General features: G+C 59.0%; 53 protein-coding genes (1 of these 53 running past the window's edge). 33 read left to right on the plus strand and 20 right to left on the minus strand.

Translation table 11 applies throughout. From position 1 onward, the window contains the following. Positions 1–187: hypothetical protein (locus KDL09_RS17350; RefSeq protein WP_294387909.1), on the minus strand; the 187-nt coding region annotated here is incomplete at its 3' end. A gap of 109 nt (positions 188–296) precedes the next feature. After that, positions 297–2,666, minus strand: a complete 2,370-nt coding sequence (locus tag KDL09_RS17355) for a Tex family protein (protein ID WP_294387911.1) — start codon at positions 2,664–2,666, stop codon at positions 297–299. 168 nt (positions 2,667–2,834) lie between these two features. Between KDL09_RS17355 and KDL09_RS17360 the strand changes: the two genes are divergently transcribed. Next, positions 2,835–4,055, plus strand: coding sequence for a PQQ-binding-like beta-propeller repeat protein (locus tag KDL09_RS17360; protein WP_294387915.1), 1,221 nt, complete (start codon positions 2,835–2,837; stop codon positions 4,053–4,055). Between the two features lie 5 nt (positions 4,056–4,060). After that, positions 4,061–5,413, plus strand: a complete 1,353-nt coding sequence (locus tag KDL09_RS17365) for a neutral/alkaline non-lysosomal ceramidase N-terminal domain-containing protein (RefSeq protein WP_294387918.1) — start codon at positions 4,061–4,063, stop codon at positions 5,411–5,413. 79 nt (positions 5,414–5,492) lie between these two features. Here the strand turns inward: KDL09_RS17365 and KDL09_RS17370 are convergent, their stop codons facing one another. Together KDL09_RS17370 and KDL09_RS17375 are read right to left on the minus strand one after the other, a co-directional pair. Then, positions 5,493–6,494: a sugar phosphate isomerase/epimerase family protein gene (locus KDL09_RS17370; RefSeq protein WP_294387921.1), complete on the minus strand. Its 1,002-nt coding sequence runs from the start codon at positions 6,492–6,494 to the stop codon at positions 5,493–5,495. Positions 6,495–6,583: 89 nt separating this feature from the next. Next, positions 6,584–7,453, minus strand: a complete 870-nt coding sequence (locus tag KDL09_RS17375) for a hypothetical protein (RefSeq protein WP_294387924.1) — start codon at positions 7,451–7,453, stop codon at positions 6,584–6,586. 96 nt (positions 7,454–7,549) lie between these two features. Between KDL09_RS17375 and KDL09_RS17380 the strand changes: the two genes are divergently transcribed. The 6 genes from KDL09_RS17380 to KDL09_RS17405 all read left to right on the plus strand — a co-directional run bounded on the left by KDL09_RS17380 (position 7,550) and on the right by KDL09_RS17405 (position 14,270). Continuing rightward, entirely contained in the window at positions 7,550–10,249 is a 2,700-nt protein-coding gene (locus KDL09_RS17380) for a PQQ-dependent sugar dehydrogenase (RefSeq protein ID WP_294387927.1), read from the plus strand. A gap of 27 nt (positions 10,250–10,276) precedes the next feature. Then, a complete protein-coding gene (locus KDL09_RS17385) occupies positions 10,277–10,474 on the plus strand; it encodes a hypothetical protein (RefSeq protein ID WP_294387930.1) in 198 nt (65 codons plus the stop codon). 348 nt (positions 10,475–10,822) lie between these two features. After that, positions 10,823–10,978, plus strand: a complete 156-nt coding sequence (locus KDL09_RS17390; RefSeq protein ID WP_294387933.1) for a hypothetical protein — start codon at positions 10,823–10,825, stop codon at positions 10,976–10,978. 126 nt (positions 10,979–11,104) lie between these two features. Beyond that, the gene (tsaD, locus tag KDL09_RS17395; RefSeq protein ID WP_294387938.1) at positions 11,105–12,115 is read left to right on the plus strand and encodes a tRNA (adenosine(37)-N6)-threonylcarbamoyltransferase complex transferase subunit TsaD; all 1,011 of its coding nucleotides are present in this window, start codon (positions 11,105–11,107) and stop codon (positions 12,113–12,115) included. A gap of 16 nt (positions 12,116–12,131) precedes the next feature. After that, positions 12,132–13,355 (plus strand): PQQ-binding-like beta-propeller repeat protein, encoded by a 1,224-nt coding sequence (locus KDL09_RS17400; RefSeq protein ID WP_294387940.1) that lies wholly within the window; start codon positions 12,132–12,134, stop codon positions 13,353–13,355. A gap of 39 nt (positions 13,356–13,394) precedes the next feature. Next, positions 13,395–14,270: a S1-like domain-containing RNA-binding protein gene (locus KDL09_RS17405; protein WP_294387942.1), complete on the plus strand. Its 876-nt coding sequence runs from the start codon at positions 13,395–13,397 to the stop codon at positions 14,268–14,270. A 63-nt stretch (positions 14,271–14,333) separates the two neighbouring features. Here KDL09_RS17405 and KDL09_RS17410 read toward each other — a convergent pair whose 3' ends face one another. Genes KDL09_RS17410 through KDL09_RS17420 form a run of 3 tightly spaced genes read right to left on the minus strand, consistent with a single transcriptional unit; the run spans position 14,334 to position 16,988 of the window. Then, positions 14,334–14,762 carry a hypothetical protein gene (locus KDL09_RS17410; protein ID WP_294387944.1) on the minus strand — a complete coding sequence of 143 codons (429 nt, stop codon included), beginning with the start codon at positions 14,760–14,762 and terminating at the stop codon, positions 14,334–14,336. Next, positions 14,759–16,462, minus strand: coding sequence for a ribose 5-phosphate isomerase B (gene rpiB / locus KDL09_RS17415; RefSeq protein ID WP_294387946.1), 1,704 nt, complete (start codon positions 16,460–16,462; stop codon positions 14,759–14,761). The genes KDL09_RS17410 and rpiB overlap by 4 nt, the downstream gene beginning before the upstream one ends. A 49-nt stretch (positions 16,463–16,511) precedes the next feature. Next, entirely contained in the window at positions 16,512–16,988 is a 477-nt protein-coding gene (locus KDL09_RS17420) for a low molecular weight protein arginine phosphatase (protein WP_294387948.1), read from the minus strand. 184 nt (positions 16,989–17,172) lie between these two features. On the opposite strand from KDL09_RS17420, the gene KDL09_RS17425 reads away from it, so the two are divergent. Then, positions 17,173–19,773, plus strand: a complete 2,601-nt coding sequence (locus KDL09_RS17425; protein WP_294387950.1) for a protein kinase — start codon at positions 17,173–17,175, stop codon at positions 19,771–19,773. Between the two features lie 35 nt (positions 19,774–19,808). Here the strand turns inward: KDL09_RS17425 and KDL09_RS17430 are convergent, their stop codons facing one another. Then, complete coding sequence (locus KDL09_RS17430; RefSeq protein ID WP_294387952.1) at positions 19,809–20,696, minus strand: hypothetical protein; 888 nt, start codon at positions 20,694–20,696, stop codon at positions 19,809–19,811. Continuing rightward, complete coding sequence (locus KDL09_RS17435) at positions 20,677–21,486, minus strand: ParA family protein (protein ID WP_294387955.1); 810 nt, start codon at positions 21,484–21,486, stop codon at positions 20,677–20,679. Before KDL09_RS17435 ends, KDL09_RS17430 begins: the two co-directional genes overlap by 20 nt. Before the next feature lie 170 nt (positions 21,487–21,656). On the opposite strand from KDL09_RS17435, the gene KDL09_RS17440 reads away from it, so the two are divergent. The 4 genes from KDL09_RS17440 (at position 21,657) to KDL09_RS17455 (ending at position 25,079) form a co-directional block, all read left to right on the plus strand. Next, entirely contained in the window at positions 21,657–21,944 is a 288-nt protein-coding gene (locus KDL09_RS17440) for a hypothetical protein (RefSeq protein WP_294387957.1), read from the plus strand. Positions 21,945–21,958: 14 nt separating this feature from the next. Next, on the plus strand, positions 21,959–22,540 hold the full coding sequence (locus KDL09_RS17445) for a hypothetical protein (protein WP_294387961.1): 582 nt from the start codon (positions 21,959–21,961) through the stop codon (positions 22,538–22,540). A 240-nt stretch (positions 22,541–22,780) separates the two neighbouring features. After that, positions 22,781–23,107, plus strand: coding sequence for a hypothetical protein (locus KDL09_RS17450; RefSeq protein WP_294387963.1), 327 nt, complete (start codon positions 22,781–22,783; stop codon positions 23,105–23,107). A 19-nt stretch (positions 23,108–23,126) separates the two neighbouring features. After that, positions 23,127–25,079, plus strand: a complete 1,953-nt coding sequence (locus KDL09_RS17455; RefSeq protein WP_294387965.1) for a serine protease — start codon at positions 23,127–23,129, stop codon at positions 25,077–25,079. Between the two features lie 26 nt (positions 25,080–25,105). Here the strand turns inward: KDL09_RS17455 and KDL09_RS17460 are convergent, their stop codons facing one another. Then, entirely contained in the window at positions 25,106–27,322 is a 2,217-nt protein-coding gene (locus tag KDL09_RS17460) for a redoxin family protein (protein ID WP_294387968.1), read from the minus strand. Positions 27,323–27,443: 121 nt separating this feature from the next. On the opposite strand from KDL09_RS17460, the gene KDL09_RS17465 reads away from it, so the two are divergent. Continuing rightward, positions 27,444–28,391 (plus strand): 6-bladed beta-propeller, encoded by a 948-nt coding sequence (locus KDL09_RS17465; RefSeq protein WP_294387971.1) that lies wholly within the window; start codon positions 27,444–27,446, stop codon positions 28,389–28,391. Continuing rightward, entirely contained in the window at positions 28,388–29,017 is a 630-nt protein-coding gene (locus KDL09_RS17470) for a hypothetical protein (protein WP_294387973.1), read from the plus strand. The genes KDL09_RS17465 and KDL09_RS17470 overlap by 4 nt, the downstream gene beginning before the upstream one ends. On the opposite strand, the gene KDL09_RS17475 is transcribed toward KDL09_RS17470, so the two are convergent. Beyond that, on the minus strand, positions 28,972–29,676 hold the full coding sequence (locus KDL09_RS17475; protein WP_294387975.1) for a DUF1080 domain-containing protein: 705 nt from the start codon (positions 29,674–29,676) through the stop codon (positions 28,972–28,974). The two genes, KDL09_RS17470 and KDL09_RS17475, sit on opposite strands and share 46 nt — an antisense overlap. Before the next feature lie 180 nt (positions 29,677–29,856). Here KDL09_RS17475 and KDL09_RS17480 point away from each other — a divergent pair, with 180 nt between their 5' ends. The 9 genes from KDL09_RS17480 to KDL09_RS17520 all read left to right on the plus strand — a co-directional run bounded on the left by KDL09_RS17480 (position 29,857) and on the right by KDL09_RS17520 (position 38,549). Then, positions 29,857–30,108 (plus strand): hypothetical protein, encoded by a 252-nt coding sequence (locus KDL09_RS17480; protein WP_294387978.1) that lies wholly within the window; start codon positions 29,857–29,859, stop codon positions 30,106–30,108. Beyond that, positions 30,105–30,311 carry a hypothetical protein gene (locus KDL09_RS17485; protein WP_294387980.1) on the plus strand — a complete coding sequence of 69 codons (207 nt, stop codon included), beginning with the start codon at positions 30,105–30,107 and terminating at the stop codon, positions 30,309–30,311. The genes KDL09_RS17480 and KDL09_RS17485 overlap by 4 nt, the downstream gene beginning before the upstream one ends. Before the next feature lie 96 nt (positions 30,312–30,407). Further along, on the plus strand, positions 30,408–31,136 hold the full coding sequence (locus tag KDL09_RS17490) for a sigma-70 family RNA polymerase sigma factor (protein ID WP_294387982.1): 729 nt from the start codon (positions 30,408–30,410) through the stop codon (positions 31,134–31,136). A 42-nt stretch (positions 31,137–31,178) separates the two neighbouring features. Next, positions 31,179–34,886: a serine/threonine-protein kinase gene (locus KDL09_RS17495; protein WP_294387985.1), complete on the plus strand. Its 3,708-nt coding sequence runs from the start codon at positions 31,179–31,181 to the stop codon at positions 34,884–34,886. A gap of 119 nt (positions 34,887–35,005) precedes the next feature. Further along, a complete protein-coding gene (locus tag KDL09_RS17500) occupies positions 35,006–35,926 on the plus strand; it encodes a prolyl oligopeptidase family serine peptidase (protein WP_294387989.1) in 921 nt (306 codons plus the stop codon). A gap of 29 nt (positions 35,927–35,955) precedes the next feature. After that, on the plus strand, positions 35,956–36,318 hold the full coding sequence (locus tag KDL09_RS17505; RefSeq protein ID WP_294387992.1) for an MmcQ/YjbR family DNA-binding protein: 363 nt from the start codon (positions 35,956–35,958) through the stop codon (positions 36,316–36,318). 3 nt (positions 36,319–36,321) lie between these two features. Beyond that, positions 36,322–37,131 carry a GNAT family N-acetyltransferase gene (locus KDL09_RS17510; protein WP_294387995.1) on the plus strand — a complete coding sequence of 270 codons (810 nt, stop codon included), beginning with the start codon at positions 36,322–36,324 and terminating at the stop codon, positions 37,129–37,131. Positions 37,132–37,203: 72 nt separating this feature from the next. Continuing rightward, on the plus strand, positions 37,204–37,635 hold the full coding sequence (locus KDL09_RS17515; RefSeq protein WP_294387998.1) for a YiiD C-terminal domain-containing protein: 432 nt from the start codon (positions 37,204–37,206) through the stop codon (positions 37,633–37,635). A 446-nt stretch (positions 37,636–38,081) separates the two neighbouring features. Next, positions 38,082–38,549 carry a TIGR03067 domain-containing protein gene (locus KDL09_RS17520; RefSeq protein ID WP_294388001.1) on the plus strand — a complete coding sequence of 156 codons (468 nt, stop codon included), beginning with the start codon at positions 38,082–38,084 and terminating at the stop codon, positions 38,547–38,549. 188 nt (positions 38,550–38,737) lie between these two features. Here KDL09_RS17520 and KDL09_RS17525 read toward each other — a convergent pair whose 3' ends face one another. After that, complete coding sequence (locus KDL09_RS17525) at positions 38,738–39,103, minus strand: hypothetical protein (RefSeq protein ID WP_294388003.1); 366 nt, start codon at positions 39,101–39,103, stop codon at positions 38,738–38,740. Positions 39,104–39,249: 146 nt separating this feature from the next. On the opposite strand from KDL09_RS17525, the gene folD reads away from it, so the two are divergent. The 4 genes from folD to KDL09_RS17545 all read left to right on the plus strand — a co-directional run bounded on the left by folD (position 39,250) and on the right by KDL09_RS17545 (position 45,514). Continuing rightward, a complete protein-coding gene (gene folD / locus KDL09_RS17530; protein WP_294388004.1) occupies positions 39,250–40,122 on the plus strand; it encodes a bifunctional methylenetetrahydrofolate dehydrogenase/methenyltetrahydrofolate cyclohydrolase FolD in 873 nt (290 codons plus the stop codon). Positions 40,123–40,187: 65 nt separating this feature from the next. Continuing rightward, positions 40,188–41,744, plus strand: a complete 1,557-nt coding sequence (locus KDL09_RS17535; protein ID WP_294388006.1) for a peptidase S10 — start codon at positions 40,188–40,190, stop codon at positions 41,742–41,744. A 233-nt stretch (positions 41,745–41,977) separates the two neighbouring features. Continuing rightward, on the plus strand, positions 41,978–44,170 hold the full coding sequence (locus KDL09_RS17540; RefSeq protein WP_294388008.1) for a DUF1549 domain-containing protein: 2,193 nt from the start codon (positions 41,978–41,980) through the stop codon (positions 44,168–44,170). A 48-nt stretch (positions 44,171–44,218) separates the two neighbouring features. Then, entirely contained in the window at positions 44,219–45,514 is a 1,296-nt protein-coding gene (locus KDL09_RS17545; RefSeq protein WP_294388009.1) for a DUF1501 domain-containing protein, read from the plus strand. 112 nt (positions 45,515–45,626) lie between these two features. On the opposite strand, the gene KDL09_RS17550 is transcribed toward KDL09_RS17545, so the two are convergent. Next, entirely contained in the window at positions 45,627–46,724 is a 1,098-nt protein-coding gene (locus tag KDL09_RS17550) for a hypothetical protein (protein WP_294388011.1), read from the minus strand. A 289-nt stretch (positions 46,725–47,013) separates the two neighbouring features. Here KDL09_RS17550 and xseB point away from each other — a divergent pair, with 289 nt between their 5' ends. From xseB to KDL09_RS17570, 4 genes are all read left to right on the plus strand, one after another. Continuing rightward, positions 47,014–47,361, plus strand: a complete 348-nt coding sequence (gene xseB, locus KDL09_RS17555) for an exodeoxyribonuclease VII small subunit (RefSeq protein ID WP_294388014.1) — start codon at positions 47,014–47,016, stop codon at positions 47,359–47,361. A gap of 4 nt (positions 47,362–47,365) precedes the next feature. Further along, positions 47,366–49,258, plus strand: coding sequence for a 1-deoxy-D-xylulose-5-phosphate synthase (gene dxs, locus KDL09_RS17560; RefSeq protein ID WP_294388015.1), 1,893 nt, complete (start codon positions 47,366–47,368; stop codon positions 49,256–49,258). Between the two features lie 67 nt (positions 49,259–49,325). Next, on the plus strand, positions 49,326–50,873 hold the full coding sequence (locus tag KDL09_RS17565; RefSeq protein ID WP_294388017.1) for a mechanosensitive ion channel domain-containing protein: 1,548 nt from the start codon (positions 49,326–49,328) through the stop codon (positions 50,871–50,873). A gap of 85 nt (positions 50,874–50,958) precedes the next feature. Beyond that, a complete protein-coding gene (locus tag KDL09_RS17570; protein WP_294388019.1) occupies positions 50,959–51,321 on the plus strand; it encodes a hypothetical protein in 363 nt (120 codons plus the stop codon). A 7-nt stretch (positions 51,322–51,328) separates the two neighbouring features. Here KDL09_RS17570 and pheA read toward each other — a convergent pair whose 3' ends face one another. Beyond that, entirely contained in the window at positions 51,329–52,408 is a 1,080-nt protein-coding gene (gene pheA, locus KDL09_RS17575) for a chorismate mutase (RefSeq protein WP_294388023.1), read from the minus strand. Positions 52,409–52,426: 18 nt separating this feature from the next. Continuing rightward, a complete protein-coding gene (gene scpB, locus KDL09_RS17580) occupies positions 52,427–53,170 on the minus strand; it encodes an SMC-Scp complex subunit ScpB (protein ID WP_294388025.1) in 744 nt (247 codons plus the stop codon). Positions 53,171–53,286: 116 nt separating this feature from the next. Here scpB and KDL09_RS17585 point away from each other — a divergent pair, with 116 nt between their 5' ends. Then, positions 53,287–54,441 (plus strand): hypothetical protein, encoded by a 1,155-nt coding sequence (locus KDL09_RS17585; protein WP_294388028.1) that lies wholly within the window; start codon positions 53,287–53,289, stop codon positions 54,439–54,441. 1 nt (position 54,442) lies between these two features. Here the strand turns inward: KDL09_RS17585 and KDL09_RS17590 are convergent, their stop codons facing one another. From KDL09_RS17590 to KDL09_RS17610, 5 genes are all read right to left on the minus strand, one after another. Then, entirely contained in the window at positions 54,443–54,859 is a 417-nt protein-coding gene (locus KDL09_RS17590; RefSeq protein ID WP_294388031.1) for a cupin domain-containing protein, read from the minus strand. 79 nt (positions 54,860–54,938) lie between these two features. Beyond that, positions 54,939–55,199, minus strand: coding sequence for a hypothetical protein (locus KDL09_RS17595; protein ID WP_294388034.1), 261 nt, complete (start codon positions 55,197–55,199; stop codon positions 54,939–54,941). A gap of 116 nt (positions 55,200–55,315) precedes the next feature. Beyond that, positions 55,316–56,011: a DNA repair protein RadC gene (radC, locus tag KDL09_RS17600; RefSeq protein ID WP_294388037.1), complete on the minus strand. Its 696-nt coding sequence runs from the start codon at positions 56,009–56,011 to the stop codon at positions 55,316–55,318. A gap of 36 nt (positions 56,012–56,047) precedes the next feature. Then, the gene (locus tag KDL09_RS17605; RefSeq protein WP_294388039.1) at positions 56,048–57,058 is read right to left on the minus strand and encodes a polyprenyl synthetase family protein; all 1,011 of its coding nucleotides are present in this window, start codon (positions 57,056–57,058) and stop codon (positions 56,048–56,050) included. 108 nt (positions 57,059–57,166) lie between these two features. Beyond that, positions 57,167–57,671: the 3' portion of an N-acetylmuramoyl-L-alanine amidase gene (locus KDL09_RS17610; RefSeq protein ID WP_294388040.1), read on the minus strand. 113 nt of this gene lie beyond the right edge of the window; only the last 505 of its 618 coding nucleotides appear in the window; its start codon lies beyond the right edge, outside the window; its stop codon occupies positions 57,167–57,169.

Below are 57,671 nucleotides of genomic sequence, written 5' to 3' on the forward strand. Positions count from 1 at the left end.
CCGAACGCCCGTCCTGAATTCCCCGCTCATAGGCCTGCCGGTTCATCTCCGTTCCCTGATCACGCATGTCCTGGCGATATGGATTGTTCGCATAAGGGTCGCGCCCGTTCGGACCATTGTAGTAGGGATCAACGCATTGGGTGAGCAGCAACGGCAGCGCCAGTGAGGCGAGGAGGTGTGATTTCATGAATGGAATGTTCGAATCGTAAAAGACGCCCCACCCGGTGGCAAGACCGCAATCTCCGACGCAGCCGCGACGGTTCCTGTTCACTCGAAATGTCGTCGCCAACGCAGGCCTACTTCTTTCCCTTCTGCGCCGCTGCGGTGAACCAGTCCACGCCACCACCGCCGCCGCCAAAGGGATTGCCCATGCCGCCGCCGGAACTGCGATTGCCACCACTGGAAAAGCTGCGCTGGCCGCCGCCTTGACCACCACCAGCCGGACGCGGGCCACCACCGCCCTGCTTCTTCTCGAAATCGGGCTTCGATTTCATGCTCAGTGCGATGCGTTTGCGTGGAATGTCGACTTCCGTCACGGTGACGGTCACGCGCTGGGCGACCTTCACGATCTCCGCCGCATCACGCACGAAGCTGTCGCTGAGCTGGCTCACATGCACGAGTCCGTCCTGATGCACGCCGATGTCCACGAAGGCGCCAAAGGCCGTCACGTTGGTCACGATGCCCGGCAGCTTCATGCCGACGGTGAGATCCTTCATCTCATTCACGCCTTCGGCAAAGGTGAAGACCTCGAACTGTTTGCGCGGGTCGCGACCGGGTTTCGCGAGTTCGTTCATGATGTCCTGCAGCGTCGGCAGGCCCACCTCTTCACTCACATACTTCTTCAGATCGATCTTCTGGCGCAAATCGGCGCGCTGCATGAGATCCGGCACCGTGCAGCCGATGTCCGCCGCCATCTTCTCCACCAGTGCATAACGCTCGGGATGCACAGCGCTCGCGTCCAGTGGATGAGCAGCGTCACGGATGCGCAGGAACCCTGCGGCCTGCTCAAAGGCCTTGTCCCCCAGCCGCGGCACTTTCATGAGATCTTTGCGGCTCTTGAACGGTCCGTTCTCATTGCGGAACGCCACGATGTTGGCCGCATGCGCGCTGTTGAGACCGGAGACGTAGCTGAGAAGCTGCTTGCTCGCCGTGTTCAATTCGACTCCAACGCCGTTCACCGCGCTGATGACCACATTGTCGAGGCTCGTCTTGAGCTGGTTCTGATCCACGTCGTGCTGATACTGGCCGACGCCGATCGATTTCGGATCCAGCTTCACCAGTTCGGCCAGCGGATCCATCAGACGACGGGCGATGGAAACGGAACCACGCACGGTGACGTCATGATTCGGGAACTCTTCGCGTGCGACCTCGCTCGCGCTGTAAATCGAAGCACCGCTCTCGTTCACCATGATCACCGGAATCGAAGCCGGCACGCCGATCTTCTTCACAAACATTTCCGTTTCGCGACTCGCCGTGCCGTTGCCGATGGCGATGGCCTGAATCTTGAAACGCTCGATCAGATTCAGCAGCAGGTTCTTCGCATGCATCAGGCTGTTGCCGTCGCCAAGCAGATAGATCACGTCGTTGTAGAGAAGCTGTCCCTGCGCGTCGAGCACGACGACCTTGCAGCCCGTGCGGAAACCGGGGTCGATGCCCAGCACACGCTTCTGGCCGAGTGGCGCTGCCAGCAACAGTTCGCGGAGGTTGTCTGCAAACACCTTCACCGCCTCGGTGTCGGCCTTCTTTTTAGACTCCAAACGCGCTTCGGTTTCCATGCTGGAACTGAGCAAGCGCTTGTAGCTGTCGGCACAGGCCAGCTTCATCTGATCCGAGCAGGCGTTGCCGCCTTTGACGAAGAGATTCTCCAGCATCTTGACCGCCGTCTCCTCGGCAGGCTGGATGCGCATGAGCAAGAAGCCCTCCTTCTCACCGCGGCGAATCGCCAGCATGCGATGGGACGGGATCGACTTCAGCGGCTCGCTCCAGTCGAAGTAGTCGCGGAACTTCTGCGCATCTTCCTCCTTTTCTTTTCCAAACATGACCTTGGAAATGACCGTGGACTGTTCAGCGAAGAATTTACGCAACGCTGCACGCGCCTCGGCATGATCGCTGATGCGCTCCGCGATGATGTCGCGTGCTCCACTCAGCGCATCGGCGCCATCTTTGACGCGCAGTTCCTCGTTCTCGTGATCCGCGTTCACGAACTTGGCGGCTTCGCCGTTCAGATCCACGCCGTGCGTCATCAGATTCGCCTCGATGAAATCTGCCAGCGGCTCCAAACCTTTCTCCTTCGCGATCGTCGCCCGCGTGCGGCGCTTTGGACGGAACGGCGCAAAGATGTCCTCCAGGGAGTTCATTGTTTCCGCCTTCTCAATCTTCGCCCGCAGCACGTCGGTCATGAGCTTGCGTTCTTCGAGTGATTTCACGATCGCCGAGCGGCGGTCGTCCAGCGCCACGAGCTGGTCCATGCGGTCCTTCACGTTCTGAATCTGCACTTCGTCCATCGAGCCCGTGGCTTCTTTTCGATAGCGGGCGATGAAGGGCACGGTGGCGCCGTCGGCAAACAATTTGGCCGTCGCGCCGACCTGAATGGCCCGCAGGCCCATTTCCTTGGCGACACGTTCGACATGAGCGACATTGATGTTGAGTTCGTTGGCAGCAGACATGGTTGGGAAAGTTAAAATTGAGGATGAAACATCCGGTTGGGATGGGTGGAGTTAGCGAGTCAATCCGACGCGGCAACCCCGGAGACCACGATGTGGAAAACTTTTGTCGGAGGCATGGCTTGACATCGATGCTGCGAAGTTTTCGTGCGGCATTCGTATTGAAAAAGAATGAAAAAATGTCTTGTCGCACTTCTGGTTTCGATCAGTGCCTTAGCCGCTGAAGATTGGCCGCGCTGGCGTGGCGCGAATGCGGACGGACGATGGAACCCGGCGGGAATTCCGGCGGATTTTGCAACGAAAGAACCCGTGCAACTTTGGAAGACGGAGATCGGCGTGGGCTTTAGTGGCGTGACAGTAAGCGACGAGCGTGTCTATGTCATGGATCGGCTCAAATCGCCGCAAGAGGTCGAACGCGTGCTGTGCTTCGATGCAAACAGCGGCAAGGCGCTGTGGAAGCACGCGTGGGAAGTCAGCTATAGCGGCATGGACTACCCGACCGGACCGCGAACGTCGGTGAACATTCATGAAGGCAGGGCGTATGCGCTGGGGGCCACCGGTGTCGCCACGTGCCTCGATGCGGTCACTGGAAAGACAATTTGGGAAGTGAACACGATGGAAACCTGCGGCGCCAAGATTCCGACCTGGGGCTTTGCTGCATCGCCTGTGATCGATGGAGACCGCGTCCTGCTGCATGTGGGTGCCAAGAGCGGTTCCGTGATCGCTTTGAACAAAAACACCGGCGAAGAGGTGTGGCGCGGCGGTCCCGATCCTGCGGGCTATTGCACGCCGGAGATCATCACTCACAATGGAAAGCGCCAGCTCATCGCCTGGGGTCCGGAACATGTGCAGAGCCTGAATCCCGACAGTGGCGCCGTGAACTGGCTCTACCCCTACAAGATCACGTATGGCGTCAGCATTGCGCAGCCGCTGTATCACGACGGCGTTCTGCTCGTGTCTGGCTACTGGCACGGTGCGAAGGCGTTTCAGCTCGGCACCGGCGTGGAGTTGTTGTGGGAGAACGAAACTGAGATTTGCGGTCTCATGTCTGCGCCGCTGTTCAAGGACGGCGTTGTTTACATGCTCGACAAAAACCGCAGCCTGCAGGCTTTTGACCTGAAGACCGGCAAGATTCTCTGGAGTGACGACAACACGCTCACGCCGAAGGATCGCAATCCGCAGATGAGCCTCGTGTGGATGGAAGAGTCCAAGAACCTCGCAGCCTTGCTCAACGCCAGCGGCGAACTCGTCTATGTGACGCTCACTCCCGAAAAGCGCGAGGAACTGGCCCGCTGGCAGATCATCGGCAAAACCTGGGCGCATCCCGCCTTCGCGGGAAATCGTGTTTTTGCCCGCAGTGATAAAGAACTGGTCGCCTGGCGGCTTTGGTAGTCGCCATGAAACTCTGGCTGCCCTTCCTCCTCGCCGTATTCGTCATCGCCGCCGCGCCTGTGGCTGAATCACCCGCTTGGAAGGCCGGAGCGGCTTCCGCGAAGATCACCCCGGAACAACCGATGTGGATGGCGGGCTATGCGGCACGCACGAAGCCGTCGGAAGGCGTGGAACTCGATCTGTTTGCGAAGGCCTTGGTGATCGAAGACCAGGCAGGAGCGAAGTTTGCACTCATCACGATGGATTTGATCGGCGTGCCGCGAAACGTGCGGCTCGCGGTCGCGGAACGGGTGAAGAAGGAGCATGGCATCGAACCGGCGAATCTCGCGATTAATGCCTCGCACACGCACAGCGGGCCGGAATTGCGCACGAGCAAGATTCACGGTGCGGACGATGTGGCGTTGCGGGAGAAGGAGGCGACGGAGTACACCACAAAACTGGAAGACACGCTCGTGCGGCTCGTGGGCGAGGCGATTCAGAAGTCCGTGCCTGCGCATCTCGACTACAGCACCGCACGCTGCGGTGTCTCGATGAACCGCCGCACGCCCGATGGCAAAGGCGGCTGGAACAATTTCCCAAATCCGAACGGCCCGGTGGACCAGACCGTGCCCGTTCTGAAAGCGTCGAGCGCCGAGGGCAAGGAAATCGCCATCGTATTCGGCTACGCGTGCCATTGCACGACACTAGGGCATCAGAAGTTCAGCGGTGATTACGCCGGTTATGCGCAGCAGGAGATCGAAAACGCGCATCCCGGTGCCGTGGCGATGTTTGCGAACGGTTGCAGCGGCGATCAGAACCCGTATCCGCGCCGCACGATGGAACTCGCGCAGCAGCACGGCAAATCGCTGGCGACATCCGTGCAGGCCGCGCTCGAAACGCACATGCAGCGGCTCTCGGGTCCGATCCGCGCTGCGTATCGCGAAATCCCGCTCGCCTATGACACGCTGCCGACGAAGGAGCAGCTTCTCGAAGAGCAGAAGTCCAAGAACAAGTGGATGGCCACGCATGCCACGCGCGTGCTGCAGCGCATCGCCGATGAAGGTCCGCTGCCGGCGACTTATCCGTATCCCGTGCAGGTGCTGCGCCTCGGCAACGAACTCACCTGGGTCACGCTTGGCGGCGAGGTGGTCGTGGATTACTCACTGCGGCTGAAGAAGGACATCAAGGACCCGATCGTGTGGGTCAGCGGCTACACGAACGACGTCATGGCCTACATCCCGAGCCTGCGCATCTGGCAGGAAGGCGGCTACGAAGGCGGCGGCGCGATGATCTACGGCACGCATCCCACTCGCTGGAGTGACAAGACCGAGGTGCACATCATGGGCACGGTGATGGAATTGCGGAAGGCGGTGGAGTGAAGAATAAAAACGGCCCGGAAGGTGATTCCGGGCCGCTTTGGTGATTCAAATTGACCGCACACGGAGTGTGCGGACCACTCTACTTGCTCGCCTCGGCGAACTGCGCGTCGAAGATGATCTTCGAGGGCGGGAAGTCGATCTTCTTGCAGAAGGCGGCGGATTCGGTGGCACCGAACTCACGGTCCATCGCACCGTCTTCCCACTCGACGGAGAGCGGGCCGCCGTACTCGATGTCGTTGAGAGCGCGGATGATAAGTTCGAAGTTAATCTTGCCGCGGCCGACGGACTTGAAGTCCCAGTAGCGGGAGGGCTTGTGGAAATCGACGTGGCCGCCGAAGACGCCGACGGTGCCGTCGCCGATGCCCCATGAAACGTCCTTCATGTGCACGTGGAAAATGCGGTCGCTGAACTTGTAGATGAACTTCACGTAATCGACGCCCTGGTAGCCGAAGTGGCTGGGGTCGAAGTTGAAGCCGAAGGCAGGATGATAGTCGAGGGCCTGCAGGGCGCGTTCGGCGCTGGCGATGTCGAAGGCGATCTCGGTCGGATGCACTTCGAGCGCGTAGCGGATGCCGAGTTTCTGGTATTCATCGAGGATCGGCTTGAAGCGCTTGGCGAAGTCAGCGTAACCCGCGTCGATCTGGCCGGGGAGGTTCGGCGGGAAGGAATAGACGAGGTGCCAGATGCTGCTGCCGGTGAAGCCGTTCACGACGCTGACGCCGAAACGCTTCGCGGCGTGCGCGGTTTTGATGAGCTCCTCGGCGGCGCGTTGACGCACGCCTTCAGGATTGCCGTCGCCATAGATGTAGGGCGGGAGAATCTGGGCGTGACGGGCGTCGATGTTGTCGCACACGGCCTGGCCGACGAGATGGGTGGAGATGGCGTGGCACTGCATGCCCGCTTCCTTGAGCTTCGCACGTTTCGCATCGCAGTAGGCCTGGTCGGCCTTGTCCACTTCGAAGTGGTCGCCCCAGCAGGCGAGTTCGACGCCGTCGTAACCGAAGGACTTGGCCTTCTGGATCATGGTGTCGCAGGAAAGATCGGCCCACTGGCCGGTGAAGAGGGTGACGGGACGTGGCATGACGTGTGTGGTGGTTGAGTTGAGACGGGGAAGAAGGAGAAAGAATGGCCGATGTCGAATGTGGAATGACGTTTTTTTCGCTGCGATGGTTATTTGCCCTCGATTTGGAGGGTGCGCGTGAGGGTAAAAGGATAGTCGTAGCTCAACAGGATTTTCTCCCGGTTCGGTCCGGCTCCTTGCGCCGAAGCCACAAACTGGCCGGTCACTTTCGCATCCAGATCCAGCATGTCCGAGAGGCGGCGGCTGACGGTGGCCTTGAACGTCACCTCCATGCGGGCGTTCAGATCCATCGGACGTGCCATGTGGAATTTCCCCTCGATGGCGAACGTGGCATGAGGGCCGTCCGGCTGATCCTCCACGGAGACCAGCGTGGTTTCGAAATCGTCGGGAACGATCCAGCCGTAGGCGTTGCCTCGAGGCGCGGAAAGCACGGTCTTCCACGTTTCCCCCGGCTTTCGGGAACCGGTGCCGATGCAGACAGGCAGGACCTCCAGCAGGTCGGACGCAAAAGCCAACTCGCCAAGCAATTGGGATTCCTCGAGCGTGGCCTTCCCCGGGGTGAGTTCATAGTCCCAGTGCCCGTTCTTTATCCGGGTCCGCAATGTTTTGCCGAGCAGCGCGGTGGTTTCATTGGGCGGCGGACGGGCACCCGAGTAGTGAACGCACTCCTTGCCCAATTCACGCACCTGCACCTCTTCAGCGTCCTTGCCGATGATGCGGCGCACGAAATTCACCCGCTGGCTGAATCGGGTGACCGCGTCGGTGACATTGGCGCCGATTTCCTGACGGGTCTGCCCGGCTTCAACGCGGACCTCGCGCTTCTCACGCAGGAGAGTGCCGCTGCGCATGAAGGATGCATTTCCGACCACCACGGGTTTTGGCGGGCGGTCGGCGGCGGGCATCAGAGCCGGTGAGCAGATCAGCCCCAGGAGGATCAAAAAATGCCACGCGGTTTTCATGCTGGCCAGATTACGCGAGAAGCGCCAGGCGGCACAATCACAACCTTGCGCATTTCAGGCTTGGCGAATGAACCCTGCCCATTTCATCATGCCGCCATGCGACGCCTAATTCTCTTTTTGGCCATCTGTTCTGTTTCCTCCGCCCAGTGGACCACCTCGCGCATTCACGGGTCGCCGGAACCGCCAAAGCCGTATGTGCCGGAACCGGCGTTCGCGTCGATCGAACTGCACGAGGCACTGGAGATGATCGCCGTGCCGGGAGCGCACCGTTTTGTCGCCGTTGAGAAGGGTGGGAAGATTTGGAGTTTCAAAGATGCACCGGATGCTTCGCAGAAAGACCTGCTGATCGACCTGAAGCCGGATCATCCGCAGCTCAATTACGCCTATGGCATCGCCTTCCACCCGAAGTGGAAAGAAAACGGCTTCGTCTTCCTCACTTACGCTTACGGCGCCGACGTCGAGGACGGAACCAAGCTGTCGCGCTTCAAACTGACGCAGCAGGATCCGCCGGTGCTGGATCCGAAATCGGAAACCGTGCTGCTCACCTGGCGCAGCGGCGGCCACAACGGCGCCTCACTGCAATTCGGCCCCGACGGCATGCTTTACATTTCCACCGGCGACTCCGAAGTGCCGTCACCGCCGGACCCGCTGAACACCGGACAGGACATCAGCGATCTGCTTTCCTCGATCCTGCGCATCGACGTGGATCACGAAGAGAATGGCAAGGCGTATGCCATTCCGAAGAACAATCCGTTTTTGAAAACGCCGAAAGCCATGCCGGAAATCTGGGCCTTCGGATTCCGTAACCCATGGAAGATCAGCTTCGATGCCAAAGGCCGTCTGTGGTGCGGCGATGTCGGCTGGGAGTTGTGGGAGATGATTCATCTCGTGCAGCGCGGCGGCAATCATGGCTGGAGCGCCTACGAGGCCTCGCAGCCGATCAAACCTGAGACGCAGCGCCCCGAGCCCATCATCCCGCCTGTCGCCGCGCATCCGCACACTGAGGCCGCGAGCATCACCGGCGGTTACGTGTATCACGGCAGCCGCTTTCCCGAACTGCGCGATGCCTATATCTACGGCGACTACGAGACGGGCAAAATCTGGGCGCTCTGGCATGATGGCAAACAGGTGACACGCCGCGAGGAGATCGCCGACACGCCGCACAAGATCGTCGGCTTTGGCCAAAGCGAGGACGGCGAACTTTACTGGATGAACTGGGAGCAGGACACGCACCTTTACTGGCTCGCGCCGAATCCTGCTGTCGGCAAACCGAGCCAGTTTCCGCGCCAGCTCAGTGAGACCGGTCTTTTCACCGACACCGCACAGCAAACGCCCGCCCAAGGCGTGCATGCCTATGACATTGCCGAACCCATGTGGCAGGATGAAGCGGAGGCGATGCGGTTCATTGCGCTGCCCGAAGGGAAACACATCATCACCCACTGGAGCGGCAATCCCGAGAAGCCCAACTACAAGGTCGAGTGGCCCGCCGACGCCGTGCTGGCGCGCACGATCAGCTTGAAACAAAAACGCATCGAAACGCAGGTGCTGCACTACGACGGCGAGACTTGGAACGGCTATTCCTACCGCTGGAACGATGCCGGCACCGATGCGCTGCTCGTCGGCAACAATGGCGAAGAGATCACCATCAACCAACAGCCCTGGCGCATCCACAGCCGTGGCGAATGTGCCCGCTGTCACACCAACTGGAGCGGCTTCGCCGTGGGCTTCCAGCCCGATCAGTTGACGAGCATCGACGGACAGAAACCGCAGGACGCCAGCGCGCTGTTTGACGGCCCGTTCTTCGGACGCATGAAGAAGCACCTCGTCTCCAGTCACGACGAACAGACGGCGCTGGAGGATCGTGCGCGTTCCTGGCTCCATGCCAACTGCGCCCACTGCCATCGCCGCAACGGCGGCGGCAGCGTGCAGTTGATGGTCAACATCGATCTCACAACGGCGGAAACGATGATGCTCGATGAGAAGCCTGTGCGAGGTGATCTGGGTCTCACGGATGCACGTGTGATCTCCCCGGGCAAACCTGAACAAAGCGTGTTGATCGCCCGCATTTCACGGATTGGCAGCGGACACATGCCGATGATCGGCGCGCGCGAAGTTGATCCACATGGCTTCCGCCTCCTGTGGGACTGGATTCGCGGAGAAGCGACGAGTCGCCGTCCCGACAAGGTTGCATCACCGAGCGACGCCCTGCTTGTTGCCAACGCCATCAGCGACAACGAGTCCAAGTTCGATCCTGGCTTGGCCAAGGTCCCGAATCCCGAAATCGCCTGCTACTTCGAGCGCTTCCTCCCCTACGACCAGCGCATCAAGACACTCGGCACGAAGATCGACACGACAAAACTCCTCGCCGTCCAAGGAAATGCGGCGCATGGAGCCGAACTCATCGGCATCACTGGAAAGATGGCCGTGTGCCTCGCCTGTCACATCATCAACGGCACGGGGCGAGATTTCGGACCCGACTTGAGCAAGGTCGGCGCAAGACTCACACGCGAACAGATTCTCGAAAGCCTGCATCAACCTTCCAAGGTCATCGCCAAGGGCTACGAGACATGGACGCTCACGCTGAAGGACGGCGGCATGGCAACCGGCTTCGTCGTGAATCCCGGCGACGGCAACGTGACCCTCAAAGTCCCCACCGGACAGCCGCAGACCTTTGAACGCACTCAAATCCGCAGCCAGCAGGTGCAGCCTTTGTCGCTCATGCCCGAAGGATTGCTACAAAGCATGACCGAACAAGAGGCCGCAGACGTGATCGCGTTCCTGGCAGGATTGAAGTGAACCGGCCCCATGAAGTGAACCGGCCCCATGCACTCCACCACCGTCATCTGCCCGAGCTGTTTTCAGGAGTTTGAAGTGCCGGCTCCCTCTCTCAGCGAGATCCCATGCGATGTGGACTATGACTGTGAAGTGTGCTGCCGACCACTGCGCATCTTGTTTGAGGAAGATGACGGGGAAATCATCGGCAACGCTTACGGACTGGGGGACAGCGGGCCGTTCGGCTGATTTCGCTCGATTCAGGGTCACCTGACATTCTGGCAATCTCAAGTATTGCCCCCGCTGCGCTTTCCTTGCGAGTTTTCGCAGAGATTGCATTTGGCTGTTTGCAAAAACAGAAGTTGTCGTTAACCTCGAAAAATCCCGCTACCAGGAGTCTGGTGGATGGGAAGCTTAACAAACTGGTTAACACCCAAACACACATGAAAATCGCTATCCTCACCCTTATCGCGGCTTCCGCCGTCCTCAGCTCCTGCCAGCAGACCCCTCCTCCTCCGCCGCCGCCACCGGTGATGAGCGGTAAGTAAGCAACCCAGCCGCTTTGTGCGGCTGGTGTCTGACTCAACCATGTTTAACATGATTCGTCTCTCTGCTATTCTGCTCGCTGCGTCCTCGATGCTCCTCGCATCCTGCGCCAGCAAGAAGGAATGTGCCACGTGCGACGCCAAAGCGAAGGCTGCGTGCTGCTCGAAAGACAGCGCGGCCTGCTGCAAAGACGGCCACAAGCACTGATCTGAAAGGAATCTGAATCCACGCCGCCGTTCCCCATCCAACCGGGGAACGGCGGCTTTTTTTTGAGTGTCGCCGACCGGATTCTGGATGCCGCATTCCCGATTCTGTTCCATTCGTCCCCCTCCCATGCCCCCCTGCCTGCTCGCCCTCGAATCTTCCTGTGATGAGACTGCCGCCGCGATCTGCACGCTGGAGGGAGACCTCATTTCCAGCCGCATCGCATCACAGATCGACATTCACCGACAGTTCGGTGGCGTCGTGCCGGAGGTGGCATCGAGAAATCACATCCTGCATGTCCGCCCACTTGTGGAGCAAGTTCTGGAAGATGCCGGGAAAACGCTCGATGACATGGCTGCGTTCGCCGCCACGAGCGGGCCGGGACTTGTCAGTTCCCTGCTCATCGGCACATCGATGGCCAAAGCGCTCGCCGTCGCGGAAGACAAACCGTTCATCGCCGTGAACCACATGGAGGGACATCTGCTCTCACCTTTCATGGGAGATCACGGCCCCGTGCGCTCATGCGTGGCGCTCATTGTGAGCGGCGGTCACACCATGCTCGTGAGAGTCCGCGGGGTGGGAGATTATGAACTGCTCGGTCGCACGCGGGACGACGCTGCCGGCGAAGCCTTCGACAAGGTCGCCAAGATGATCGGCCTGCCCTACCCTGGCGGCCCCGAAATCGACAAACTTTCCAAGCAGGGCGATCCGAACGCTTTTGCTTTTCCTCGCAGTTTCCTCGACGGCCGCAGTCTGGAGTTCAGCTTCAGCGGGCTCAAGACCGCCGTGCTCTATGAACTGCCGAAACTGGATCTCAAAGACACCCAGGTGCTGGCCGATGTGTGCGCCAGCGTTCAGGCCGCTATCATCGACGTTCTCGTCGAGAAACTCGTGCTGGCCGCAAAGTCCTGTGGTGAAACGCTGGTGGCGGTCAGCGGCGGTGTGAGCTGCAATCGCGGACTGCGCGAGGCGCTCACCACACGTTGTTCCCTCGAAGGTCTGCAACTGCTGCTCGCGCGGCCCGATCTTTGCACGGACAATGCCGGCATGATCGCCTTCGCCGCCGCCCAACGTTTCAATACCGGACACAGCTCGCCGCTGGAGGCGGATGTGGATCCCAATCTCTCCCTCGTCAGTTAACCATCCTCTCGATTTCATGCGCCCGATCCTTCTTCTCCTCTGCGCATTCACCAGTCTTCACGCAGGCGACTGGCCGCAGTTCCTCGGCCCAGCACGCAACTGCACTGCCGCCGACGAAGCCGTGATTACGGGAGCCACAGAACCGGAAATTCTTTGGAGCCGGAAGCTGGGAACCGGCCATGCCGGCCCCGTGGTCGTCAAGGACCGGGTGATCGTGTTCCACCGTCAGGACAGCGAGATGGTCACTGAGGCGTTGAGTGCCGCTGACGGCAAACCGATCTGGAAACAGACCTATCCCGCCAACTACCGCGACAGCTTCGGTTTCGACAACGGCCCGCGTGCCGTCCCATGCGTCGCTGAGAACACCATCATCACCCACGGACCGGAAGGGATTGTTCAGGCGCTCGACTTCGAAACGGGTGCGCTGCGCTGGAGTTACGACACTGCCGCCGAACTCGATTCGCCGCAGGGCTATTTCGGCCGCGCCTGCTCGCCGCTGGTGACCGAAGGCAAGGTGCTGCTCAACGTTGGCGGCAGGAACTCAAAAGGCGGCGCAGGCATTATCGCACTCGATCTCGCGACGGGAAAACTCCTCTGGCAGGCGACCGACGATGAAGCCAGCTATTCATCGCCCATATTGATTCCCGAAGATCGGAGCGTCGCCGCGTTCTTCACCCGACGTGGCGTCATCGTGACCGAGGTCAACGACGGCAAAGTGCCGAGGAATGACTTCTTCCGCGCCGAAATCGACGCCTCGGTCAACGCGGCCGCCCCTGTGCCTTGTGGCGATGGAAAGTTGCTCTTCTCCGCCGCCTACGATGTCGGAACCGGTCTGTGGCAATGGAACAAAGCAGAGCGTCAGTTGACGAATCTGTGGAAGAAGAATGATGTGCTCGACTGCCACTACACCACACCGGTTTATCACGACGGCCATGTGTATGGCCTGCACGGTCGGCAGGAAAGCGGGATGACGCTGCGCTGCCTCAATGTGGCAGACGGCACGGTCGCTTGGGAGGCTCCCGAACGCATTCAGGGCGGCACGCTGGTTCTCGTAGGCGACAAACTTCTAATGCATGCCGAATCCGGTGAGCTGTGGATCTTCACCGCCAATCCCAAAAAGTTCGACCTCGTGCAGCGCAGCCAGATCACCCGCGCCGGCCACCGCAGCCACGGTGCCTTCGCCAATGGCGTGCTCTATGCCCGCGATGCGGAGAAGATGGTGGTGGTGAAGGTGAAGTAGGCGCTGGATTGATCCCGCACCACGTCTAGTCTGCGCATCATGGCCCAGATCGGCAAACGCAACTCTCTCACCGTCCTCCACAGCACGCCACACGGCATCTATCTTGACGGAGGTGATCATGGGGAGATCCTGCTGCCGAACCGCTACATTCCCAAGGGAACGAGCATTGGAGATGTGCTCGACGTTTTCATTTATCGCGATTCCGAGGACCGCCTCGTTGCCACCACCGAACAACCGTTCGCAACCGTAGGCGAATTTGCGACGCTGGAAGTCGTGAGTGTGAACCGCAACATTGGCGCCTTCCTCAACTGGGGACTGCTCAAGGATCTGCTGCTGCCGTTTCGCGAGCAGGCGGATCAGGTCTTCGTCGGCGACAAGGTCGTCGCCTACATCATGCTGGATGAAAAGACGGATCGCATCATCGCGACGACGAGATTGAACCGCCATCTGAGCCGTGAGCGGCCGCCGTTCAAACCCGCACAGCAGGTTTCGCTGCTCATCACCGCCCGCACGCCGCTGGGATACAATGCGATCGTTGAAGGAACACATCTCGGACTGCTCTACCATTCGAACATCGGCGCGCCGTTGCAAATCGGGCAGAGGCTGAACGGCTTTGTCAGCGCCGCTCATCCCAGTGGCAAGATCGACCTCAGCCTGGATGCGTCCGGTTACCAGCGCGTCGCCTCACTGACGGATCGCATCCTCGAGGCCCTGAAAAACAACGGGGGCAGACTCGCCTTCGACGACGACAGCCCGCCTGAAATCATCCGCAACACCTTTGAGGCCAGCAAGAAGGCCTTCAAGCAGGCGCTCGGCGCCTTGTATCGGCAGCGACGCATTCGCTTCACGAACCCCGGCATCGAAGCCGTGGACGTTCGTGAAACGAAGGAGGGTGACTGGAAGCCTTCCGCGTGAACTTTGAGCTATTCGATTCAGCAAGCATAAAAGAGCGCGTTGTGGCCTTCCTGGCTGATTGCCTTACTTCTCGCGGATAAACCTTCCATCAGATGTCACACAAGAAGTTCCGTCAATTCCGTCGAAAACCACGGCGTGTGGCCGGGGAAGCTTTTGAAGCTCATCTCGTAGCCCCTCGGCGAGAGGCAGCGTGATTGGCACATTGGAAACCAGTGTCAGTGTTGACATTGGGTCTATCCATCGGCTGCCAGAAAAATCTGCGTCTTCTAGTCCACTGTCGCTAAAACTTCCCTTCGTCTTGAGGTAAGCGATCACGATGTCATACAGCTCGTCGAATTCCTCTTCGGGAATGCGCTCGGACTTCAGGAACAGACTCTGAATCTCCTCTTCAGCCATGAACTCGGGCTCCATACGCCGCATGCTGCTGAAAACGAAGAAGGCAGCAAGCACCAACGCGCCTGCTGCCGTCCATCGAATTCGCTTTCGCCTCACGGCAGCGGAAAGCGCTGGTTCACCTCACTGACTTCCTTGCGAATCTGGGCCAGAACGGCGTCGTCTTCTCGATGGGTCAGCGCGCGGTCGATCCAGGCGGCGATCTGCTGCATGTCGGCCTCTTTCATGCCGCGTGTGGTGACGGCGGGTGTGCCAATGCGGATACCACCGCCAAGGGTGATCTTCTCGGTATCGAAGGGGATGCCGTTCTTGTTCACGGTGATGGCGGCCTTGTCGAGCGTCTCACTGGCGATCTTGCCGTTGAGTCCTTTCGGACGCAGATCGACGAGCATGAGGTGATTGTCGGTACCACCGCTGACAATGCGGTAGCCGAGCGCGGCGAGCGCGGCGGCCAGGGCCTGGGCGTTCTTGACGATCTGCGCGGTGTAGTCTTTGAAACCGGGCTTGAGGCACTCGCCAAAGCAGACGGCTTTCGCGGCAATGACATGCATGAGCGGGCCGCCCTGCACACCGGGGAAGACCTGGCTGTTGATCTTCTTCGCGAGTTCCTCATTGTTCGTGAGGATCATGCCACCGCGCGGGCCGCGCAGGCTCTTGTGCGTCGTGGTGGTGACGAAGTCCGCGTATTCCATCGGCGAAGGATGCGATCCTCCGGCGACGAGACCGGCGATGTGAGCCATATCAACAAAGAGGTAGGCGCCGACGCTCTTGGCGATCTCGCTCATCTTTTTGAAATCAATGATGCGCGGATAGGCGCTGGCACCGGCGGTGATCATCTTCGGCTGCTCGCGCTTGGCGACTTCGGCGAGTTCATCGTAGTCGATGCGCTCGTCCGTCTGACTGACACCATACTGACAGAACTTGTAGAAACGGCCGGAGAAGTTCGCCGGATTGCCGTGGGTGAGATGACCGCCATGGGCAAGGTTCATGCCGAGCACCTTGTCACCGGGCTGCAGCACGCTGAAGTAAACAGCGGCATTCGCCTGAGAACCGGAGTGCGGCTGCACGTTGGCAAATTTCGCGCCGAAGAGCTGACAGGCACGGTCGATGGCAAGCTGTTCCACTTTGTCCACCTCTTCACAGCCGCCGTACCAGCGCTTGCCGGGATAACCTTCGGCATACTTGTTCGTCAGGCAGCTTCCCTGTGCGGCCATGACAGCCTTGCTGGTGAAGTTCTCGCTGGCGATGAGTTCGATGTGCTCCTGCTGACGCTTCTGCTCGCCCTGAATGATTTCGGCGACGGCCGGATCGCTCGCTTCGAGAATGTCGAGCGGATGCGGCTGAGCGTTCATCTTTTCCACGCGACGTGCATGACGTCCGCCAGCGAAGGGGGTCTTTAACCACGTGTCCACGATTTCCATGGTGACGCTCTCAGGCGTGTTTTTGCCGGCGAGGCAGAGCACGTTTGAGTTGTTGTGCTCGCGGGTGACGGCGGCGGTGTGAGGATCACTGACCAATGAGGCCTGAATGCCGACGTGACGATTGGCGGCGATGCACATGCCGATGCCGGTGGTACAAACCAGAATGCCTACATCCGCCTCGCCGGAAAGCACGCGGTCAGCAACCATCTCGGCATAATCCGGATAATCGACCGAATCATGCGAGTGCACTCCGAGATCCTCCACGCCATAGCCGCCTGATTTCAAATGGGCGACGACTGCGTTTTTCAAATCGACCCCGCCATGGTCAGCGGCGATGGCGAGTTTGTGAGGAAGGCTTCCGTTGAGGGTGCTGGTCATTTTTTTGGGGTGGGTGGGGAAATCGAAGATGGGTGGGCGACGACGGCTGTCATCCCTCATTTTTCTTCCAGGTCTGCTCGATGTAGGCCAGCAGGCTGGGGAGCATGCGCTCCAGGTCGCTCAGCGTCGCTTCATACGCAGAGCGGCCCTGGCCGAAGGGGTCGGACACGTCCTTGCCACGAACGTCGTCCTCCGCGGCGAACTCGGAGACGAGATAAACTTTGTCCACGTGCTCCGGGAACTCGTCGGCGATCGCCGCCATGTGATGCGAGGACATTGCGAAAACATGCGTGGCCTGATTCAATGCTTCGCGATCAAGCATGCGGCTCTGAAATCCCGAGAGGTCGAGACCGCGTTCCGTGAGCAGTGCCGTCGTGTGTTTGCTGGCAGGCATGCCGGGGGCGGCGGCCACGCCTGCACTGGCGACCTGATAGTCCGCACGCTCCCTGACCAGTTCACGAAAAAGCGCCTCCGCCATCGGGCTGCGGCAGGTGTTGCCGGTGCAGACAAAAAGAACGTTTTTCAAGATGCGTGGCAGGTTTGATTCAACCCCGCCGGGGCGGCGGGATGGCAGTGTGTCGCGACACCCCGATTTGTCAAAGGCGGAGCAAAATCGCACCCTTAAGCATTTTCGTGGAATATCCCGCTTGCCAAAAGGGCGGCTCATGGGCTTTGCTTCCGTTTGTTCATTTTCAAGCGCGAAAAACCGGATGGCGGAACGATACAAAATCTATGAGAAGCTCGGCATGGGCGGCGTCGGTGCCGTGTTCCGCGCGTACGACAGCCAGTTGAAACGCTGGGTCGCCGTGAAGCGACTGCTCTCCGCCAACGAAGCCAACCTCGACAAAAACACCGCCTCCGAACTGCGGCGCGAGGCCGATGCGCTCGCCTCTCTGCGCAACCCAAACATCGTGACCATCTTTGACGTGGCGAGCGATGAGGAAGGGTTGTTCATGGTGATGGAACTGCTGCAGGGTGAGGACCTCGCGGACGTCGTTTCACGCGGTCCCCTTCCCTACGACGATTTCAAAGAACTTGCTTCGCAAACGCTTGAGGGTCTCCTCGCCGCGCATCAGCACCACATCCTGCACCGCGACATCAAGCCGGAGAACATCAAGGTCGAGCGTCTGCCTGGCGGACGCATGCAGGCAAAGATCATCGACTTTGGCCTCGCACGTGCCGGACTGCGCGCGCGCAAGCAGACGGAAGACCAGGAGGGCACGGTCATGGGCTCCATCTATTACATGGCGCCCGAACAGCTCACCCGCGAACCGGTGGATGAACGCACGGACCTCTACTCGCTGGGCTGTGTGTTCTATGAAGCGCTCTCCGGCAGAAAGGCTTTCGATGGCGCCTCAATGGCCGAAGTGATCGACAAGCACATCGACCATGTGCTGACGCCTCTGCACGAAATCGCTCCGCATGTGCCGCAGTGGCTCGGCGCCTGGTGCGCGCGTCTCATGGCACAAAAGCCAGATGACCGCCCGGCCAATGCCCAGCAGGCCATCGAAGAGTTCCGCGCTTGGGAAAAAATGCCCACGATGGTGCCCTATGGTCCCTGGATGGGCATGTACGTGCCGCCACCGGTTTACATGCCGCCGGGAACAGGCACGGTGCCGCTGACCGGTTACTACCCGCCAGCGGAAACCCAGCCTGCCGTCTATGCCGAACCGGTGGTGGAAGCCGTGGCAGTGCAAATCGTTCCCGAGGCGAGCCCCGTAGTCGAAGTCGCCGCCATTACGACCCCGCTGGCACCGGCCCCGCGCAAACCCGCCACGGGAGCTACGTCGGCGATGCAACGACGCACCTCGTCCGTGCAACCGCCGGCGCCACAAACCGGCAAATCCAATTCGAAGCTGATCAAGCAAATTGCCATCATCGGTGGCGGTGCGGTGGTGCTGATCCTCGGCGGATGCTTCTTTTTTGGAGGAAGCGGCGTGAAGAAGCCAGGGGGCGGCCAGTCCGTCATGACTTCGATCGGCCTTTCTTCCAATCCTCCCAAGGTCAGCTTCCAACTTCCGCAGGACCGCTCTTATCCGCCGGTAGACCGGGGCATCTGCCTCTTCTATGTAGGAAACACCGGTAACCTGACGAACCGCAAAGGTAGTGACGGCAAACCGGCCCAGGCAAACACCAATGAACCCGTGGTCGAGTGGCATGACCTCTCTGAACGCGGCGGAGATAACATTCTGCGAAGCTATCAAAAAAGCCCGGACTACGCTCCGAGACGAGTCAACTGGCCGGAGGCCAGCACGGGAGGCACCCCTCGAGCCGGGCGCGTAGTGCTGGACTTCCATGCCCGAAACGGCAAGCCCTGCGCCCTCGAACTCGACGATACTGGCAAAGAAGTCCAAAACATGCCTTTCGGCAGCAACAGTGTTCCCGGCAGCGACAAAGGACTGACCGTCGTTGCAGCCTTTCAGGCCGATTCGTCAAAACTTCCGACACGGCTCTTCACCTTCGGAAACGAGGACGGAACCACCGTTTCCCTGCGGGTGGACGAAAAGAAGAACGTCGTCACCGAAGTGCTCAACAAGGGAGGCAGCCCCACTCTGACATCCAAGGATGTCGACGGCACGATCGCCTGTCTTGCTTTGATCAGTTGGAACGCCAGCACAGGTGCGGTGGAACTCCGCGTGCGCGATTCCGCCGGAAAGGCGTACGCTTCTTCAGGCGGCAAGTCCTCCGCGCCGAGCAGCCCGCTCACCAGCCTGCAAATCGGAATGGTAAAGGATGACAAAGGAGCGAGCGCCTCTTCCAAAGATCAGTTCAACGGCCACTTGGCCGAATTCTTCGTATACTCAGCCGCCTTGAAGACGGACCAGTTGCAGCTCATCGACGGACGCGTGCGTGATTATTACTTCCTGCCCTCGGCACCTTCGCCGCTCCAAACAAGGCTCAAGACCAAGCTTTCCTGGGTCGAGCCACGCAGTTCATGGAAGCTGAGCGCCAGCAGCAAAAAAGAACTCTGCACAAGGGCCATTGATGGCAACACCGGTTCGCGCTGGGAATCTGGCGCCTCCATGAAAGGCGGCGAGTGGTTCACTGTCGAACTGCCCAATGAAACCACGGTCGCCGGCCTTGCTCTCGACAGCCAGGGCAACAATCAGGACTACCTGCGTGGCTACAAGATCGAGATGTCTGCAGATGGCAAACAGTGGGGCGCACCCGTCGCCGAAGGAACCAACACGAGTTCTCTGACAGAGATTGTTTTCAAAGCTCCGCAGAAGGGCCGTTTCCTTCGCGTCACCCAGACCGGCAAGACCGGCCAACATTGGGGAATCAACGAACTGGTGCTCTTCAAGCCGTAGTCTGGCAAACTTTCGGTTCGGATCAGTATCAGTAGTTACTGCATCGCCTTGCTCAACGCTTCACGCAGCGCCTGGGCCTGATCATCACCCAATCCGGCCGGAGCCGCCACGGCGGCGTGAATCATACCTTCACGGGTTTCACACGGAATCACCGTGAGCACGTTCCCGGAGGCAAGCGGCTGGCGAATGACCGCCGGTGTTTCACAAGCTGAAACAGCGCTCGCACGAATCGCCGCCCCCCAGGCCATCATCGTTGAAAGCACCAGTCCTGCTTTCGCTTCACCACCCCACAGCACCTCACCGTCATCACTCATCACCAAAAGGTGGCCGCCGTCTTCGGACAAAACCTGCCGCGCCCACGCGGCAAACGCCGCCAGACGATCGTGGCGCGATCCATGCGGAACTTCAAAGGCCGGCCCCCGCGTCGAGGACGAGGCGGGCTTCACCTCGGCTTCAGTCGAAACAACTCCCTCTCCACAACTTTCATTTTCAACATCGGACACGGTAGATGGCACCTCCGGCCGCTTCTCTCCTGACGAAACCTCGACTGCCCGAGTCAGAATGCCCGCCTCGGTCGCACGTTGACGGATAGCTCGGAGCTTGTCCCGAATTCGGCTCAGTGGCAACGCGGCCGCCGCGTTGTGCAGCCCTGCATCCGACTCACATTCCGGCTCCTCCAACGGACCCACAGGATTGTTTTGATCCAATGACACCTGCTGCTCTTCGACGACTGAAGTCGCTTTCGACACGGGTTCGATCCAGTCTTCCGCAAATCCCCAAGAATCACCAACTGGTTCTTCCATGATGACCGGCGCCGTCTCGATTTTCCCCACCTGCGACTCCTTGTCAGGAGATGAACCCTGCGGTGCAATCTGCGCCACCAGTCCCTTGATGTGGTCGGCGTCAATCCATGAGACTTGCATGTCCGTGCTCCCTTTCTCGTTCCTTGGTCAATCCCGTGCGTTGTTCCAGTTCAGCCGCGATCTGATCAAAGATCAGCGCCTCCGGCGGCGGGTTGCGCTTCGTCAGCGCCACCGGCACCCCCAGCGCGCTAGCCTCCAAAAACGAGGACAGACGCGGGATGCTCTGCTGAAACATCAGATTTGCCGGCAGCATCTCGCGCAACTCTCTCGCCACCTTGAGGCTCATTTCATTTTCACGCATTACCATCGTGAGCAAAATGCCCGCCACTCGCACACCGGCCCCCTCCGCCCGGAAACGCGCCAGCGTCTCCAGCAAATGCGGCACACTGCGGATCGCCAGAGGCTCCGCCTGCTGTGGTAGAACGGCAAAGTCACAAGCTTTCACCACGGCCTCCGTCGTGCTGCTCATCCCGGCTGCCGTATCCATCAAAACCACATCCACACCACGTAACTCTGCACCACGCAGCAAATCCGCGAGGCGTGCCGGCACCTCATGCACCGACCATCCCTGCCTCGCGCACATGTCGTACTGCCCGGCAGGCACTATCTCAAGTTCCGGCAGGCGCGTCGGCACCACAATCTTATTCAGGTCCCCGCCGCGAATGAGGAACTCATGAAATCCCTCACGTGCCTTCGTGCTCTTCGCCAGCGACAGCCCCACCCCGCCCTGCGGATCGGTGTCAATCAGCAGCACGCGCCACCCGCGCCTCGCCAGTGAGTAGGCGAGATTGATGCACAACGTGGTTTTCCCCACGCCTCCCTTTTGACTTGCCGTTGCGATTGCGATCACGCCGCGATGCTAGGATGGCTTTGCCGAATGGCAAGGAGGTTGCGCAAACAGGCCAACAGTATTAAGTCCCAGCACTTGCGTCCAGATCATCAAGACTGCAGGCACTCCTGATTGCCGTGTTCTCTCCAATGAAACCCCTCAGCCTCCTTCTTCCATCGGTCGCGCTTCTGATGTCTTCCTGCGAAAGGCATGAACCACTGGAACAACAGATCGCCGCGTTGGAAGTGAGCGTCAAAGAGAACGAGAATGCCATCGGGAAATACGAAGCGGACATCAATACACTGGGCGGATCCGGCATGCTGGCAACGCTCGACGAACAATCCTCCGCGGTGCAACAACGAGTCACGGCGCTGGAATTCGAGAACAACTCCAGAGACAGAAAGTGGTCTGCCATTGAGGCGGAATTCACACGCCTCAGACCTGCGGCTGAGGCGTTCAAGTCGTCACAGCCAAAGTAAAACAGTCATCCTTCATGTTCCAATTTGATTACAGCACCCTGTTTAAAGCCATCCTTTTGCTGGCCTTGGTTCTGGGTGGATGTGAATATCTCAACCGCACCGACAAGCTTAAGGAGAGACTAGCAGAATTGAACGCAACACTGCCACAGCTCAAAGAAACCGCCGGGCTTCGCAGCCAGGAGTGGGCTGAGCTGAAAGCCGCCAAAGACAAACACGACGCCCTGCTCAAACGTGAGCAGACCGAACTGGCGCGCAAGGACCTGCTCGATCAGAAACAGCGCAAGCTGGAGGGCGAAATCAAATATTTGTCGGCATCGATGAAGACGATCGTCGAAAAGGTGCGCGCTGATGCGATCGGCACCACGATCGTCGAACTCAAGCTGCCCGGGCGACCTGCGCTCAAAAATGCCAAAATTCTCAAGATCAGCGACGACTCAATCACCTTCCTTCATGAAGATGGAGTGGCTAACTTAAAGGTGAAAGCAGAGGAACTTCCGTCCGAGTTTGTTCAGAAATTCGACCTTGGCCCGGGCTCAATTTCCAGACGGCTGCTTCGCCTGATGGACGAAATTTCGCCCGCGCCACCGCCAAGGTGACAACCAAGTAGATGCCGCTACTGAGGTCTCGTATATCTCAGCCACCAGCAGGTTGATCACCGACGAATTATTGTCTCCAGAGGCAAATGCGCACGGCATTCCCAAGGTCCGGCTTGGAGTTCCGTTGGCCGATCTAGAGAAGAAGATCATTCTTGAACGGGCCTGCATGTGCAGCCAACACACCCGCAGGTGATTAGTCTTGCCAAGCTCCTAAGACATACGCAATAAAGGCAAATTACCATGAACTATTTCCTCATATTCGCCTCGTGTTCCAGCCTACTTCTGCTACCTTCCTGCGAAAAGCAAAAGGCTTTGCAGGCGGAATGCGAACGAGTTGAAACTGAACTGAACAACCGGAGTCAGGAGCTGAGTTCCCTCGACGCCAAATATGCCGCCATCGGCGTCCCCCCCGCAGCGCTGGAACAACAGCGCGCCGTTCTGCTGCAAAACAACACGAAGCTCGAGCAAGATTTGAAAACGCTCTCAGACACATGTTCTGCCTGCGAGCAGACTCTGAAGGATGCGCGTTCCAAAGTGGACGCCTATGTCGCCAAATACTCTCGCTAACGCCCAACCATCTCCAGCCATGTTCAGCAGTTCAAAATTCTGGATCTTGATCATTCTCGCCGTCGCAGGTCTGGGCTACGGAGCCTACCATCTCAAGACCACCGAGGACGCAGCGCAGGCGGCATTACAGGCGAACACGGCCAGACTCGCCGAGATGGACGCCGCCCTTGCCCAGAGAAGACAGGTGTTGGAGAACATGGATAAAACCGGCCGTGAAATTCGAGATGCCGTCGGCAGGAGCCAGGAGCTGTCAAAGAACAAGGCTGTCCTGCTGGAGAAGCAGAACAAGATCGGCACCGACTTCCAAACGGTCGTGGACTCGATGACGGCGACCGTCGAAAAGCTGCGTTCCAGTGCCCCGGGCAGTGAAATCGGAACGCTATCCCTGGCCAACGGGAAGATGCTCAGCGGAGTCAAAATCAGAAAAGTGTCGGAAGAAGGCATCGCTCTGACTCACTCGGACGGCATCGGCACCGTCGCCGTGGACTTGCTGCCTGAAGATCTCAAAGAAAAATACGATCTCGGTCCAAACGCCTTCGCACCCAAGCTCGCCGCTGCCAAGGTTGCCTTGATGGCAGAACTGCACAAAAACGATGCCGCCATAAATTCACCAATGCCCGGCAATATGTCCCCGGCAGCAACGGAACAGAATCCCGGCTCCCCACTGGCTGCTGTAGTCACCCCAAAACTTGAGGTTACCGAAGCAGGGGGCACCAAAACATACGCAAATGTTCGGTTTATGGGCGTCTCTGATCAAGGTGTCCGAGTTTCCCACGACGCAGGCATTTCAGTGCTTCCCGTAGCCTCGCTCCCAGAAACTTGGCGTGCAAAGTTCATTCCAAACACATCTGGACCGCCAATGACCGTTCCTTCCTCGGGTTCTGCAACGGCGGGAAGCACGGCATCCAGAAGCACTCCAGCCCAGTCATCATTCGACCCGAATTCGCTCGTTTTCATCAAGACGGACTCCGGAGCCGGCTCGGGATTCATCGCCAAGGTCAATGACAAGACTTATGTTTACACCAATGCGCATGTCATCTGTGGAACCCCGGGAGGATTCACCAAAAAAATCGTCAGCATCAAGACAGCCGCAGGCAGGGCGATTCCCATTCCCTATGATCTGGAATTGTCCAACATGTACGATGCGTCCAGCAGCAATGGTCTGGAGGACATGGCACGTTTCGCAATCACCCTCAAGGAGGGCGAGACCGCCTACGACCTGGGAGGACTCAATTCCGACACCTCAATGAACCAAAAGGTAGTGGCCTATGGCAACAGCCTGGGAGGTGATGTCATCACTTCCTTGGATGGAGATATCGTGGGTCTTGGCACGGACAGAATCGAGATCAGTTGCGGGATCGTTGCCGGCAACAGCGGCGGCCCTGTCGTGATGGCAGACACCAAGAAGGTCATTGGTATTTCAACCTATTTGAGCACTGGCAAACGGGACATTTGGACCAGCGGAACGGCATTCTCTCAAGTTCGTCGGTTTGCACTGAGACCCGAGAAGGTCACCAAGTGGAGAAAAATGCTGTACACCTCCTTGATGAGTTCGTTGGCGGAACTGAAAGCCTTTGATCGCGATACCCTCTCCCTGGCCGCAGCTTGCTACCTCAACCCAAGACCAAATCGCGGCGGTTTCGACGTTCCAAGCCAGCAAAACGGTGACTATGTGATTCGCCAAGTCTTGGTGGATGGAGGCAGTCTCACCCTTGGCAGCACCATCAACGCAGGAATTGCCAGGGTAAATCAGCGCCTCGGCGGGGCGACAGCAACGATGTCTGTTTCTTCGGTAGTGCCCATCTTTGCAGAGTTCTTCAGCTCTGTAACAAACGCCTCCGCCTCACAAATGTCGTCGCTGCAAATCGCCGACCGCGCCCCCTACCTCAAGCAGTTCATTCCCGAGTTGATCGCCATCAGGAAAGAAATACACGAACGGTTCATTCAAGAGGGCCTCACACGTTACAGGTAAGAACCGCCCCTTCCTAAGCCAGCAATTCACTCCCCGCCCGCGACCTCGCGGTTCAGCGGTGTGTAGTGTTCGAGGTAGCCGATCATCATTTCGTCAAACGTCTGCTGGCCCCAGCGGACGTTTTTCGTTGGGTCGGGGTTTGCCGGATTGCCGGCGCTGTTGTCGAATACGGCGGTGATTTTGATGGTGGTGCCTCGCGGCAGAAAGCGGGGCTTGGCGTAGTCGTAGCGGAGCTGCCAGTTGAAGTCGTATTTGGGGATGTCGAGCAGCGTCTCGGTCTTCCCATCGGGTGAGATCGCCTCGAATTTGAACGCCTTCCCGCGCACGTGCATGTGGGCCATCCATGCCATGGCATTGATGTCCACGGGCAGCTTGCGCTGAGCCGTTTCCACGTGATTTGCGGCTCCAGCAGGGATGCTGATGCGGGCGTTCGGCAGTGCGGTCGTATGAATGACGTATTTTGGCGGTTCCTTCGCGAAAAGCAGGCCCATGCGCATCGTGTCCTGCACGGCCTTGCCATTCGGTGTGTAGTGAATCTGAAAGCTCACCGTCGCTCCAGCCGGCAGTTTGCGTGCAAATCCTTCGGGATAGATCTGCTTCGTGTTGCCAGGCACGTAGGCGGCCCAGTAGCCTTCGGAGCCCTCATCGCCACCGCCGCGCACTTTGCGCCCTTTTTCATAGACGGAGACGATGACGTGATGCACGACCTGACGTTCGGTCGGCAGGATTTCATAACCGCGCACCCAGCGATCTTCCGGAAAGTCAGTGCTTACGGTCACGTGCTGGTAGGGCATCGTGCCCTCGGCCTTGATCGAAATCGGCTTCGCCGCTGCGATGATGGCGTCCGGCTTGCCAATGCTCCACTCACTCTGGAACTGGCGCGGCTTCGGCGCGTCAGCCACATCTCCCTTCGGACGATCGGATGCGAGCCAGGCGAGCAGGTCGGTGCGATCACGTTCCGACAGCGAACGATCATTGGCCCACGGCGAATGTGTCGCACCTTCAAGCGGCGCTGCGAACCACGGAGGCATCGCGCCACGCTCCACCTGCTTGCGGATCATGCCTGCGTGCTCGGTCACCGCCTCGAACGAATCGAGCGCGAACGGACCCACGCCGCCTTCGTGATGACATTCCACGCAGTTTGCCTGCATGATGCGCGCGACGTCGCGATGATAGGTGACGTTCGTGCTGGCGACGGCGTTTTGAGCGGGCAAATCCAGCGCACAGCCCGGCGCGCTCGTCGCAGCGATCTCCGCCGGTTCGCCTCGCAGCATCGCGGCGACCGCATCACGCAGGTAATGATGTTGCGGCTGATCTTTGCTGTAGCCGAGACCGTACTGGTCGTTCAAAGCACCGCGATAAACGAGCGTACGCGAAGAATCGAGAAGGAAGACTTCCGTGGTCGTGGTCGCAGCCAGCGTCTGCGCGAGTTTGCTATCGGCATCGAGCGCCACTTTCGACTTCAAGCCACGGTCGGCGATGAACTTGGCGATCTCGTCGTTCTTCTGACATGGGGGCGCATTGACCAGCAAAACATGCAGCCCCTGCTCTTTCAGGTCGGATTCCAAACGTGCCGTTTCAGGCGCCAACTTGCCGCTGATCGGGCAGGTAGAGCTGAACAGGGCGATTACGAGACCATTCTTTCCAGCAGCGCCACTCAGTTTGATTTCTGATCCATCTAGTGCTTTCAGCGCGAGATCCTCCACCATGCGACCGACGCCGTGTTCGCTGCCTTTCAGAAACAATGGCGCTTCTTTGAAGGACGGATCCTCGCTCGCTGGCTTGATCGGATCTCCACTGGTTGGCATTTGACCTCCCGCCCCCCGCTTGCGCAGACTGGCGAGTGTTTTGACGGCCTCGTCCAGCGTCACGCTGCCGTCTTTGTCAGTGTCGAGACCATTGAACCACTTCTTGTTCGGCAATTCATCCTCGGTGAGCGTCCCATCGCCGTTTTTATCCAGGCGCTTGAACAGGCTGCCTGTGTCCGAACCACCGACGAGATTCTGAGCCTTACGCACGCTCTTCAGCGCCTCGTCGCGGGTCAGCATGCCGTTCTTGTCGGCATCGAGCATTCTTAAATAGGCGGCGCTGTTCATCTCGTCGCCGCTGATGACACCGTCGCTGTTCTTGTCGAATGCTTTGAACTTCTCATCGAACTCCGTGAGCTGCACCTGGGCGCGCAGGCCAATGGCGGAAACGGCCAGCACAACGCCGCCGAGGAGAATGAAGCCAAGTTTTTTCATGGAGTAGGGAGTGTGAACTCGATCTGTGACCGGAAGTTTCCTGCCGTATGACAGGATCATCCAGTCAAAATCGCACCTGGGCGATTGACGCCGCGGTTCCCGTCCGTTTGAATCGGCCTCGATGAACAACCGTATCCTCTCCCTCCTGTCCGTCATGGCCCTCGCCGGCAGCGCCGCCGCCGAAGTCGCTTATGAATTCGTCCCGAACTTCATCACCCCGCCTCCCGGCAAGGAAACCATCGGCAACGGCCACGGCGAAATTGGCGTGGACTCTTCTGGCAAAATCTATGTGAGCGTCCAGGACAAGGACGCTGGCATTCAGGTCTATGGGACGGACGGCAAATTCATCAAAGCACTGCCACTCCCTCCCTCGCTCCACGGATTTGTGATCCGCAAGGACGATGGAGGCGAGTTCATCTTCGCCGCCGTCTTGGGCGAGCAAAAGGTCATCAAATGCGATCTCGAAGGCCAGGTGCTCATGACGATCCCGACGAGCGAATTCCCCGCCGACAAGGTCGGCAAGGGCCTCAAGCTCACCAACTGCGACGTCGCTCCAAATGGTGACATTTATGTCGTCGACGGCTACGGCCAGAGCCACATCTTCATCTTCAGCCGCGAAGGCAAGTTCAAGGCTGTCTTCGGTGGCCCGGGCGAACCTCTGAAGCTCGCCAATGCGCACAAGATCTTCATCGACAAGCGCTTCGAACCCGCCCGCGTCATGATCTGCGACCGCGGACACAAGCGCATGCTGCACACCGACCTCGCCGGCAACTTCATCGGCGAAATTGCCGCTGAAATGCGCAATCCGAGTTCCGCCAGCTTCCATGGCGACCTGATGTGCGTGGCCGAAATCGCCGGCAACGTCAGCGTTTGGGACAAGGACAACAAGCGCGTCGCCGACCTCGGCACCAGCCCGAAACCGACCAACACGCCAAAGATCGAGCCTAAAGACTGGCAGCAGGGCATCGTGACGAGCCCGCACGGCATCACTTTCGACAACGACGGCAACATTCTCGAAACCGAATGGAACCAGTGGGGCCGCGTGCTGCGCTGGAACGTCAAGAAATGATGCGCCGGGCGCGATCCATCCTCATTCTCGCCGCAGGGGGAGCCGTTCTGGCCCCCCTGTGTGCTTTGGGGCATGGTTCAGAGTTTCTCAGCGCCAAGCTCACCCTGCTACCGGATGCTGAGGTGCGGCTGGATGTGACGGCAGACTTCGGTGGCAATCCGCTGATCTCCGACGAATCGACCGCTCGCTCGGCACTTGCTGATCCGGTCCGCTTGAACGTGGAGGGCCATCTGGTGGCTCTTTCGGATGTGACGGAACCCTCCGTTTCCCAGCATCAAAACTGGACTGAGTTCGCCCCAGCCTCCTACCTGCCTTCCGACACGGAAGCGCAGGAACATCAATTAATCACCACCACATGGAGCTGGCGCAGCGAGACGCCGGAGATCGTATTTGAGATGCCCAAGGGCAAGATCCATGACGTGCTTCTCTGGACTCGAGATGAAGCTGCCCCTGCCGCGCCCCCGAAATGGATGCTCCTGCTCGCAGGTGACAAATCAAAGGCCATCTCAGTCCACTGGACGCCTTGGTGGCGTCGCTGGCAGACAGTGATGGCCTCGTCGTTTCTCGTTTTCGCGATCGGTTACTTCGTCTCGCGGAACTTCACCTTACGCCAGCGCACGCTGTAGGGGCCGGTGCCCTTCTTGATCCCGTGCACCTGGAAGCCGATGTAGCCTTCGGGATCGCCGGGCTGGGTGAAGTCGGCGGTCTTCACGCCATTGACGAAGCTCTGATAGTGATCGCCCTTCACCACGATGCGGTAGTGGTTCCACTCGCCTTTTTTGAAAGCTGCCTTCGCGTCGTCGGTGCGCACGGCTTCCGTCTTCGTCAAAATGCTCCACCAGGTGCCGCGACGAGCTTCGTCGTAGAAATCACCGGCGGTGCCATTGATTGCAATCTCGCACTGCGGACCAAAGAGACGGCCGGGTGGATTCGGTTTGCCGCTCTTGCTGCCTTCAGGCGCCGGATCGCCCTCTTTCGCGATGTGGCTGCGAACCTGCACGCCGGAGTTGAGTTCGTCGTCCACGTTCACCTCAAATTCGAGTTCGAAGTCCTTGAAAGGGCCGATGGCGAGAAACGAGTTCGGGCTTCCATCGGTCGTGGTGCCGATGAGCACCCCGTTTTCGACCTTGTAGGTGGCCTGTCCGCTGATGATCTGACCGCCTTGGAGCGAGCCGTCGGCAAACCAGTATTGCCAGTCCGGACCGGAATCCTGGGCCTGCAGGGTGAAAAACGCGGTGGTGAAAATGGCAGCAGCCGATAGGGAGGCGATAAGTCGGGTTTTCATAAAGACAGGCCACTCTGAACGGGCAGAGGCAGAGTTTTCCATCGAAAAGTCCAGTTTATTTAAGAATACTTAACTAAATCAGGGATTTTAACCGGGTAAAAACCTCAAATAAATGGAAACCAACCTTGACCGTTTGGCCAAGTTGGAGTTAAAACCTGATTATTACCCGATTATTATTGGATGGCCCGCCCCTCAAACACCTTCGATTCACTCTCGCTGACGATCGCGGTCACCCCGCAGATCAAGCAGTATCTCGAAGACATGACCTTGAAGGGCACGTTTGGCAGCAGCCCCGCCGAGGCGGCGAGGATGCTTCTGAGCAATGGGATCGATGCCATGTTGAACTCGGGTGCTTTGGAAAGACGCAAATGGGCGCTCAAGGACGGGGAACTCGTCCTGGTCGCGCCCGACCAACCTGCCCTCACATCATGACCCTGCAACTCGATCCTCACGCCGACACGACCGTCTTCTCCACCCTCGTCGAAGTCGAAATGACCGACACGGACCGCAGCCTCAAGGGCAACTGGAAATCCGAAACCCGCCTCTCAATGCTCTCGCACGAAATCACCCGCTACATGCCGGAACTCGCCGCCATGCTCGCAAGCAGCGGCAGGCGGAAGATGATGGCGGCCTGATCTGACTGCCGCCCAAACGAATTGGCACGATGAAAAGGGCGTGAGGTTTCACTTCCAATCCGTCAGGCATTTATGGCACGCTGTGCCTGCTTCGAAATGCCTCTGGAATCAACGCCCTCTCTCAAGCCCGCGACGTTTCACACCACACGCTGGACGCGCGTTTGTCTGGCCAAGTCAGACACAGACGACGGTCGCGAAGCGCTGGCGGATCTTTGCGACGCCTATTACGAACCGGTGCTGGCGTTCCTCCGTTGTGAGCTTCGCAATGCCGATGCAGCGCGGGAAATGAGCCATGCCTTCTTTGCCGAAATGCTCGGCAACGGAGCAATCGGCGGTGCAGATCGCACCCGCGGGCGGTTCCGCTCCTACCTGCTCGGCGCGGTGAAGCATTTTATGGCGCGACGGCGCGAATCCGCGGGCCGCATGAAGCGCGGAAGTGGCCTTGAATTACTTTCGTTGGATCATGAGGAAGCAATTGAAGTCGCCGATGCACGCCAAGGCACACCGGATGCGGAATTCGACCGCCAATGGGCCGTCACTGTGCTCGCTCGGGGGCTCGAAGCTCTGCACCTCGAGTGTGTTGCAGAAAACCGCGAGACGTTCTTCGAATCCGTGAAGCCGCTGCTGACCGGTGATGGCGCTTATGGCGATCAGGCTGCGCTGGCGACGGCCTGCGGAATGAATCTGGACGCATTTCGCATGGCGGTGCATCGATTGAAGAAACGCCTGCGGCAGTGCGTGAAGGCGGAGGTCGCCGGCACTCTGGATGATCCTGCGATGGTGCAGGAGGAAATGCAAAGCCTCTTCGCCGCGCTCGGCGGATAAAAAGTCCGTTATGATTCTCCCGCAACGCATCAGGACAACGGCATGAGCGAATCCTCCTCCAAACAATGCCCTCAATGCGGAGCCGACATGCCGGTCAGCACGGATGGCCTTTGTCCACGCTGCCTGATGGCCCAAATCGTCGAGCCAACGCAGGACGGTGGTCCGAACAACGCTGCTCTGCCGCCGCTGACCCCGGAGGAACTCGCGCCGCACTTCCCTCAGCTCGAAATTCTCGAATGCCTCGGTCGCGGCGGCATGGGCGTTGTCTACAAAGCGCGGCAGAAATCGCTGAACCGCCTCGTCGCGCTCAAACTGCTCGCACCGGAGCGTGCGGACGATCCGCAGTTTGCCGCGCGTTTTGAGAAAGAGGCGCATGCGCTTGCCGCGCTGAATCATCCGCACATCGTCGCCGTGCATGACTTCGGGCAGGCGGGCGGGTTTTACTACATTCTGATGGAGTTCGTCGATGGCGTGAATCTGCGCCAACTGCTGCAGACGAAAAAGCTCACGCCAAAGGAGGCGCTCAGCATCGTGCCACCCGTGTGCGACGCGCTCCAATGCGCGCACGACCACGGCATCTTGCATCGCGACATTAAGCCGGAGAACCTGCTCATCGACAAGGCGGGCGTGGTGAAGATCGCGGACTTCGGCATCGCGAAAATCATTGAGCGAGATGCGGGCCGTGGCGACGCTGACGACGAAATCACCGGGGAACTGCGCACCTCACCGCAAGGCACGCCCGACTACGCTGCGCCCGAGCAGCAGAACGGCACCGCCGACCATCGCGCGGACATCTACAGCCTCGGCGTCGTGCTTTATGAAATGCTCACCGGAGAGCGCCCCAAGGACAAGATCGAGGCACCGTCGAAACGTGTGCAGGTGGACATCCGCATCGACGAGATCGTGCTGCGCGCACTCGAAAAGGCCCCCGAACTGCGCTTTGCCACCGCCGCGGAATTTCGCACGCAGGTAGAGGCACTTTCTTCATCCCCTGACAAGCCGAACGAAGCCGGAGCACGTCGTGCTGTGTGGCGCGCGTTGCTGTTGTTTGCCCTGGCACTGCTGATACCGACCACCGGCTGGATGATTCACAGCCGAAACATGCAGGCCGCGACCGCAGAACGCATAGCGAGGATCCGACAGATTCAAAGCCAGGTGGTCATGCTCAACCAGCGCATCGGAGACGCCAATGCTTCGGCTGGAAGGGCGGCCGCACGCGCCGGCAACGATGCGGAGCGCGAGGAGACGCGCGACCATGCCCGCGAGGAACAAGCGATGCACCAGAAGCGCGCAGACCAGCTTCAGAAAGAGCTGGATCAAGCTTCGGACTCTTTAATGCGGCTGTCACATCCTTCCGCTTCGAGGCCGTGGGGGGGCATTCTCTCCGCGCTGGCAGGTCTTCTGTGTGCGATTTCGGGATGGCAGATGTTAAGAAGAATGCAAAGCGGTCAGATCGGCCGAAGGCCATCGACAAGTATCGCCGCTGCGGTGACCACCACTCTGAGCTACGTGTCACTGGCGTTTGTTTTCCTGTTGATTCGGCTGCCCATTGGAATGCTGGAGGCCGTGATCTTGCTGGTGCTGGCGGGAGGCGTGCTGGTGTTTGCAAGAGGGGCGCTGCGAACAAAGACCACGCCAGCGACCGGCTGGCTGCGCGGGCTGTCCGTGGTAGCATTCGGACTCTCGATTCCGGCGCTGTTTCTGGCTTACTTCAGCATGGGATCGCTTCTCTCTGAATCCGGAGGCTGGCATCCTCAACCCACAGAGGCGATTTTCTTTCAACTGGTCTGGCTGGGTGCCATACTTCTTCCATGGTCAGGGATCACTCTGTGGCGTTCTTCACGGCCTGCACAGCAGCGCGTGTCCGGATGCCTTGCGGTGTTTTTGATGGCCGGGCTCGTCGCATCGATCGGCATGCTGGTTTTGACATTCCTTTACTGGGCTGCCGAGGCACCGGGACCACGTTTGGAGGTATCGTGTCAGCTTCACAATGTGCGAAAAAACGTGGTCATCGTCGAAGCACAGGTGCGTGCTTCGGAGGGCGCTGGACAGGTCGGCTTCGAGATGGTGGGAGCGGACACTCCGTTGGAGGTCGTCAACGAAGCCCGATCAGCACTACGGGGCGGCGACGAGGTGATCGTCTCTTCGTCAAAGACAGCTCCGACTCCGGTCATAAGCCTTCTGCCCAATCGCGGCCGGGTACATGTGGGATTTGTCCTGCCAGACGAAGCCGCCGCGGACAAGGCACGGCGTGCCTTCAAAAGCCCGGTCACCATTCATTTACCCCCGAAGGATGACATGCCGCAACGCGCGGAGTTGTTTGCCGTTATTTTGGACTCAGGCGAAGTCATTCGCGCGACCTTGACCCTGGGACGCCCTGAAGCTGAGCATGAAGCGGTGATGCCTGTGGATAAGACGGCGGCTCCAAAGACCGCTGATGCCGAATTTCCCGTCGGAGCGCACGTCAGTCGAAACAATCACACCGTCCTAGCCACTCACGACAAGGCCGAGACGGCACTGCACCATGTCTTCTACTTCGCGGGAAGTTTTGGCACGACATCGACCAGTACACAGAACCTCGCGACCAGAAGCTGGGTAGACGCAGGTTCGATCAAACTGTCAAACGGCCGCACTTTTGGCTTCCGCCGCGAGTCGGGTTATCCTGACGAATTCACCATCAACGGCACCACTTTTGACTTGCGCAAAGGACGGGTCATGGAACTTCGGGACGACGGCTCGATCGAGCAATTAGGCTTGTTTCCTGAACTTGCTGTGGCCCGTTCACCCGATGAGCTCGCATCGCTCGTTGAGAAAGAGCGGATGAAAAAAGCCAACTCCAAAACCACCTCGATCAACGGCACCATGAACGACGACGATCTCAAACAACTCTCCTGGCACGAGTTTGATCAGACGAAAGGCAAATACTGGCGCGAACTGGCAGATGCAAGGCGGTTCAGGGAGGCGGCTGTGTTGATTGAAAAAATGCTCGGATTGCATCCTGAACTGGATCCCGTGAACGCTTCCAATCTTCACTTTCACGCCGCGCAGTGCTGGGCGATGTCGGATAACAAGGAGCAGGCGCTGAAACATCTCAAACTCGCACGTCATCCGTCCGAAACGACGGGCGGCCTGCGCTGGAACGATTACGTGGAAGGCACCGAGGCGTTTTTGCGTGGTGACAAGCCCGGGCTGCTGAAAGCGCACGAAAACGTCGCCAAGGGCAATCCGATCAACCAGCCGAACCTCGCCGTGCTCGACCGCCTGATCGCGAACTTTGGAAAGCCCTACGCCGAGGCGTATGAAACCGACGGGCAGGATCACAAGAAGCTCAGCGCCGAATGCTTCAACCGCACCTGGGAGCTGCTCGACAAAAAAGAACGCACCCGGGAGGAGGACGAGCGCATGATTTCGCTGGCCCATTCCTCGCTGGCGCACTGGCGGATGCGGGAGGACTGCACGGATCAAAATCTGAGCATCGGCTACTGGCAGATCTCGCGCGTGTATGCCGCACTCGGCCAGGGAGAGAATGCCCGGCGCTACGCTGAGCTCTGTCTCACCGTCAGCGACAAGGAACCGCCGTTTTACCTCGGCTATGCGCACGAGGCGCTCGCACGCGCCGCAAGGCTCAACCAGGACCGCGCAGCGTTCGACACGCATCTGGCCGAAGCGAAGACGCTGGCGGCGAAAGTGAGTGAACCGGACGAGCGAAAGATGCTCGAGGATGATCTGGAGTCGCTGGTGTTCCCCTGATACGCCGTGCGTCTGCTCACCCCCAACACACATGATCTGAGCCACCCAGCCCGCGACAAAAGACATCCCAAAGGAACAATACCCCTCAACCGTCTATCTCCAACCACGCCACTCCGTTCATGAACACCACGCGCATCACCATCACTGTTTTACTCCTTGGTTCCGTGCTGAACGCACGTGAGTGGACATCGTCCGACGGACGCAAACTGCAGGCTGACTTCGTCTCTGCTAACGCGACTCATGTCACGCTGAAAATCTCGGGCAAGGACATACCAGTGCCGCTGAATCGCCTCTCCGCCACCGATCAGGCCTTCGTGAAGGAACAAGCCGGCAAACCCGCCGAGCCGAAGAAAATCGATGGTCCATTTGCCGAACTGATCACGGGCGACTGGGCGTTGTCAAAGCACAAGGATCTGCCATTCGCGCTGTATGGCTCCAAGGAACTCGACGCATCGAAGTCCTATCCACTCATCCTCGCGCTGCATGGCAAGAGCCAGAACGATGAGAATGGTAAGCAGGTCGGCGGATGGATGAAGAGCTTCCTCAAAGAGGATCGTTTCTCGAAGAATCCCTGCATCATCGTCGCGCCATTGTGCTATCAGCCCTACGGCGGCACGGGCGGAGGTTGGAGCGACAAACCAGGCGTGGAGGCGGTCTCACTGGTCAAGGAGCTGATCAAATCACTGCCGATCGACAACGCACGCGTGTATTGCGTCGGTTACTCGATGGGTGGCTTTGGCACCTGCCATCTCATCAACACCGAACCACGTCTTTTCGCCGCCGGAGTCGCCGTCGCAGGCTGCACAGGACCGGACACGGCGAAGACCTTCAAGAAGGTGCCGCTGTGGCTGTTTCACGCGGCGGATGACGCCACGGTTCCGGTGAAATACTCGCGCGACCTCGCCGAGGCGCTCAAACGTGAGAAGGACTGCAAGTTCACCGAGTATCCTGATGGCGGCCACGGCATCGTGGGCAAAGCCTTTGAGGAAGAAGAGATGCACACCTGGCTTTTCGCGAAGGGCGTGGAGCCCGCGAAGTAACCACCTTACCGCCACGACTCCACCCCTGCATGGCCAAAAAAACGATCAACATCGACGTGGTGCGTGAGATCGCCTTGTCGCTGCAGGGTGTCGAAGAGAGCACCTTGCACGGCGTCCCATCGTTCAAGCTGCGCGGCAAGCTCCTGGCCTGTCCGGCCATCCACCCGTCGGCCGAACCCGACACGCTTGCCGTTCGACTCGACTTTGACCGGCGCGAGCAACTGATCATGGCTGAGCCGGACATCTACTATGTGACGGAGCACTACTTGAAGCATCCGATGGTGCTCGTGCGACTGTCCCTCGCGGATCGGAACTCGTTGAAGAATTTGCTAAGCACGGCCCGCAGTCTGATGGGCGCCAAGGACAAGCCTGCAGGGGGCGGAGGCAAGTAGACCATGTTTGAAACTCGATCACGCGGATACGCCACCGACCTGATGCTCGCGTCGCTCGACGGCTATGTCTCGCGCGGTGACGGATATTTCGCCGCGCGGACACCAACGTCCCCGTCTTTTTGGTGGGGTAACTTCGTGCTTTTTTCCGAACCACCCCGGAAGGAACTTATGCAGAAATGGGAATCCACTTTTGACGAAGAAGTCGGGTGCACTGCGGGCATTGAGCATCGCAATCTTGCATGGGATTCGATCGACGGAGATACGGGCGATGCGGATGCCTTTGTCGCCAAGGGTTACACTCTCACTCGTGACTTCTACCTGTTTGCTGAAAAGACCCGACCTTCGCCACACCATCGGACCGACTTGCAAATACGCCCGATCGAGGGCGATGCCGAGTGGGCGCGTGCGGACGAGATTGCGATGGAGTCCTTTTGTGACGAACAGAGCACGCCGTCGTTTCGACGCTTCCTTTCGCAACAAGCCAGTCGATACCGACGGCTCGTTAACAAAGGCTTCGGGAAATGGTTCGGAGCCTTCAGCAATGACATCATGGTTGCGAGCATGGGTATCTACGTCCGCGACAATATCGGCCGCTGTCAGTCCGTGGCGACCTCGCCGGAATATCGACGAAGCGGCTGCTGCGGCACATTGGTCCACGCCGCCTGCAGCTTTGCCTTTGAAAAAATGGGAGCGAGAGAGATCGCGATGATGGCGGACCCATCCAACCCGTCACTGCGTGTTTATCAATCGGTTGGCTTCGAGATTCAGGAGCGCGTGGCGAGTCTCTCCCATTCCAAGACCAACTGCGTCTGAAAATCTCCACCTCATGCGGGGAATCGTGAACACCAGACGCAGTGCCCGCGCGACCCCCAAAAATCAAAGCCCATGCACGTCACCGACCTCGCCATCAACAAGTCCTTGGGGATGCAACTCGCGCCAGAAGGCGTGGGCCATATTCTGGACCTGCCTGAGTCGCCACTGCTGCTCAATCATGTCGGCACTGTTCACGCCGGCGTGCAGTTTTCACTGGCGGAGGCGGCCAGTGGTGAGTTTCTGCTGCGCCAGCTCGGCGAGTCTCAAAATCAGGTCTTCGCGGTGCTCCGGACATCGAGCGTGAAGTTTCGCAAGCCGGCGCACGGCGCCCTGCAGGCCTTGGCGCGATTCGCCGATGGCAACGTTGAGTCCTTGTCGGCCGAACTCACTTCGCGTGGCCGGGCTTTGACCACCGTGCTGGTCGAGGTGGCGGATGCCCAGGGAGTCGTGACGATGACCGGCCGGTTTGACTGGTTTTTACAGCGGCAGCCTCCTGCGGCCTGAGTGCGACTCCCATGAACACGACCAATCATCTTCGATTGTGTGGTCCTTGGCGCCCCCCGCTACTACGAGCGCTTTGGATTCAGGGTCGAAGCCGGTTTGATCCTGGCGGATGTGCCCAAGGAGTATTTCATGGCCGTAGCGTTCGTCACATGGATGCCCCGTGGTGTCGTCAGCTATCATGAGGCGTTTAGCGCATGAGTGGGCCACAAGACACTGACCTCGCCAAACCTCGCATCGAGAATGTGCACGAACATACGAGAGATAAGGCCGATGACTCCGCTGCGGTCATCACCGAGTTGCTGCACATCGCCCGCTTGCCAGGCGAATCAGCTTCAGGTAGGAATGCTGACCGAGGTTGTCCCGGCGGTTGGCGTTATTGCAACATCGGGTCCACCGGGCTGGTTTTTCAGTGACAGGCTTCTCAATCCTTCAACCTAGTCGCCCCAATGAAACATCTGTTCCCACTCCTTCTCATCGTGCTTCGAGCGTCACTTGGCGTCGCTGCCGATCCAGCCGCCACACCTGTGAGTGATGACAACAAGCTGCTCAACGGGAAGTGGACACCGATCGCCGCCGTCATTGGCGGCATCAAGCTGCCGGCGGACGAGTTGAAAAAAATCACTCTCACCCTGAGCGGCGACACCTATGAAGTGGCTGTGCTCGGAGAAGATCACGTCGACAAAGGGACGGCCACGCGCGATACCACCACCACCCCCAAACGCCTGACCATCAAAAGCCTCGAAGGCCCGAACAAGGGCAAGACCTTCCTCGCCATCTACGAGATCAAGACGGTCAACGGCGTCGACGCCTACCGTGTTTGCTACGACCTCTCAGGCACCGCCTTTCCCACTGAATTCAAGAGCGTGAAAGGCAGCCAGCTCTACCTCGCGGGCTACCGACGGAAAAAGGAATGACCAGAGCGCCAGCTCCTTGAAGAAGCGTTGGTCATCTAGGAGCGTGTCTCTCCGGGGACGATTCCAGTTCCAATGCCAGCCTTGTGACCAAATGCCATGGCGGGTGACGCGGCGGCAAGGTCAAGCACTGCCAGGAGGGTTAAGGCGAAGGTTTTCATGGTTTTAGGACGCCTTGTGTTTGAAGCGAGTTACTTGGAGGTGGTGTTGGTGACGGACTTCGTTTCACCCGATGGCGTGGTGACGCTGCGCGTGGCGGTGCACGTGACTGAGCCATTGGTGGTGGCGGTCTGACCCTGCGGGCCGGTGACGCTGCTGGTCTTTGCACGCCCGGTGCCGTCGGCATTGCGGACAACCTGCTGCGCAGTGGCGACAGATTTGCCCTGCGCCCCGGTGGTGACGGCACTGCGACTGGCCGCACCGGGAACAACCGAGCCGCTGACGGCACGGGTGGCGGTGCCGCGTTTCGTGGCGACGCCCGTGGCGCGACCAAAGTCACGAGCCTGAACGCTGCCGAGAGTGAGACCAAGGGTGAGAAGAATGAGGGTGGCTTTCATGATGTGTTTTGGGTTTGGAGGAGCGCGACGTGATTGCCGCACATCGAGCCGAATGCCGGACAGGACCGCGCGGTTACAGAAAAAATTCAGCACCTCGTCCAGGCGTCGGGAGTTGACGCGCCGCCACCTCTGCATGACCAGAAAACATGCAGCTCATCTCTGGAACCGCCGTCGCCGAAAAAGTCCTCGCAGAATGCCGCCGCGACATCGCGGAACTGGCCGCCCTGGGGCGCAAGCCCGGACTCGCCGTGGTTCTCGTCGGTGATGATCCGGCCTCCCGCGCCTACGTCCGCTCCAAGGACAAAAAATGCCGCGATCTTGGCCTTCATTCAGTTAAACTCGAGCTTCCAGCCACCACCACGCAGGAAGAACTGCTCGCACATGTCCGCGCGCTGAACAACGACCCGTCCATCCATGGCATTCTCGTACAAAGCCCGCCGCCGAGGCACATCGACGAAGCTGCGATCGTGCGTGCCATTGACCCGGCGAAGGATGTCGATGGCTTTCATCCTGTGAACGTCGCCAAGCTCGCATTGGAAGACCCCACCGGCTTCGTGCCGTGCACTCCTCTCGGTTGCCAGCGCCTCTTGATTGATGCCGGCATTGAGACGAGCGGCGCGCACGCCGTCGTCGTCGGTCGCAGCATGATCGTCGGCAAGCCGATGGCATTGCTGCTGATGGCCAAAGGCAAAGGCGGTGACTCCACTGTAACTGTCACGCACTCCCGCACACGCGACCTCGCTGCGATCACGCGCACGGCCGACATCATCATCGCCGCGATTGGCCGTCCCCATTTCATCAAGGCAGAACACGTCAAGGAAGGCGCGGTTGTCATCGATGTCGGCATCAACCGCGTGGACGATCCCACAACCGAGAAAGGCTACAAACTCGTCGGCGACGTCGCTTTCGATGAAGTCGCACCGAAATGCCGCGCGATCACACCAGTGCCTGGTGGCGTCGGGCCCATGACGATCGCGATGCTGATGGCAAACACGATCAAGGCCTGCCGGCAGGCCTGAGTTCAATGGTTTGCAGAGAATTTCGATTCTCAAAACGAGGCGCTCATGCCATGCTCCGGATCACCATGCGTATCCGACCGACTGCTTTTGCCGCTGTGCTTGCTTTTGCGATGCCCGTTTGCCTTTTTGCCGAGGAGGAGAAGCCTCAGAAGCCCGAATCGCCGCCCGCAGAGAACAAGAAGGACAAAGCGGAAGAGAAAAAGGATGCCAAAAAGTCAGAGGCCGACAAGCCGGTGGTGACTGCAGGCAAGGTGACGATCGGCGGCAAGGAGATCGCGTACGAGGCCAAGGCGGGGACACTGCCCATTTTGAAGCCGGACGGGAAGCCTTCGGCGCAGGTGTTTTACACCTCCTACACGAGGAAAGACGTGAAGGAGGTGGCGACACGGCCGGTGACATTTTGTTTCAACGGAGGCCCGGGAAGCAGCTCAGTATGGCTGCATCTGGGTGCCTTCGGTCCGAAGCGCGTGGACCTGCCTGCGGACGGCCTGACTCCACCAATGCCGCCGGGCGGACTGGTGAACAATGAGTTCTCGCTGCTCGACGTGACCGATCTTGTGTTCATTGATCCGGTGAATACGGGCTTCAGCCGGGCGGAGGATCCCAAGAAGGTGGACGAGTTTCTCGGTGTGCATGAGGACATCGCAAGCGTCGGCGAGTTCATGCGGTTGTGGGTGACACGTGAGGAACGCTGGAGATCGCCCAAGTTCATCGCGGGAGAGAGCTACGGCGGCATTCGCGGAGGAGGACTCGCGCAGCATTTGCAGCAGCGGCATCGCATGTACCTGAACGGAGTCGTGATCGTCTCGGGGCTTTTGGATTATGCGACGCTCCTGCCCGGCCCCTTGAACGAGGTGCCCTATGAAGTGCTCCTGCCGGCACTGACCGCGACGTCGCATTACCACAAGAAACTGCCGCCGGATTTGCAGGCAGACTTCCAGAAGGCGGTGGCCGAGTCGCGTGCGTTTGCGTTTGGGGAGTATGCATCAGCCCTGCTGAAAGGAAGTGATTTGCCAAAGGAAGAACGTGACGCCGTGGTGAAGAAGCTCGCCAGACTGACGGGTCTGGAGCCAAAACTCATCGAAGAGCAGGAACTCAGGATCGGCAGCGGGGTATTCCGCGAAATGCTGCTGCGGAAGGAAAAGCTGGTCCTGGGGGCTTACGATGCGCGCGTTACCGGCCGCGATGGCGACGAATCGGAGAATCATCCACAAATCGAACCGTTCATGCGCGTGGTGGGCAGCATCGCGGCGGCATCGATGAACGCCTACCTGCGCGAAGAGCTGAAATACGAAAAGGACCTGCCTTACGAGGTGCTGGCCCCGCAACCGAATTGGAATCACGGCAAAGGCAACAGCTACACAAGCGTGAGTGGCGAACTGGCCGACGCCATCAAGCAAAACCCCCATCTTAGGGTGCTGGCGCTGACTGGGTGGCGAGACTTGGTGACTCCTCCCGACAACATGCTCTTGAGCGTGCGCCAGATGCATCTGCCGGACGAACTGAGAGGAAATATCGAGTTCGCCGAATATGAATCCGGCCACATGATGTACACGAACCGTCCGGACATGGAGAAAATGCACGCTGACATCACTGCCTTCATCGCGAAGGCGTTGAAGTAGCCCCTTTTTGATCCCAACTGTTCAAAAGAACTGATTGACGCGTGAAGGGGGTAAGAGTGGGCCTATTTTCCTGTTCGAGGCATGACACCCCTTCAGGAAGCTCCAGATTTTGGCAACCGACTCCGTCTCAAGGCTTGCCGCCGGGGCAAAAAAACGGCACATTTTGTCTAATTGAAGGATGTTCAGGCACGTTCGTGCCTATGGAAGTCCTACATACTTCATTCCACACCACCATGAAACAAACCACGAAACTGCTCAGCAGCCTCCTCGTCGCCGTTCTTTTCGCTTCCTCCGCTTTTGCGGAATTGCGCACTTGGACAGACACCAAGGGCCGCCAAGTCACCGCCTCATTCATCGGACTCGATGGTGGGGACATCATCCTGCAAACAGCCGATGGCGCCAGCCACAAGTTCCCGCTGACGAACCTGTCTGCGGAAGACCAGGCACTGGCAAAATCCATGAAGCCTTCCGACCAGCCTGTGATGCTGGCCAATGCAACGGTCGCCCAAGCGTCCGCAGCCATTGACCGTCTTGTGGCCAATGGTCTTGTCCGTGCCAATCCTGAGCGTGCGAAGGGCGGCAAAAAGCCGATCACCGGCTTCAACCCCCTGGCCAATGACGAGCAGTTCGTGCGCCGTGTTTATCTCGACATCGTGGGTCGTATCCCGAACTACACGGAGACCATGCAGTTTCTTCAGGACTCCAACCCGAACAAGCGCGCCAAGCTGATCGACATGCTGCTCGACAGCCCCGGCTACAACAGCGCCACCTTCGACTACTTCGCTGAAATGCTTCGCGTGAAGGACCGCCTTGAACAGGACAATCTGCGCGGCGTTCCCTACATCAACTGGATGCAGGATCAGATCGCTAAAAACGCCTCATGGAGTGACATGGTCTATGCGATGCTGACCGCTAAAGGCAAGATGTGGCAGGATGGTGCTGCAGGCTATCTCCTTCGTGATGCCGGCATGCCTTTGGACAATCTGGCCAACACGCTCGCCGTCTTCCTCGGCACCGACGTCGCCTGCGCCCAGTGCCACGACCACCCGTTCTCCGATTGGACCCAGCACCAGTTCTATGAGATGGCCTCATTCTTCGGTGCCACCACCACTACGATGAACGCCTCGCGGAACCGCAAGGAAAAAGGTGAGCAGATGAACGCGATGAACGATCTGATGCCCAAGATCGAAGAACTCGTCACCAAGAGCGGCCAGGATATCAAGCGCATCCGCAACGGTATCCGGAACTACATGGGAGCCAATCGCTTCATCGTCGGCGACACGGATTCCAATGGAATGAAACTGCCCCATGACTACAAGTACCCGGATGACAAACCCAACGCTCCGGTTGAGCCTAAGTTCATCACGTGGAGCAAAAACGATAAAAATCTTCCTGCCTACAAGCAGAAGATGAAGGCCGCCGAAGACCTTCGCCCGGCGTTCGCCAAGTGGGTCACAGATCCTTCCAATCCACGTTTCGCCATGGCTATCGCCAACCGCATGTGGAAGCGCGCCTTCGGTCAGGGCATCTCCGAACCGGTGACCAATATTGATGATCCGAAACAATCGGTGAATCCTGAACTCCTAATCCATCTGGCCGAAGAAATGAAACGTGTGAAGTTCAACATCAAAGACTTCATGCGCATTATCTACAACACCCGCGCCTATCAGTCCGAAGCCACTTCGGAGAAGATCGCCATGGGAGAACCCTACTACTTCCAAGGGCCGTTGCTTCGCCGCATGACCGCAGAACAGGCCTGGGACTCTTACATGACTCTCGTGCTCGGTGACCCTGACAAGTACACCAAACCACTTCAAGATTTGTATAGTCGTTCCATCGACCTCGACCTGTCTAACCCCAAGCTGGACGCTCAGACTGTTCTTGTAAAATACAGCGCCTTCCGCGACATGGCCGCGAAGGAGCGTGCGCTCATGGGTGGTGGTCTTGCTGATGCCGGCAGTGACATGATGGAGAGCGGCACCAAGGCCAAGGGCAAAGCGGCTGAGAAACCTTCTGGCGAGATGATGGAGAACGCCTCCTTGAGCTATGGAAACATGATTCTGCGTCGTGCGTCCCAACTCGAGCAGCCCGCCCCGAACGGTCACTTCCTGATTGATTTCGGGCAGTCTCCCCGCGCCTTGATCGATGGCAGCGTCAAAACCGGTTCTGTCCCCCAGGTGTTGATGATGATGAACGGGAAGGCGCAGGAAATGCTCACCAGTTCTGATTCACTGATCTTCCGCACCATGGAAAAAGTGAAGTCGCCGCCGGAGAAGGTCGAGGCCCTCTTCATTTCCATTCTCAACCGTCGCCCAACCTTGGCGGAAAAAGACATCGCCAAGCGCGCTCTTTCCAGCGGTGATGACGGCTATGCCAACATGATCTGGGCTCTGATCAACACTCGTGAGTTCATCTTTGTGCAATAATTCATTCAGAAACACACACACCATAAAAACGCGCTATCACAAATATCTATGAAATCGGAACTTAACAAACTCAACTCAGTAGCACGTCGTGACTTCATGATGCGCACAGCTCAAGCGGCCCTCGGCGTCACTGTCATGCCGGCCTTGAATCTTGGTGCCGCCGGCACCACCGGACCGGGCACCCCTGGATTCGGAAAGGCAAAAAGTGTCATCTTCCTCTGGATGGGTGGCGGGATGACTCATATCGACACTTGGGATCCCAAAGATGGTCCAACCAAAGGACCTACTGACCCGATCAAGGCTGAGTCTGGCTCGGGCAATCTGGACCGTCTCGGCGGCACCATGGTGAAGATGGCCAAGGTCGCCAACAAGTTCTCGATCATCCGTTCCATGTCCTCAAAGACTGGCGTGCATGATCAGGGCACTTATGTCATGAAGACAGGCTACGAACCGCGCGGAACGATCGTCCATCCTTCCATTGGCGCTTGGGCTTCGCATTTCTTGGGCCGCATCAAGGGAGTTACCCTTCCTGACAGTGTCGTTGTCAACAGTGGCAACGCCTATCCAGGCGCGGGCTTCTTCCCAACCACCACGAGCCCCATTCCGATTTCCAATCCGGAGACAGGACTTCAGAACATTCGCCCAACAACTTCGGACGATCAGTTCAAGAAGCGCATGTCACTCACTGATGAGTTCGATGCATCCTTCCGCAAAAAGTTCCAGTCTGACGATGTGAAGTCGTATTCCGAATTCTACGACGAAACCATGAAACTGATGAAGAGCGAAGACCTCAAAGCCTTCGACTTGAGTCAGGAACCTGCCAACGTGCGTGAAAAATTCGGCAGAAACAACTTCGGCCAAGGTGCACTTCTGGCTCGCCGTCTGGTTCAGCATGGTGTGCGTTTCGTCGAAGTCCAGGCGGGCGGATGGGACATGCACAACACGATTGATCAGGCGCTCGGCAATACTGCAGCCAACATGGACAATGTCTTCGCAACCTTGATCGAAGATCTCGTCTCCAACGGCCTGTTTGAATCCACGATGATCGTCATGGGCTCTGAGTTCGGCCGCACGCCGGACATCAACGAAAATGATGGTCGTGACCATTACCCACTCGCCTACTCCACAGTCTTTGCTGGTGGCGGAGTCAAAGGTGGCTTTGTCTACGGTTCCACCGACAAGGAAGGCCGCCGCGTGGCTGACAAGCAGGTCACCCCACAGGACTTCCAGTCCACCATCGGTCATGCCATGGGCCTCCCCGTGGATGAAGTGGTCATGTCTCCCTCGAACCGCCCGTTCACGGTCGGAGACAAGGGCGTCCCGGTCACCGACATCTTCGCGTAATCTCCAGGAGGTCAGTTCACCTCTTCAGAAGCACCCGGCCGCAAGGCCGGGTGTTTTTTTGCATGTTCCATTCAACCGATAAAGCAGACGTGCTTCAGAGATGGGGCAGCCTTCAGATCAACAACCCACCGCGTTTCCTCTGTAGCACTGCCGCAACCACCACCCAGAACACAAGCACCAGACTGCCCGGCTCAGGCACGACAACCGGACTCAGGGTGAAGGTAAAGTCATCAAAGTAGTTTTTGAAACTCGCAGCCCCGTTGTTCAACGTGCCGCCGCGCAGATCCCATTGGAGACCCGTCAGAGCTCCCGCATCCAACCCCAGCGCCTGGTTGGCCAGCACATAAGTCTGCGTTCCCAGCGTGGATGTCGTGTCATCAAACGCGCTTATCGCGACGCCTGCAGTGTTGTTTACTGTGTCCAAGATCACCACAATCTCAGACCACCCGGCAGTTCCCAGACGACTGGCAGTCGTCTGCCAGACTCCTCCAGGAATGCGGTACTGAAGCATGTTGTCTCCTGTGTAACCGATTTGAAAGACCGTTTGATCCATCGAATCACGCAAGGCGAGGCCCAGAATATTGTCCGTATCCGTGTCATCCCAGTCGGAAGGACACAACCAGAACGCCATCTGAATCAGGCTTCCGTTGGTGGTAGAAGGGGCCGTTCCCTTGAAGTCTCTCGAATCCAAAGAGTAGGCGTAGCTTAAATCTGTGTCAGAAGCCAGAAGGTTGAGGACGGATGCTCCTGAGTGAGCACCGGGATAGCGATAAGCCTGAACATAGTCACGATTGAAACTTCCCCCATAATAATACGGCGCATCGACATCCTCATTGAGACGCCCACCGGCAAGTGCACGCCACAACCCCGAATTGTCGACGATGTCGGTAGCAGTTCCTCCGGGACCTCCGCCATTTGTGCCATAGTCGCCTGCATTGTAACGGCTCAGATCTACGCCATGCGTGCCATCGCCAAGCGTGTTGGGGTATGCGCCCAAGGGAACTACGCCCGTGTAGCCGTTGGCATCGATGTTATTGAGGTAGAACTGCGCATCCCCTGCCAGAAAGGCCGATAGAATCTGTCCATCCACCGGAAGGCGATACCCGTCCTGCTCTTCAAAGCTTCCCAAATAGGCTCCGGCGACTTGGGGCCAAAGCATGGCAGCCAAGACGCAGGCAAAGCGGTAGGGTTTGAGGGGGACTATTTTCACAGGTAAATGTAAATTTAACCAAATTAAACATACTTTCAATAATTTCCGAATCCCCTGCCATTGCAAGAATTGGAACACGGACCCGTCTTGAAGAAGCCATAAGTCCATGTAATCCGACTATTCTGCCCGATTTAAAGGGAGGCGTTTCAGGGCCATACTCACTTCGCAAGGGGATAGAGACCCAGACAATCCATGCATTTCCCTGCACGGCTTTTCCTGCTTGCGGCACCCTTCGAAGCCCGGATAATGGCGGCCCTTCCGAGCCCTCCAAGCCCGTCTCCCTTAATCAATGAGCAAACCCAGTACCAAGCCCGAGGAACCTTCGTTTGAAGAAGCGATGCTGCGTTTGGACGAACTCGTGGCCAGCATGGAGGACGGCCAGCTTTCGCTGGAGGAGATGATTTCCAGCTACGAAGATGGAGTACGCCTCCTCACACTCTGCCGCCAGCGGATCGACGGGGCCCGCAAGCGGGTTGAGCTTATCAGTTCCGACTTGGAAGGTGAGAAGGCCACCCTCTCTCCTTTTGAAGACGCTTCAGACGAAGACGACACCTCCGAAACGGCCGACAGGCCGCGCCCCGCTTCCCGTCGCCGCAAAACTGCCGATTCCGAAGGCGGCGAAATCCGACTTTTCTAGACCTGTGGACACCAAACTGCCTGACATCACATCCCCCGCCGATCTCAAAGCCCTGCCGCTGGAGAAACTGCCCGAACTCGCGGAAAAGATCCGCCAGACGCTCATCGAAACCCTCAGCCAGACCGGCGGCCACTTGGGCCCAAATCTTGGGGTCGTTGAACTGTCCATCGCACTGCATCGTGTTTTCAACACGCCCAAGGATCGTTTCGTCTTCGACGTCGCGCATCAAGGCTACGTCCATAAAATGCTCACGGGGCGCTGGGATCGCATTCACACCATCCGTCAGCACGACGGGCTCAACGGTTTCCTCCTGCGCACCGAGAGCGAGCACGACTGCTACGGTGCGGGCCACGCCGGCACCGCCCTCTCCGCCGCTCTCGGGATGGCCACCGGGCGCGATCTTGCCGGTGGCGACGAGAATGTCGTCTGCGTCGCCGGTGATGCCGCCTTCACCTGCGGTCCCGTGTTTGAAGCGCTCAACAATGTCGCGGCGCATACAAAACGCCTCATCGTAGTTCTCAACGACAACGAGTGGTCCATCGATCGAAACGTCGGTGCCATTGCGAAATACTTCAACGCCATGGCCACGCATCCGGCGTTTGCCAGCCTGCATCAAAAGGCCGCGAAATTTGTCGAGTTCATGCTCGGCGAGGGAGCACGTCGCTTCGCGGAGAAGGTCGAAGGAAACGCCAAGAATTTCCTGCTGCCACAGAGCCAGACCCCCAGCAACCGCAGCTCGCTCTTCGACGAATTCGGCATCCGCTACTACGGGCCGATCGACGGTCACAACATCAATCTCCTGATTGAGACCTTCGAGTTCCTCAAGACCCAGGACGAGCCGGTGATCCTTCACATCATCACCGAAAAGGGCCGCGGTTACACCCCTGCGCTCAACGATCCCGGCAAATTCCACGGCCTCGGCAAATACAACAGCGAGACCGGTGAAACTCCCGCCAGCGACAAGCCTACCTACTCTCAGGTCTTTGCACGCAGCGTCACCGACTTCGCCAAGGCAGATAAAAAGATCATCGCCATCACAGGGGCGATGCCCGGCGGCACCGGCCTGAGCGTCTTCAAAAAGGAAATCCCCGAGCGCTACTTCGATGTCGGCATTGCCGAGGAGCATGCAGCGCTCTTTGCCTGCGGTCTCGCCACACGCGGCCTGAAGCCCTTCCTTACCATCTACTCCACCTTCATGCAGCGTGCGTTCGACATGATCGTGCATGACATGGCCATCCAAAATCTTCCTGTGCGCCTCTGCATGGATCGCGGCGGCCTCAGCGGTGACGACGGCCCCACGCACCACGGTTTGTTCGACATCGCCTATCTCCGTGGTGTTCCCGGCATCGTGCATATGCAGCCGCGCAACGAGGACGAGTTCGTGGACATGCTGTGGACCATGGCGAACTACGAAGCCGGCCCCATCGCCATCCGCTACCCGCGCGGCAACGGCCCAGGCGTCACGCCCAAAGGCAAGCCCGTCCTCCTCGAAATCGGCAAGTCCGAAGTCATCGCCGACGGCGGTGACGTCGCGCTCATTGCCTTGGGAGACATGTTCCCCATCGCTGAAGCTGCGAAAAAAGAGCTCGAGGCGAAAGGCCTGTCCGTTGCGTTGATCAATCCGCGCTGGATCAAGCCCCTCGACATGCCCTGCATCGAGTCCTTCGCCAAAAAAGTGAAGGTCGTCTGCACCCTCGAAGACCACGTTCTCCGCAACGGTTTCGGTGCTGGCGTTATCGAGCAGCTCAACGACGCGGGCATTCACACGCCGGTCGTTCGCATCGGCTGGCCCGATCAGTTTATCGAGCACGGCAGCGTTCCCATCCTGCGCAAAAAGCACGGCCTCAGCGTCGAAAACACCGTGTCTAAGGTGCTCGCTCAGTTGCAGCAGGTCTGACCTTGGCGGTCGTCAGGACCAGGTTCTGAGGGACATGGCACGAGTCGTGAGACATCGTGTGCCCCCCATGATTCTTCGTTACCTCGTCCTCGCATTACTAATCTGCGAACAGACCGTACCGCTGTTCGCCATTGAAGCGCCTCCGGCATCCGTTCCTTCAGGTGACGAACCATCGTTCGTGCGCAAAGATGCGATGAACGAATCCGGTGAAAAACTTGGTTCGGTCATTGATGGCCTCGGCTCCTCGCTCGCCACCACGCCGGTCTCGTGGCTGAATGACAAAGCGTGGCACGGCATCACCTGGCTGAAGCTCATTTCCAGCGGCGCCCTGCTGCTCTTCCTCATCGTCGGCGTCCCGCTCCTCCGTGCCGCCATCGAACGACATCTCAAAACACGCACGAGTGACGCGCCACAGAGGGCCTCCCAGGTCGTCCTCGATGCGGTCCGGCATCCGCTCTATTTTTTCATCTGGGTGTGCGGCATCTACTGGGCGGTCACGCCCCTGTTTCGATACTTCCGGGATTCTGATGGCAAAAACACGCTCCAAACCATCGCCGGTGGCTTCATCGATGCGGTCGCACTCATCGCACTTGCCTGGTTTGCTGTGCGCCTCGTCCGGCTGGTAAACGCCCGACTGCGGCAATGGGCAGCAAAGGACGGCAATCAATCTGCACATGTTCTCTCCTCACTGCTGCGCCGGGGAGTTCGTCTGGTCCTTCCCGCCATAGCGCTGCTAATGGTGCTCCCGCTTTTCAACCTCGCTCCGGAGACGCAGCTCGTGGCCAATCGTCTGACCAGCCTGTTTCTCATCGGCGCCATCTCCTGGCTCATCCTCCAGGGACTGGACGCGTTCGAGCAGATCATCGTGAGCCGTCACAAGATGGATGCCGCGGACAACTTTGAAGCACGACGCATTTACACTCAGACCAACCTGCTGAAAAAGGTCATCGTCGCCGCCGTGCTCATTCTCACCGTAGGTTCCATGCTCATGGTGTTTGATTCCGTGCGCCAGTACGGCAGCAGCATCCTCGCATCGGCGGGCATCGCCGGATTGATCGTGGGTGTCGCCGCGCAGAAGAGCATTGCAGGTCTGCTTGCCGGTTTCCAGATCGCCATCGCCCAGCCCATCCGCATCGAGGACGTGGTCGTCGTGGAAGGCGAGTGGGGACGCATCGAGGAAATCACGCTCACCTACGTTGTTGTGCGCATCTGGGATCAGCGTCGCCTCGTGCTGCCGATCAACTACTTCATCGAACAACCTTTCCAAAACTGGACCCGCCACAACGCCGAAGTGCTGGGAACCGTCTTCCTGCGCGTGGACTACACCGCGCCGATCGGCGAACTGCGAGAAGAACTCTCCCGCATCGTGGCCGCGTCCGAGCATTGGGATGGGCGCACCGTGGGCCTGCAGGTCACCGACAGCCGGGATCAGACACTGGAACTGCGCGCCCTCGCCAGTGCCGCAGACGGCTCGAAGGCTTGGGATCTGCGCTGCGAGATCCGCGAGAAGCTGGTCGAATACATCCGCAAAAATCATCCCGGAAGCCTGCCCCGAATCCGCGCCGGCCTCGACGACCGGCCCTCCGTGCTCGAGCCGGCCGTGGATGCAGGCTGATGCACGATGTCAAAATGAAGGCTCTTCGAGAATGAGCCTCATTTGATAATCATCCCAAGTCCTCGAACCCGCTAATCATCCGCCCATGGACTTGCTCTGGGATCTTCATCAACAAGGGCAGATTTCATCTGCCAATCAAACCGCCGACCGTGCGGCGAACAAAGCCGAAAACGTTGCGGCAGCACTGTCTCGTCTGCAACGCCGCATCGAGCGCCTGTCGCTTTGCTCTCAGGCGATGTGGGAATTGCTGCGTGACAAACACGGCCTCACCGAAGAGGAATTGCAAAACCGCATCCTCGAAATCGATCTTCGCGACGGTGCGACCAACGGAAAGATGCGAACGCAGATTGTGGACTGCCCGAGTTGTGGCCGCAAGACGAACACCAAACGCTCGCTTTGCGTGATCTGCGGCGCGCCGCTGCCATCAAAGCACACGTTTGAAGTATGAGAGTTCCTCACCTCTCCTCCACCCAACCCGGAGCCGGGTAGCTGCCGAGTGTCTTGACCTGAACGGCATGCTCCTCGAGCGCGGTGATGGCCTGCTGAAGCGCTGGGTCGGAATGGTGGCCGCTGATTTCGAGGAAGAAGCGGGCCTGGGTGCCGCACGGTGTCGGACGGTTTTCGATCTGGCGGACGTTGACGTTGCGGGAGGCGAAGACCTGCAGGACTTCCATTAGCGCACCGACGCGATCCTTGGAGTGGATCATGAGCATCGTGTTGTCATTGCCTGAGGGCGGACCAGAGCGGCGACCGAGGATGATAAAGCGCGTCTGCGTGGCATACTCGCGTGGCGAGGTCGCAATGACGCGCAGATCGTGCAGTTCGGCACTGAGCGGCGTGCCCAACGCGGCGATGGACGGATTCTGGGACGCCAAGGTGGCCGCAGCACTGGAACTCGGCGACTCAACGAGCCTTGCCCCCGGAAAACTTTGCGCGAGCCAGGGACGGCAGTGGGCGAGCATCTGGGCGCGGCCATGGATCTCGGTGATGGTACCATTCGGGCCCTGCGCCATCACGGCGGCGTCAGCCTTCCACAAAATCTCTGCGTAGATCTGCAGGGCGCTGTCGGCGAGATGATCGAGCGTGTGATGCACGGCGCCTTCGGTCGAGTGCTCGATGGGCAGCACGCCGTAGTCGGCCGTCTGTGCCGCCACCAGGCCAAAAACACCTTCGGTGGTGACTTCAGCGAGGTATTCGACGCAATGCCCAAACTTGTTCACCGCCGCCTGATGGGTCCATGAGCCGGTGGGTCCGAGGTAGGCGATCTTGAGGCTGTCTTCGAGCGCGAGCGCGGCACTCATGATCTCGCGATAGATGGCGCGGATCGCACGCTCGGTGAGACGGCCGTTTTGCGCGCGGTTGATCTCTGCCAGCTTGCGCAGCAGCTTGTCCTCACGGCCCGGCACATAGATGTCGAGATCGTCCTTGCGCTTGATCTCACCGACGGTGTGCACCAGTTCGGCGCGTTCGTTCAGCAGCCGAAGAAGCTGCTGATCGATGCTGTCGATCTTATTGCGGACTTCTTCGAGGGACATGGCCGCAGAAGGAAAAGGTTAAGACTCGTCCGCAGCGGTTTCTTCGGCGGCAGTTTCTGCCCCATTGGTCACCGGAGCGAGCGAGAGCTGCTGCTCCTGCGGCTGGTCACCTGCGGCAGGCGCACCTTCCTCAGCGGTGGGAAGCTTCACACGGCGCAGTTCGGAGGCGTTCGGCATGTCGTCGAGACTACGAACGCCAAAATGATCGAGGAAGGCCTCCGTGGTGCCGTAGAGCAAGGGACGGCCCGGAAGATCGGCACGGCCTTCGATTTTAATAAGACCGCGGTCGATGAGTTGCTGCATCATCGCATCCACGGAAACACCGCGCACAGCCTCGACACCAGCTTTGGTAATCGGCTGGCGGTAGGCCACAATGGCGAGTGTTTCGAGAGCCGGCTGGCTGAGGCGCTGCACCTTCTTGCCGGGATAGAGCGCACGGCACCATTCGGCATACTCGCCACGGGCGGCGATGCGCCAGCCGTTGGCACGCTCCACCAGCGTAAACGAATGCTTCTCCGACTCGTAGCGTGCGATCAGTTCATCCAGGATCGCGCGCACCTGCTCCTCGGTCGTTTCAGCCAGCGGGGCCACCCATTCCGGAACCTGGGGACCTTCGCCGGCAGTTTCAGCAGCAGCAGCGGATTCGCTCGCCGCGTCCAGAATGTCTTTCGCAGTCTCTTTGACGGCGGCACACATCTGCGGCACGCCCAAGGGTTCCTGGGAGGCAAAAAGAAGGGCTTCTACGATCGAGATCAGTTCCATGACGCGGGCGCGCAATCTCAAGCGAGGCTGAGGGGCGAGTCAAGCTGTGGAACGCACTTCGCACCCTGCCGCCCACAGGCTTGACACCCCCGCCCCAAACACGTTCTGTTCCGCCCATGGCCCTGCGACTCGACACCGCCGTCATCCGTGGTGAAATCGACAACACCACCCGAGGGAACGTACGAGGCAGACTGTGGCTTGTCGGCAGGGAGGAGCCAATCTCAATCGATCTGCGCGGCGACGCCTGGCGCGATGTGGCCGGAGGAAGGCTCACATTTACCAATCCCAAGCCGGAACCGCAGGCTGCCGCATCAAAGCTGCAACCAAAACAGAAGGGGTTTGTGGGCGACATCACCGCCTCCCGCAAAGTGAAGATCAGTGCGGCACCCGAGGATGAACAGCAGGAGACCGAGTCAGAGGGAGAAACCCAAAAGCACCCGACGGAGTGGCACAATGCGCTTTATTTCGAATGGTATTCCGAAGCCAACGGCCGTGTCGTCATCGAAAGCGCGGGCTTCGACCTTTGCATCTCCGAATGGATCTGGGAAATGGACGACGCCGAGGAGCAGGCGCAGAAGCTCACCAATCTGCAGGCCATGCGCGGCTGGCTTGCCGGCATCATCCGGCGGCCGGAGGTCGAGGAAGAAATCGACAACAGCGAAGAAAGCTGGGAGAAATCATTCAAACAATCCGACCGCCTGCACGACGCCCATGAGGAAGCACTTGAGAAATTCGGTGTAGAAGGCCTGCAGGATGACCGCGTCGCTTTCGTCATGGGATGGGACCACATGCTAGATGAGAGGAGTGTCGAAGATCTCGAAGAGACTGACAATGAAGAGGATGCCGACGATCAGGAATGGGAAGACTTTTTGGAGGCAGGTGAGCAGGAGGAACATCCACTCCAGAAGCGGGCGCACCATTTCGTGCTGAGGCTCCTGACAGAGATCAAAGAGGAGCGCTCCCAAAACGCGGCCACGAGCGACGACGACACCGCGTTCGACCGTTTCATTCGCAACTCGATGAACATCAGCGGCAAGCTGGCCGGTGCATTCGGCGTCTGCGGCTTCGGCGGCTCTGAGAGCAGCGGTTACATCCTCGCCATCCTGCGCCGCTGCCTGAACTGGGCCAACGAAGCGCTGGCTGCACTGAATGAATTGATGGAGGCTCCCGAGTGGCAGAATCGCCTCGAACTGCTGGATGAATACCGGGCCGAACTCTTCGCGATCCGCGATGGCATCACGGACCTGCGCAAGGAACTGCGGGACAAGTAAATCACGCCGCCCGCAGCGATTTCCACGGCTCTTCGTGGCTGTGGTCCACCACGGCAGGATCGTCCGCCTTCGCAGGCGAGAGAATAGCGAGGAAGACGAGCTTCTCATCGCCTGCATTCCAGGTGCCGTGAATCTCGCCCATCGGGATGAAAACCATGTCGCCGGGTCCGAGGATCTTCTTTTCCTTGCCCACCCACTGCTCGGCCTTGCCGGACAGGATGTAGATCACTTCTTCACGCGTCGGATGTGAGTGAAACGGATGACTGCGCCCCGGCTCCATGTTCGCCCGCACCATCAGCAGGTGCTCGTTTTGCACGATGTCCTCCCGGCAAAGCCACTCCTCGAGCGTCCAAGGTGAGAGGTAGTCGATCTTTTCGGCTGCAGTAACGAAGCGGCGGTTGGCGATGGCGTCGGACATGATGGAGGAACGTTAGCGTTTTGGGAACGCGACGACAAGACCCGTGATTGCACCTGTGACTATCTGATCTGCGACAAACTCAATACGTGAACAGATCCTTCACGACCCAGGGATGCTCGATTTCCATGCCCTTCTGCTTCATGAGCAGGTTGAGAGCGTCTGCCATGCGCTGCTTCATGTGCTTAGTGAGACGGCGGCCTTTGCGGGCGCGCTGGACGGCTTTGTGAGTCATGGGTTCCGCGCTGGCCGTCACCAGATCGTGATTGTCCAGCTCGTGCTCGGTCATGATCCCGTCCAAAGGCTGCACGCCCATGTTGCGCTCGATTTCGTCTTGTCCCATGCCGCGCATCTCATTCCGCAAATCGTCGTCCGCAATCTGAATTCGAGTTATGCTCCATTTTGAACCTGCTGAGCCACCAGGCGAACAAGCGCCGAAGGCGGCATTCACGACCGTGGCTACAGCAGCCCATGCTCTTTGAAACTAAAGTAAGGCAGGATGCGTGATTCAGAGGGCGTGCCGATAATGAGGTGATCTTGCAGAATGAGGCCGGTGGCTTCGGAGGCTTCGCGGAGACGGCGGGTGATTCGGCGGTCAGCGTCGCTGGGGGTGGGATCGCCGGAGGGGTGGTTGTGGATGAGGACGAAGGCGTAGGCGTTGTGAATGAGAACCTTTCTGAGCAGGTCACGCGGATGGGCGACGCATTCGTTGAGGCTGCCTTTGAACGCCTCCTCGCAGCGCATGACGGCGAGCTTGGTATTGAGCAGGATGACGCGAACGGACTCGTGGCCGAGGGCCTGCATCTCGGAACCGATGTAGTCGTAGATGCGCTGCGGACGGTCGAGGATGATCTCGGCATGCGAGGGTTCCTGTGCGGCGCGGCGGCCGAGTTCGAAGGCGGCAGCGAGTTTGGCAGTCTTCGCCGGCCCGAGGGCCTTGATCTTGCCAAGGACGGCGGGCTCAAGGCGCGAGAGGTCGCGCAGGGATTTGTAGTCACGCAGGATGCGCTGGCCGATCTGCAGGGCGTTTTCGCCTTTCGTTCCGGTGTTGATGAAGAGAGCCAGCAGCTCTGCATCCGAGAGCGCCTGTGGACCGAGGCGAAGGAGACGCTCACGCGGACGGTCGTTTTCCGGGATGTCGTGAATGCGGGACATGAAACGGTTCGCAGTTCACATGACAGAAGATGGCGATCAGTGGATCGCGCGGCACTGGTCCAGCAGGCTGTGCAGGTAACCTACGATGTCTTCGAGCGCCTGCTTGTGCTGTGAAGCGGCGAGGCAGATGAGATCGGACCGTGCTGAGACAAGAAGATCCTGGGCGAATTTCACCGCACGCTCGACCGCGCCGTCGTAGTCGGCAATGCTGGCGAGGATGGTGGTGTCCATGGGCTCGCCTTTGAGCAGCATGCGGTTGAGCTTCTGTTTCTGCGGCTCGGTGGCTCCTTCGAGGAGGTAGAGGATGGGCAGCGTGAGCTTGCCGCGCGCGAGGTCGGTGCGGAGGGTCTTGCCGACCGTTTTTTCATCGCCGACGATGTCGAGGCAGTCGTCGTAGATCTGGTAGGCGGTGCCGAGCTTGAGGCCGTAATCGCGCAAAGCGTTTTGAATGGCCTCTGACTGCCGGTTGAGACGTGCGCCGAGCTCACTGGCGACCGCGAAAAGCGCGGCGGTCTTCATTTCGATCATCTTGAGATAATCGGCGACGGAGAGATTGAGGTCGAAACGGCGCTGTGTTTGCAGGATTTCACCGGAACAGACGTCACGCGAAGCGCGTGCGATGGTGCGGCAGACGTGGGTGTCATCAAACTCGGTGGCGAGTTCGAGCGCGTAGGCGAAAAGGCTGTCCCCAAGAAGCACGCTCAGGCTGCTCCCCCACTTGGCAACGGCGGTGGGCTGGGCGCGACGGATGTCCGCACCGTCCATGATGTCGTCATGCACAAGCGATGCGATGTGGACGAGTTCGAGAATGACGGAGAGGCGCGTGTGCCCCTCATGCGTGCCACCCGTGGCACCACCGGCGAGAACGGCAAGCGCCGGACGGATGCGCTTGCCGGAGGTCTGGCAAACGTAGCTGACGTAACCCTCCACACCGGGATCAAATGCCCGCGCCTGATCAAGGATGGCAGTCTCCACACGCTCCAAGTCCGCCCGGATGAGATGAAACGGGAAGACGGGATTGCTGGCGCTGACGGTTGCGGCGGACATGCTTGCAGATGATCTACGGTTCCATCACTCACGCAGATTCATTCGTCAACTGTCAGGCCGATGCCTCGCAAATCCGAATTTTCAAAAGAAATGAAAGCTGGCTTAGACTCACTTGGACCTGGCGGCCAGAACGCCGCTGACAATGGCATTCGCCAGCTTCTGGCGGTGGGCGGGAGTGGCACAGCGGGCCGCCTCGCGTTTGTTGCTGATGTAGCCGCACTCGACGAGCACCGCCGGCATTCGGGTCTCGCGCAACACCTTGAAGTCGGCGGGAAAAATGCCCCGGCTGCCACCGGTGACATGGCTCTTGATGGAACGGCTGATCGCGGTGGCCAGAATCTTGCCGCGGGAACTGCGATAATAGACCTCGCCGCCGGAGATGAGGGTCGTGCGGCTGCCATTAAAATGAATGCTCAAAAAAATGGACGACGGAACGCGGTTGGCCATGCGGGCGCGCTGGTCCAGTTCCACAAAGGTGTCCGTCCGTCGCGTCATATGGGTCGCGATGCCCTTCGCCTTAAGCGCTGTTTCCACCCGTTTGGCGACATCCAGGCAGAGTTTCTTTTCGATCAGGCCGTTCCAGACCGAACCACCGTCCTTGCCGCCATGACCG

Source organism: Prosthecobacter sp. (assembly GCF_020439865.1).
In the GTDB taxonomy this organism is placed as follows: domain Bacteria; phylum Verrucomicrobiota; class Verrucomicrobiia; order Verrucomicrobiales; family Verrucomicrobiaceae; genus Prosthecobacter.

Bases quoted from the DNA above. Each gene is read 5' to 3' on its own strand.
- KDL09_RS17480 (WP_294387978.1), top strand. From the start codon at position 29,857: ATGGCCCGCCCCTCAAACACCTTCGATTCACTCTCGCTGACGATCGCG.
- KDL09_RS17425 (WP_294387950.1), top strand. From the start codon at position 17,173: ATGGCGGAACGATACAAAATCTATGAGAAGCTCGGCATGGGCGGCGTC.
- KDL09_RS17595 (WP_294388034.1), bottom strand. From the start codon at position 55,199: ATGGGACAAGACGAAATCGAGCGCAACATGGGCGTGCAGCCTTTGGAC.
- KDL09_RS17540 (WP_294388008.1), top strand. From the start codon at position 41,978: ATGAAACAAACCACGAAACTGCTCAGCAGCCTCCTCGTCGCCGTTCTT.
- xseB (WP_294388014.1), top strand. From the start codon at position 47,014: ATGAGCAAACCCAGTACCAAGCCCGAGGAACCTTCGTTTGAAGAAGCG.
- KDL09_RS17355 (WP_294387911.1), bottom strand. From the start codon at position 2,666: ATGTCTGCTGCCAACGAACTCAACATCAATGTCGCTCATGTCGAACGT.
- KDL09_RS17565 (WP_294388017.1), top strand. From the start codon at position 49,326: ATGATTCTTCGTTACCTCGTCCTCGCATTACTAATCTGCGAACAGACC.
- KDL09_RS17490 (WP_294387982.1), top strand. From the start codon at position 30,408: ATGCCTCTGGAATCAACGCCCTCTCTCAAGCCCGCGACGTTTCACACC.
- tsaD (WP_294387938.1), top strand. From the start codon at position 11,105: ATGCCCCCCTGCCTGCTCGCCCTCGAATCTTCCTGTGATGAGACTGCC.
- KDL09_RS17520 (WP_294388001.1), top strand. From the start codon at position 38,082: ATGAAACATCTGTTCCCACTCCTTCTCATCGTGCTTCGAGCGTCACTT.
- KDL09_RS17605 (WP_294388039.1), bottom strand. From the start codon at position 57,058: ATGTCCGCCGCAACCGTCAGCGCCAGCAATCCCGTCTTCCCGTTTCAT.
- KDL09_RS17400 (WP_294387940.1), top strand. From the start codon at position 12,132: ATGCGCCCGATCCTTCTTCTCCTCTGCGCATTCACCAGTCTTCACGCA.
- KDL09_RS17380 (WP_294387927.1), top strand. From the start codon at position 7,550: ATGCGACGCCTAATTCTCTTTTTGGCCATCTGTTCTGTTTCCTCCGCC.
- KDL09_RS17525 (WP_294388003.1), bottom strand. From the start codon at position 39,103: ATGAAAGCCACCCTCATTCTTCTCACCCTTGGTCTCACTCTCGGCAGC.
- KDL09_RS17370 (WP_294387921.1), bottom strand. From the start codon at position 6,494: ATGCCACGTCCCGTCACCCTCTTCACCGGCCAGTGGGCCGATCTTTCC.
- scpB (WP_294388025.1), bottom strand. From the start codon at position 53,170: ATGGAACTGATCTCGATCGTAGAAGCCCTTCTTTTTGCCTCCCAGGAA.
- KDL09_RS17465 (WP_294387971.1), top strand. From the start codon at position 27,444: ATGAACAACCGTATCCTCTCCCTCCTGTCCGTCATGGCCCTCGCCGGC.
- KDL09_RS17470 (WP_294387973.1), top strand. From the start codon at position 28,388: ATGATGCGCCGGGCGCGATCCATCCTCATTCTCGCCGCAGGGGGAGCC.
- pheA (WP_294388023.1), bottom strand. From the start codon at position 52,408: ATGTCCCTCGAAGAAGTCCGCAATAAGATCGACAGCATCGATCAGCAG.
- KDL09_RS17450 (WP_294387963.1), top strand. From the start codon at position 22,781: ATGAACTATTTCCTCATATTCGCCTCGTGTTCCAGCCTACTTCTGCTA.
- KDL09_RS17430 (WP_294387952.1), bottom strand. From the start codon at position 20,696: ATGCAAGTCTCATGGATTGACGCCGACCACATCAAGGGACTGGTGGCG.
- KDL09_RS17545 (WP_294388009.1), top strand. From the start codon at position 44,219: ATGAAATCGGAACTTAACAAACTCAACTCAGTAGCACGTCGTGACTTC.
- KDL09_RS17585 (WP_294388028.1), top strand. From the start codon at position 53,287: ATGGCCCTGCGACTCGACACCGCCGTCATCCGTGGTGAAATCGACAAC.
- KDL09_RS17495 (WP_294387985.1), top strand. From the start codon at position 31,179: ATGAGCGAATCCTCCTCCAAACAATGCCCTCAATGCGGAGCCGACATG.
- KDL09_RS17515 (WP_294387998.1), top strand. From the start codon at position 37,204: ATGCACGTCACCGACCTCGCCATCAACAAGTCCTTGGGGATGCAACTC.
- KDL09_RS17500 (WP_294387989.1), top strand. From the start codon at position 35,006: ATGAACACCACGCGCATCACCATCACTGTTTTACTCCTTGGTTCCGTG.
- KDL09_RS17405 (WP_294387942.1), top strand. From the start codon at position 13,395: ATGGCCCAGATCGGCAAACGCAACTCTCTCACCGTCCTCCACAGCACG.
- KDL09_RS17360 (WP_294387915.1), top strand. From the start codon at position 2,835: ATGAAAAAATGTCTTGTCGCACTTCTGGTTTCGATCAGTGCCTTAGCC.
- KDL09_RS17365 (WP_294387918.1), top strand. From the start codon at position 4,061: ATGAAACTCTGGCTGCCCTTCCTCCTCGCCGTATTCGTCATCGCCGCC.
- KDL09_RS17375 (WP_294387924.1), bottom strand. From the start codon at position 7,453: ATGAAAACCGCGTGGCATTTTTTGATCCTCCTGGGGCTGATCTGCTCA.
- KDL09_RS17390 (WP_294387933.1), top strand. From the start codon at position 10,823: ATGATTCGTCTCTCTGCTATTCTGCTCGCTGCGTCCTCGATGCTCCTC.
- KDL09_RS17455 (WP_294387965.1), top strand. From the start codon at position 23,127: ATGTTCAGCAGTTCAAAATTCTGGATCTTGATCATTCTCGCCGTCGCA.
- KDL09_RS17505 (WP_294387992.1), top strand. From the start codon at position 35,956: ATGGCCAAAAAAACGATCAACATCGACGTGGTGCGTGAGATCGCCTTG.
- KDL09_RS17460 (WP_294387968.1), bottom strand. From the start codon at position 27,322: ATGAAAAAACTTGGCTTCATTCTCCTCGGCGGCGTTGTGCTGGCCGTT.
- rpiB (WP_294387946.1), bottom strand. From the start codon at position 16,462: ATGACCAGCACCCTCAACGGAAGCCTTCCTCACAAACTCGCCATCGCC.
- KDL09_RS17570 (WP_294388019.1), top strand. From the start codon at position 50,959: ATGGACTTGCTCTGGGATCTTCATCAACAAGGGCAGATTTCATCTGCC.
- folD (WP_294388004.1), top strand. From the start codon at position 39,250: ATGCAGCTCATCTCTGGAACCGCCGTCGCCGAAAAAGTCCTCGCAGAA.
- KDL09_RS17445 (WP_294387961.1), top strand. From the start codon at position 21,959: ATGTTCCAATTTGATTACAGCACCCTGTTTAAAGCCATCCTTTTGCTG.
- KDL09_RS17590 (WP_294388031.1), bottom strand. From the start codon at position 54,859: ATGTCCGACGCCATCGCCAACCGCCGCTTCGTTACTGCAGCCGAAAAG.
- KDL09_RS17510 (WP_294387995.1), top strand. From the start codon at position 36,322: ATGTTTGAAACTCGATCACGCGGATACGCCACCGACCTGATGCTCGCG.
- radC (WP_294388037.1), bottom strand. From the start codon at position 56,011: ATGTCCCGCATTCACGACATCCCGGAAAACGACCGTCCGCGTGAGCGT.
- KDL09_RS17475 (WP_294387975.1), bottom strand. From the start codon at position 29,676: ATGAAAACCCGACTTATCGCCTCCCTATCGGCTGCTGCCATTTTCACC.
- KDL09_RS17485 (WP_294387980.1), top strand. From the start codon at position 30,105: ATGACCCTGCAACTCGATCCTCACGCCGACACGACCGTCTTCTCCACC.
- KDL09_RS17440 (WP_294387957.1), top strand. From the start codon at position 21,657: ATGTCTTCCTGCGAAAGGCATGAACCACTGGAACAACAGATCGCCGCG.
- KDL09_RS17385 (WP_294387930.1), top strand. From the start codon at position 10,277: ATGCACTCCACCACCGTCATCTGCCCGAGCTGTTTTCAGGAGTTTGAA.
- KDL09_RS17535 (WP_294388006.1), top strand. From the start codon at position 40,188: ATGCGTATCCGACCGACTGCTTTTGCCGCTGTGCTTGCTTTTGCGATG.